Below are 50868 nucleotides of genomic sequence, written 5' to 3' on the forward strand. Positions count from 1 at the left end.
GTACTTGTAGATCTGCATGTGGTCGGCCATCAGCGTCAGCGTGTCGAACTTCATGCCGAGCTCGTGCTGGGCGGACGCGACTTCGTGGTGATGCTTCTCGACCTTGACGCCCATCTTGGCCATGGCGCCGAGCATTTCGGAGCGCATGTCCTGCACGGAGTCCTGCGGCGGCACCGGGAAGTAGCCGCCCTTGGTGCGGACGCGGTGGCCGAGATTGCCGCCTTCATATTCGGTGTCGGAGTTGGTCGGCAGCTCCGAGGAGTCGAGACGGAAGCCGGTGTTGTAGGGGTTGGCGGAGAAGCGCACGTCGTCGAACACGAAGAACTCGGCTTCGGGGCCGACGAACACGCTGTCGCCCACGCCCATCGACTTCACCATGGCCTCGGCCTTCTTGGCGATGCCGCGGGGGTCGCGGTTGTAGGGCTCGCCGGTGGTCGGCTCGAGCACGTCGCAGGTGATGACCATGGTGGTCTCGGCGAAGAACGGGTCGATCGTCGCGGTCACCGGATCCGGCATCAGGCACATGTCGGACTCGTTGATCGCCTTCCAGCCGGCGATCGAGGAGCCGTCGAACATCGTCCCTTCGGCGAAAATGTCCTCATCGATCATGCTGATGTCGAACGTCACGTGCTGCCACTTGCCGCGCGGATCGGTGAAGCGCAGGTCGACGTATTTGACGTCGTTGTCCTTGATCGATTTCAGGACGTCTTTGGCGGTCTTCATGCATACCCCTTTTGGCTCTGCGGGTCGGTTTCCAGGTGAGCAAGATTGTTCTCGCTTTTGGCGAGTTCGCGCGCGAGCGCACAAACAAAATCAGGCCGCCGAAGCAGCCTTTTTCTTGTCGGAGTGTCGCAAAATGCGGGATAGCACCCGGCTCAGATAGCGTCCAGCCCGGATTCGCCGGTCCGGATGCGGATCGCCTCTTCGATATTGGAGACGAAAATCTTGCCGTCGCCGATGCGCCCGGTCTGCGCGGCGCGGCGGATCGCGTCGATGGCGCGCTCGACCAGATCGTCGCCGATCACGATCTCGATCTTCACCTTGGGGAGGAAATCGACGATGTATTCTGCGCCGCGGTAAAGCTCGGCGTGGCCCTTCTGCCGGCCAAAGCCCTTGGCCTCGGTCACGGTGATGCCTTGCAGGCCGACTTCCTGAAGCGCTTCCTTCACCTCGTCGAGCTTGAATGGCTTGATGATGGCTTCGATTTTCTTCACTGCGCGCCTCCCGGCCTTTCGATCAAATAGCAACGTCTTCGTCAGGATGCGCTTTTCTTAACGCACGATCTTGTCTTCGCTATGCCGGGATGCCTGACCAGCCCGGCAACAACGGCCGGCCACACCCTGATAGATTGCCAGTGAGCACGACGAACCGAAGCGGCTTCCTCGAAAGCAGGGTCTATGCCAAGTTGCAAATGCCCTGATTATTGGAGCGTTATCAGCCTTTTAACCCGCATCTCTGATAGGTGGAGCCGACTGGCTCAAAATACCGCAGACTACGAAATAGGCAATCGGTTCAATATCTGTGCAAATCGTTGTTCTGCCGGGTGGGCCTGTACGGAACGTGCCTGTTGAAAAGGCGTTTGGACCAGGGAAGTGGCATGGAAGTTCTGACCAACGCTGAAATGCAGCGTGCCGACCAGCTCAGTATTGCGGCAGGCACGCCCGGCTTCAAGCTGATGCTCAGCGCGGGGCAGGCGGTCGCGGAGGCCGCCAATGCGCTGGTGGAGGAGGGGCCGATCCTGATCGTGGCCGGTCCCGGCAACAATGGCGGCGACGGTTTTGTCGCAGCCGCGGAGCTCGCCGCGCAAGGGCGCGACGTCTCGGTGATCCTGATGTGCGAGCGCGACCAGCTCCAGGGTGACGCGGCCTCCGCGGCGCGCGGCTGGAAGCACCCGGTGCTGCCGTTCAATCCGCAGGCGATCGGCAAGCCCGCGCTGATCATCGATGCGCTGTTCGGCGCGGGCCTCAGTCGCCCGGTCGACGGCGAGGCGCATGCGATGATCGAAGCGATCAACGCCAACGGCGCCCCGGTGCTCGCGGTCGACCTGCCGAGCGGCATCAACGGYACCAGCGCAGCTTTGATGGGTGCGGCGGTGAACGCCACCGAGACCGTCACCTTCTTCCGCAAGAAGCCGGCGCATTTGCTGCTGCCCGGCCGGATGCATTGCGGCCACGTGCGCGTCGCCGACATCGGCATCGACGCACAGGTGCTGGACGAGATCGCGCCGCGGACCTTCGAGAACGATCCGGATTTCTGGGGCACCGCCTTTCCGGTGCCGCGCATCGACGGCCATAAATACGCACGGGGCCACGTGCTGGCGGTCTCGGGCGATGCCGCCGCGACTGGCGCAGCGCGGCTCGCCGCCCGTGGCGCTTTGCGGGCCGGAGCCGGCCTCGTGACGCTGGCGACCCCGCGCGATGCGCTCGCGATCAATGCCAGCGCGCTCACCGCGGTGATGGTTCGGGCCTGCGACACAGCGGTCGAATTCGGCGCGTTGCTCGGCGACAAGCGCTACAACACCTGCCTGATCGGACCCGGCGCGGGCGTCGGCGATCGCACCTGCGATCTGGTCCACACGGCGCTTCACGCGCAGCGGCATCTGGTGCTGGACGCGGATGCGCTGACGAGCTTTGCCGCAAACCCCGAGCGGCTGTTTGAATCGATCAAGTCCTCTGAGGACAGTGCGGTCGTGCTGACGCCGCACGAGGGTGAATTTCCGCGCCTGTTCTCCGACCTCAGCAACAAACATCCGGGCCGCTCGAAGCTGGAGCGCGTCCGCGCCGCCGCCGAGCGCTGTGGTGCGGTCGTGCTGCTGAAGGGGCCGGATACCACCATCGCCGCGCCCGACGGGCGCGCCACCATCGCCGCCAACGCGCCGCCCTGGCTCGCCACCGCCGGCGCCGGCGACGTGCTCGCCGGCATCATCGCAGGACTTCTGGCGCAGGGCGTGCCGGCCTTCGAAGCCGCCAGCATCGGCGTCTGGATGCATGGCGAGGCGGGAAGCGAGGCGGGGCCCGGCCTGATCGCGGAGGACCTGACCGAGACGCTGCCGGCCGTGCACCGGCGGATCTATAATGCGCTCGGGGTGGAGTACTAGTGCTCAGGCTGCTCGCACTCACCGATATGGGCGAGGCCGCGCAGGTCCATCGGATTGCGTTTGACCGGGCGATGCCGTGGCTCGTTGGGCTGCACACACCTGACGAGGACAGCTGGTTCTACCGCGAGCGCGTTTTCACGACGTGCCGTGTGTGGGGACGGTTCGATGATGGCGTCCTGAGCGGGATCATCGCCTTCCGCGAAGGTTGGGTCGAGCAGCTCAATGTGCTTCCCGCCGCCCAGGGGTGCGGCGTCGGCACAGAACTCCTCGATGTCGCCAAGCGGGCCAGCGACCAGCTGGAGCTCTGGACCTTCGAGCGCAACGCGCCGGCGCGGCGCTTCTATGAGGCGCGCGGGTTCGCACTGGTTGAGCAGACCGACGGGGCGCGGAACGAGGAGCGGGAGCCCGACGCTCGCTACCTCTGGACGCGCCGGTAAGTCGCTCACTCCACCCCGTACCAGCGCACCAGCCGCGGCGCGGCCCAGTCGGTCACGACGGATTCGATCAGCCAGGGTCCGGGTGAGGTCGCCGCGAATGCGATGCGCTGGGTTTGGCCGGGCTCGATTGCGAGCGTGTCGAGCCAGTAGGGCTTCCAGCCGTCGTCGAGCTTGTCGAGCAGGCGAAAATGATGGCCGTGCAGGTGAAACACGATCGTGGCCGGTCCGGGGTTCTTGAGGGCCAGCACGACGGTGCGGCCGGTCCTGGCGCGGAAGGCCGGATTGGAGGAGACGGAGAAGCTTGCAGGCCGTGCCCAGCCGGCGTCGGGCGCGCCGAGCGCGACATCGAACCGCAGGGCGCCTTTGAGGTCGAGCTTCTCGGGGAGGTCGTTCAGGGGGAGCGGCTGTGGTGGCAGCAGCGGCGCGCGCCGCTCGAGCTTGCCTGATATCGTGAGGCTCCCGACCTGGCGCGCCTCCTTGCCGTCATGCAACAGGAATGGGGCCGATGTGGCCGCGTCCACGAAGGCGTCGGCGCGTGTGCCGGGGGCGAGCACCAGGGCGCCGTTGCGCGCCGGGAATGGCTCGGCCGGCTGTCCGTCGAGGGCCATCACCTGGACCTCGTGGCCTTCCAATTTGATCGCCAGAACAGAACGTTGCGAGCCGTTGATAAAGCGCAGCCGCAGCCGCTCGCCGGCCGCCGCTGAGAGTTCGAATGAAGTCCGCCCATTGAGCGTGAAGAGCGGTGTCGTGTCCTCGGGAACGCGGCCGGGCGGAAGCGCGGTCCCATCCGGCCGCAGGCGCCATTCCTCGATCAACAGGACCTCGTCGCGGTCGACAGGGACGCGATTTGTCTCGCCGGCGATGATCGGAAGCGGGCGCGCGGGCAGCTTCAGACCGTCTTCGAAGAGACGGAAGTCGGCTGCCAGAGTTCCTGCGTTTGGTATTGAAACAATTGAGGTTTCAGTCACATTCGGCGCAGTCGGCGTACGCCCTCGCAACGGGTCGGCCCCGGCCGGGCCATTCAGGCCGTACCAGACTGGCGCAAGCGGGACAGGCAGGTCGTTCCGGAAGACCACCTCGCAGCGGTCGCCTCGCTTGAGACGGACGTTCCCGATATGGCTTACGGCGGCCAGCTCCCAGATCGGTGTCGCCGGCTGACCCGGCCTGAGCGCCAGGGTTGCCGGCCTTGCCTGCAGGGCGAGCTGGGCGGTGACAGCGGGGGTTGCGCCGCCGGCGATCAGCCCGGCCGCGGAGGCTCCAAGTCCGGCTCCAAGTCCGGCTCCAAGTCCAGCTCCAAGTCCGGCCAAAACCTCACGCCGGGTCGGGTCAGAGATCCGCGTTTTCATGGCTTGATGCGGACCATGAAGCGCTGGATAAGTCCAGCCGTCGCGCCTACTTAAAGCCTGACTCTATCGGGCCATTTTTTTGCTGCGAACAGTCAGGCACATGCTATAAGCCCGGCCGCCCGCGGCATCGCGGCCGGTCTTGATGCAAATTCACGCGGGCGTGGCGGAACTGGTAGACGCGCTGGATTTAGGTTCCAGTGACGAAAGTTGTGGGGGTTCGAGTCCCTCCGCCCGCACCAAGCGCTTTCAGCGTTTGCACGGATTACCGAAGGGCTGCTTCCTCACGGAGTGTTTCCGGCGGAAGTGGTCCGATGAACCACCGGCGTTGAGGCGTCTTGCCTCGCGCCGGTTCGATTAATGACAGCGTCCCGACGCATGCGTGCCGGGGCCGAGCGAGAAGAAGATTGGACGCCATGCAGGTCACAGAAACCCTCTCGGAAGGTTTGAAGCACGAGTTCAAGATCAGCGTTCCCGCGTCTGATCTCGACGCCAAGGCTGGTGCCAAACTCGTCGATCTCAAGGACAAGGTCCGCATCAACGGCTTCCGCCCCGGCAAGGTGCCGGTCGCTCACCTGAAGAAGGTCTATGGCCGCTCGGTGATGGCCGAGACCATCGACCAGACCATCCGCGACACCAACACGCAGCTGTTCTCCGACCGTGGCTTCAAGCTTGCGACCGAGCCGAAGATCACCATGCCGAGCGAGCAGGCCGAGGTCGAGGAACTGCTCAACGGCAAGACCGATCTGACCTACACGGTCGCGATCGAAGTGGTGCCCGCGATCGCGCTCGCCGACTTCAAGAGCTTCCAGGTCGAGAAGCCCGTCGCTGACGTGTCCGACACCGATGTCGACGAAGCCATCAAGCGCATCGCCGACAGCAACCGCGGCTATGCGGCCAAGGCCGAGGGCGCCAAGGCCGAGTCGGGCGACCGCGTCACCATCAACTTCAAGGGCACCATCAACGGCGAAGTCTTCGAGGGCGGCACCGGCGAGGGCATCCAGGTAGCGATCGGTTCCAATACCTTCATCCCCGGCTTCGAGGAGCAGCTCACCGGCATCGGCGCGGGCGAGACGCGCACGCTGAAAGTGTCGTTCCCCAAGAACTACATGAACGACAAGCTCGCCGGCCAGCCGGCCGAGTTCGAGACCACCGCGACCTCGATCGAGGCGCCGCAGGACGTCGCGATCGATGACGAGTTCGCCAAGACGCTGGGCCTCGAATCGCTGGACAAGCTGAAGGAAGCCGCGCGCGAGCGTCTGGCTGCCGAGTTCGCCGGCGCGACGCGCCAGCGCGTCAAGCGTGCGCTGCTCGACCGCCTCGACGAGGCGCATCGCTTCGAAGCGCCGCCGTCGCTCGTCGACGAGGAGTTCAATCTGATGTGGAACTCGGTCAAGGCCGAGATGGATTCGGCCGGCAAGACCTTCGCGGACGAGGATACCACCGAAGACAAGGCCAAGGACGAGTACCGCAAGATCGCCGACCGCCGCGTTCGGCTCGGCCTCGTGCTGTCCGAGATCGGCGAGAAGAACAAGATCACCGTGACCGACGACGAGGTCGGCCGCGCCGTGATCGAGCGCGCTCGCTCGATGCCGGGCCGCGAGAAGGAAGTCTGGGACTATTACCGCAGCAACGCCCAGGCGCTGGCCCAGCTTCGTGCACCGATTTACGAGGACAAGGTCGTCGACTTCATCCTCGAGCTCGCCAACGTGACCGAGAAGAAGGTCTCGCGCGAGGACCTCTACAAGGACGAGGACGCGGAAAAGACCGCAGCCTGAAGGCTCTAGAGCGTTTTCGAGCGAAGTGGATACCGGTTCGCGTAAAGAAAACGCGTCAAACTTAGAATCTAGAGCCCCGTTCCGATTCAATCGGACCGGGGCTCTAGGAAAGCCTTCCATTAAGGATGATCAGCAAAGGGGCCCGGCTAGCCAACTGGCTGGCTGGGCCTGTTTGCGAGAATCAGCTTCAAGTGCCCCGTGGATTAAGCCTTAATTCGCTCCGCACTTGTCTGGCGCGAATTGGGCTATATCTGTCGGTACGCCCTGTACCCAAGTCTTATACCAAGCGTTCTACCTCTACCCACTTCCTGCATCACTGGCGTCCATCGGCCTTCCGGCAAATCCAGCCAAACTGGCAGCCAAGACTGGCAATGTCCGCCTCCTAAAACCCTAGGTGACTCATGCGCGATCCGGTTGAAACCTACATGAACCTCGTGCCCATGGTGGTCGAGCAGACCAACCGTGGCGAGCGCGCCTACGACATCTTCTCGCGCCTGTTGAAGGAGCGCATCATTTTCCTGACCGGGCCGGTCGAGGACGGCATGTCGACGCTGGTGGTCGCGCAGCTCCTGTTCCTTGAAGCGGAAAATCCGAAGAAGGAAATCTCGATGTACATCAACTCGCCGGGCGGCGTGGTGACGTCGGGCCTTGCGATCTACGACACCATGCAGTTCATCCGCCCGCCGGTCTCGACGCTGTGCACGGGCCAGGCCGCCTCGATGGGCTCGCTGCTGCTCTGCGCCGGCGAGAAGGACATGCGCTTCTCGCTGCCGAACGCGCGCATCATGGTGCATCAGCCCTCCGGTGGCTTCCAGGGCCAGGCCACCGACATCATGCTGCACGCGCAGGAAATCCTGAACCTGAAGAAGCGGCTCAACGAGATCTACGTGAAGCACACCGGTCAGACCTACAAGACGATCGAGGACGCGCTGGAACGCGACAAGTTCCTCACCGCGAACGACGCCAAGGAGTTCGGCCTGGTCGACAGGGTCATCGACAAGCGCGCCGAAGAGCCGGCGGCGAAACCGCAGTAACGCGAACGGGGCTGCAACATCGATCCCTGGAATACCTATGGGGATTTCTCGGGATCGTCAGGGCGACGTTCACGTTAACGGCGCACTACGCGGCGGCGCAAAAAACAGTCTTGCGCCCCGCGACAGGCAGAAAGTTCCGCTTTCGTGCTTGTTTTTCGTGGCAATCCAGCAACTCCGGGGCGATTTCGATCACTTCGTCCGTGCCAAGACGTGAAATCACGGTATTGTCACGGGTAGCCAGCGCCCCCTCGATTAGCGAATTCTTGATAGTCGGGTGACAGCATGGTTGGCTACGATTGATCGGCTATGATCGCGGAGAATCGAGTGACCGTGATTCGCACGGGATCTAACGCGTAGGGTCTTTTTTGGTACGGAATTTGCTCTATTTGAACTTCATACGGCATGCGTGCCGGAATGGAGCGATCGAGCGGAGCGGGATCGAACCGCGGACGGAGACATGAATGAGTAAGGTCGGCACGAGCGACTCCAAGAACACACTGTATTGCTCGTTCTGCGGCAAGAGCCAGCACGAAGTCCGCAAACTGATCGCGGGTCCCACGGTCTTCATCTGCGACGAGTGCGTTGAGCTCTGCATGGACATCATCCGCGAGGAAAACAAATCCTCGCTCGTGAAGTCGCGCGACGGCATTCCGACGCCGAAGGAAATCTGCAAGGTCCTGGACGATTACGTCATCGGCCAGAGCCATGCGAAGAAGGTCCTGTCGGTCGCGGTGCACAATCACTACAAGCGCCTCAACCACCAGACCAAGCACAACGACGTTGAGCTCGCGAAGTCGAACATCCTGCTGATCGGTCCGACCGGTTCGGGCAAGACGCTGCTCGCGCAGACGCTCGCCCGCATCCTGGACGTGCCGTTCACGATGGCCGATGCCACGACGCTGACCGAAGCCGGCTATGTCGGCGAGGACGTCGAGAACATCATCCTGAAGCTGCTCCAGGCCGCCGACTACAATGTCGAGCGCGCCCAGCGCGGCATCGTCTACATCGACGAAATCGACAAGATCAGCCGCAAGTCCGACAATCCCTCGATCACGCGCGACGTGTCGGGTGAGGGCGTGCAGCAGGCGCTGCTGAAGATCATGGAAGGCACGGTGGCTTCGGTCCCGCCGCAGGGCGGCCGCAAGCATCCGCAGCAGGAGTTCCTGCAGGTGGATACCACCAACATCCTGTTCATCTGCGGCGGTGCGTTCGCCGGCCTCGAGAAGATCATCTCGGCGCGCGGGCGGTCGACCTCGATCGGCTTCGCCGCCCAGGTGCTCGCGCCGGAGGATCGCCGTACCGGCGAGATCTTCCGCCACGTCGAGCCTGAGGACCTCCTGAAGTACGGTCTCATCCCCGAATTCGTCGGCCGTCTGCCGGTCGTGGCGACGCTCGAGGATCTGGACGAGACTTCGCTGAAGAAGATCCTCACCGAGCCGAAGAACGCGCTGGTGAAACAGTACCAGCGGCTGTTCGAGATGGAGAACATCGAGCTGACCTTCGCCGACGAGGCGCTTGGCGCGGTCGCCCGCAAGGCGATCGAGCGCAAGACCGGCGCGCGTGGTCTGCGTTCGATCCTCGAGGCGATCCTGCTCGAGACCATGTTCGACCTGCCGGGCCTGGAAGGTGTGGAAGAAGTCGTGATTTCGCGCGAAGTCGTGGAAGGTACGGCCCGTCCGCTCTACATCTACGCCGATCGGTCCGATCGCGCCGTCGAGAACGCCAGCGCCTGATTTGCGGCGCTGGAACGCTCCAATCGTCTTTGATAGTAGCGGCTGCGGAATGGTTCTCCGCAGCCGATGTTGCGTCGCTTATACGCGTGCGTAAGCGCCTGATGGCGCGCGTCTTTCAATGACTTGACACCCCCCCGGTCGATAGCCACCTAATGTCGACGGCGAGCGAAAATTCTCTTCAAGATTCGCCTCAGTTCCGATCCGGCAAGCCCGGTCCAACCTTAGAATGGTAGGCCGGTTTTGTGGATCACCTCGGCACCTTGTGGCGGTTGCGCATGAGCATGGCGGGCTGCGTGCAAGGGGGTAAAGCAAAAGGAAAAGGCCATGACTAATCCAAAACCCCGGCCAACCATCGTCCATGGCGAAACGCACGCCTATCCCGTGCTGCCGCTGCGCGACATCGTCGTCTTCCCGCACATGATCGTTCCGCTCTTCGTCGGTCGCGAGAAGTCGATCCGCGCGCTCGAAGAGGTGATGAAGAACGACGCGCTGATCATGCTCGCGACGCAGAAGAACGCGTCCGACGATGATCCGGCGCCCGATGCCATTTACGAGACCGGTACGCTCGCCAGCGTGCTTCAGCTCTTGAAGCTTCCCGACGGCACCGTGAAGGTGCTGGTCGAAGGGCTCGAGCGTGCGCGCGTGCAGAAATACACCGATCGCAGCGAGTACTACGAAGCGACCGCGATTGCGCTCGCCGACACCGATGCGAAGTCGGTCGAGGCGGAGGCACTGTCGCGCTCGGTCGTGTCCGATTTCGAGAGCTATGTGAAGCTCAACAAGAAGATCTCGGCCGAGGTCGTCGGGGTCGTGCAGGCGATCACCGATTTCGCCAAGCTCGCCGACACCGTTGCCTCGCATCTCGCCGTCAAGATTGCGGATCGCCAGCAAATCCTGGAGACGCTGTCGGTCACCACGCGCCTCGAGAAGGTGCTGGGCCTGATGGAGAGCGAGATCTCGGTGCTGCAGGTCGAGAAGCGCATCCGCTCGCGCGTCAAGCGCCAGATGGAGAAGACCCAGCGCGAGTATTATCTCAACGAGCAGATGAAGGCGATCCAGAAGGAGCTCGGCGACGACGACGGTCGCGACGAACTCGCCGATCTCGAAGAGAAGATCTCCAAGACCAAGCTCTCCAAGGAAGCGCGCGAGAAGGCGCAGCATGAATTGAAGAAGCTGCGCCAGATGTCGCCGATGTCCGCGGAAGCGACCGTCGTGCGCAACTATCTGGATTGGCTGCTGTCGATCCCGTGGAACAAGAAGTCCAAGGTGAAGAAGGATCTGGAATCGGCGCAGGCGGTTCTGGATGCCGATCACTACGGGCTGGAGAAGGTCAAGGACCGTATCGTCGAGTATCTCGCGGTGCAGTCGCGCGCCAACAAGCTGACGGGCCCGATCCTCTGCCTCGTCGGACCGCCCGGCGTCGGCAAGACCTCGCTCGGCAAGTCGATCGCGAAGGCGACCGGACGTGAGTTCGTGCGCGTCTCGCTCGGCGGCGTGCGCGATGAGGCCGAGATCCGCGGTCACCGCCGCACCTATATCGGCTCGATGCCCGGCAAGATCATCCAGTCGATGCGGAAGGCGAAGTCGTCCAATCCGCTGTTCCTGCTGGACGAGATCGACAAGATGGGCGCCGATTTCCGCGGCGATCCGTCTTCGGCGCTGCTCGAGGTCCTGGACCCCGAGCAGAACGGGACCTTCAACGACCACTACCTCGAGGTCGACTACGATCTGTCCAACGTGATGTTCATCACGACCGCGAATACGCTCAATATTCCGGGGCCGCTGATGGACCGCATGGAGATCATCCGGATCGCGGGCTACACCGAGAACGAGAAGGTCGAGATCGCACGCAAGCATCTGATCCCGAACGCGGTGTCCAAGCACGGCCTGGACTCCAAGGAGTTCTCGATCGACGACGACGCGCTGCTGCTGTTGATCCGCCGCTACACCCGCGAAGCGGGCGTGCGTAATCTGGAGCGTGAGCTCTCCACACTCGCCCGCAAGGCGGTGAAGGAGCTGATGATCTCCAAGAAGAAGTCGGTCAAGGTCACCGAGAAGACTCTGGAAGAGTTGCTCGGCGTGCCGAAGTACCGCTTCGGCGAGATCGAGAGCGAGCCGCAGGTCGGTATCGTCACGGGCCTTGCCTGGACCGATGTCGGCGGCGAGCTGTTGACCATCGAAGGCGTCATGATGCCCGGCAAGGGCAAGATGACGGTCACGGGCAATCTGCGCGACGTGATGAAGGAATCGATCTCGGCGGCGGCGTCCTACGTGCGCTCGCGTGCGATCGTCTACGGCATCGAGCCGCCGCTGTTCGACCGGCGCGACATCCACGTGCACGTGCCGGAAGGCGCGACGCCGAAGGACGGTCCGTCGGCGGGCGTGGCGATGGCCACCGCGATCATCTCGGTCATGACCGGCATTCCGGTCCGCCACGATGTCGCGATGACCGGCGAGATCACGCTGCGCGGCCGTGTGTTGCCGATCGGCGGCCTGAAGGAGAAGCTGCTGGCCGCTGCCCGCGGCGGCATCAAGACGGTGCTGATCCCCGAGGATAACGCCAAGGATCTCACGGAGATTTCCGATGCGATCAAGGGCGGCATGGAGATCATCCCGGTGTCACGTCTGGACGACGTCGTCGCCAAGGCCTTGGTGAAGAAGCCGGTGCCGATCGTCTGGGAAGAGGACACCAAGGTGACGGTGAAGCCGGACGGGGACGAGGCCGCCGGCGGACTGACCGCTCACTAAGGTTCAGCGAAAGATGATAAAACGGCGCCTTCGGGCGCCGTTTTTGTTTTGGGGGCAGGGATCAGGGCGATGCAGATCGACGGGCAGTGCCATTGCGGGCAGATCACCTTCGAGGCCGAGATCGATCCCGAGACGGTGTCGGTCTGCCATTGCCGGGATTGTCAGACCCTGACGGGATCGCCGTTCCGGGTGACCGCGATCTGTAGCAACGCCGACGTCATGCTGACCAGCGGCACGCCAAAAGTCTACGGCAAGCGCGGCGACAACGGCCGGATGCGCTTCCAGCACTTCTGCGCCGACTGCGGTTCCCCGCTGTTCACCAGCGGCGAGGGCGACCAGGCTGACGATTGGGGTATCCGCTGGGGCTCAATCCGGCAGCGCGACAAATTGCGGCCCGTCAGGCAGATCTGGTGCCAGTCGGCGGCGGTGTGGATCGACGCGGTGCCGTTGCTGCCGGGGAGGCCGGGGGATTAGGCTGGCTTGCCAAGCCGAAGCTCGCCGCAAAAAGCCCGCCTTCGCCCGTTGGGATTCGGCGTGGCAGCCTGCGTCGCTGCGCGAGCGCGGGCTGGTGGGCGGTCACGGATTCGAACCGCGGACCCTCTCGGTGTAAACGAGATGCTCTAACCAGCTGAGCTAACCGCCCCAAGGCGCCTCTTTAGCCCTCCCGCGGGTGTTCGAGCAAGGCCCGAACGCATCGCAAACAGGGCTCGAGCAAGACCGCCTTTGTGATGATTGTCACAGGCGTCCGCCCGCGAGTCGGCCAATGTCCCCCGCAATTCACGATGGAGGGGTGGCCAATGTGTGCTCTGCTGGACCTCATCTACCGACATTGTTGCCGAGCGTGTTTGAGCGAAGCGCGACGCATGAGCCGCCGCGGCTCGATCATTCCAATTTGGTAGTTCCGGCTGACGGCGCGCCGATTTGGCCGCAGGCGGCTGTCCTGCCTCGTTGCGCCTGGCATCGGACGCCCACGAGCCGCCCTCCAAGGGTCCAAAATTGCCCTTTTTCGGTCATCTTTTTGATCGCCATCCGAACCAACGTGACGGCTCCCTGTGGCAGCGTGGAGTATCGCCGTGATGAGTGATCTTCGCATCAAGCTGGAAAGGTACGAGTCGAAAGCCGCCCACTGCATGAAAGCGGCTCAAGAAGCTCCTGATGAGGCCGGTCGGGCCTTCTACGAGGAGCTTGCCAACTATTACGACGAGCTGGCAGCCGACTTTCGCCGCGTCCTCGCCAAGCGAACCGGAGTTTCGCTCGCGGCCGAATGATCCGGCGTAGCGCAGGTCGGCAGTTGAAGACCTCGGCGGTCCGTCAACCTCTGACGCCGTGTCGTGCGGCGTGAACGCAAGAACGTCTCGCTGACAGGTTGACCGAACAGGCCGCCTCAGTCGACGGCGTCCTTGCTTTTCGGCATCGGGGTCTTTCGACCAAGCTGCCGGAGGGGATCCATGGAACAGCCAAGCGGACACGCAGAGAATGCCGACCAGATCGCCTATTGGAACGGTCCGAGCGGGCAGCGCTGGGCCGATCGGCACGCGGCCCAGGAAAGCTTGCTCGGCCCCATCGCCGCCGTGCTGATCGATCGCGCCAAGCCGAAGCCGGGCGAGCGCGTTCTCGATGTCGGCTGCGGCTCCGGCGCGACGACGTTCGCGTTCGCGAAGGCTGTCGCGCCCGATGGCTTCGCGCTCGGCCTCGACGTCTCCGACCCGATGCTGGCGCAGGCGCGCGCGTTTGCGCCAAAAGGCCTGCCGCTCGATTTCGTGCTGGCGGATGCGACGGTCCATCCGTTCGAGCCGGCGAGCTTTGACCTGTTGGCATCGCGCTTCGGCGTGATGTTCTTCGCCGATCCCATTGCGTCCTTCACCAACCTCCGCCGCGCGCTGAAGCCGACCGGACGGCTCGCCTTCGCCTGCTGGCGCGAGCCAAAGGAAAATCCGTGGATGATGGCGCCGCTGATGGCGGTCTACAAACATGTCCCGAAGATGCCGCCGGTCGGGCCGGAAGAGCCGGGCCCGTTCGCCTTCGCCTCGGAGGAGCGCGTGATGCGCATCCTGAAAGGCGCGGGCTTCGTGGACGTGGCGATGGAGCCGCACAATCTCGCGATGGATGTCGCCATCGGCGGCGGGCTCGATGCCGCCGTGGACGGCGCGCTCCAGATCGGCCCGGCCAGCCGCGCGCTCCAGGGCCATCCGCCGGAGACCTATGCCGCCGCAAAAGCCTCGATCCGCGAGATGCTCGCGCCGTTCCTCAAAGGACAGAGCGTGGCGCTCCAGGGCGCAATCTGGATCGTGACGGCGAAGGCGGCGTAGGCGCCGCTCTCTCTCGACGTCGTCATTGCGAGGAGCGAAGCGACGATGTGGAGGCGTTGTGCCCATTACACCACATCATCCGGCGCGAGCGCGCAGCCATTGTCGGGATGCGTCTCGATCTGGAGCGTGGTGTGGCCGATGCGGAAGGACGCCCTCAGCATCTGCGCCGTCTCCATCAGGAATGCATCGCCGGCTCCGGTGGGCATGACGAGATGGCAGGTCAGTGCCGTCTCGGTGGTCGAGATCGGCCAGACGTGGAGGTCGTGGATTCCCGAGACGCCGGGCCGCTCCAGCAGAAAGATCTTGATCGCGGCGATGTCGGTGCCCCTGGGCGCCGCAGCCATCGACATGTCGATGGAGCCGCGCAGCAGGCTGGTGGTGCTCCACAGGATGGTGGCGCAGATGACGAGGCTGGTGACGGGATCGAGCCAGAGCCAGCCGGTCCAGATGATCAGCGCCGCCGAGACCACGACGCCGAGCGAGACCGCGGCGTCGGCCGCCATGTGCAGATAGGCGCCTTCGATGTTGATGTCGTCCTTGCGTCCGCGCGCGAACAGCATGGCGGTAAAACCGTTGATGAGGATGCCGATGCCGGCGACCACCATCACGGTGACGCCCGCGACCGGCTCCGGCTCGCGCAGCCGCAAGATCGCTTCCCAGCCGATCGCGCCGGTCGCGACCAGCAGGAACACCGCGTTCGCGAGCGCCGCCAGGATGGTGGAGGCGCGAAAGCCGTAGGTGAAGCGGCCGCTCGGCGCGCGCCGTGCCGCGATCGATGCGCACCAGGCCACGACCAGGCCGAGCACGTCGCTGAGATTGTGGCCGGCGTCGGCGAGCAGGGCGGTGGAGTTGCCGATATAGCCGTAGATCGCCTCGGCCACGACCAGCGCGGTGTTGAGCGAAATGCCGATCGCGAATGCCGTGCCGAAATCGGCGGGCGCATGGACATGCGCGTGGCCAGGACCATGGTTATGTCCGTGGTCATGCGCGTGGCCGGCATGATCATGGTGGTGATGACCGTGATGGTCGTGGCTGCCCAAATCTAGCGCTCCCCGGACGCCGCCAAATCAGGCGCCATTGTAGGCGTTTCGGCAGCCGCGTCACGCCGGAACAGCGCATAGAGCGCCGGCAGCACCAGCAACGTCAGCACGGTCGAGGAGATGATGCCGCCGATCACCACGGTCGCCAGCGGACGCTGCACCTCGGCGCCGGCGCCGGTGGCGAGCGCCATCGGCACGAAGCCGAGGGAGGCGACCAGCGCGGTCATCAGCACTGGGCGCAGCCGCGTCAGCGCACCTTCGCGTACCGCGTCGGCCACGGGGCGCCCCTCGCTGCGCAGCCGCTCGATGAAGGCGATGATGACGAGGCCGTTGAGAACGGCCACGCCCGACAATGCGATGAAGCCGACACCGGCGCTGATCGACAGCGGGATGTCGCGCAGCAGAAGCGCCGCGACGCCGCCCGTCAACGCCAGCGGCACGCCGGAGAACACCAGAGCCGCATCCGCCGCCGATCCCATGCCCATAAACAGCAGCAGGAACACCAGCAGCAGCGCCACCGGTACCACGATCATCAGCCGCTTGGTCGCCGAGACCAGCTGCTCGAACTGGCCGCCCCAGCCGATCCAATAGCCCGGCGGCAGCTTGACCTTCTCGGCGACGGCGGCTTCCGCCTCGCTCACGAAGGAGCCGAGGTCGCGCGCGCGGACATTGGCGGTGACGACGATGCGCCGCTTGCCGTTCTCGCGGCTGATCTGGTTCGGACCGGGCGTCGCATCGACAGTTGCGACCGACGACAGCGGAACATAGCGCATCTGGGCAAGGGGAGAGGCGGTCAGCGCTGTTCGAACGGCGGTGCCGCTTGCTGCTTCCTCGCTCGGCGGCAGCGGGATCGGGATGGCCCGGATCGCGTCGAGATTGCCGCGCAGATGTTCCGGCAGGCGCACGACGATATCGAAACGGCGGTCGCCCTCGAACAGCTTGCCTGCCGATTTGCCACCGACCGCGATCTCGACGATGCCCTGCACCTCACCGATGCTGAGCCCGTATCGGGCGAGCGCCTGGCGGTCGAGCCGGACGGTGAGGATCGGCAGGCCCGAGACCTGCTCGATCTTGACGTCGCTGGCGCCGCGGATGCTGCGGATTGCGGCCTCGACCTGCTTTGCCGCGCCCTGGAGGATGTCGAGGTCGTCGCCGAAGACCTTGATGCCGACGTCGCTACGCACGCCGGAGATCAGCTCGTTGACACGGAACTGGATCGGCTGGGAGATTTCATAGGCGCTGCCGGGAATGTCGTCGGCAGCGTGGTCGATAGCCTCGATCACCTCCGATTTCGGCTTGTCCGGATCTGGCCATTCCGCGCGCGGCTTCAGCATGATGTAGCCGTCTGTCTGCGCCGGCGACATCGGGTCGGTCGCGATTTCGGCGGTGCCGATGCGGGTGAAGAATTCCTTCACCTCGGGAATCTCCTTGATGCGCTTTTCCAGCGCCTTTTGCAGATCCAGCGACTGCGTGAGGCTGGTGCCGGGAATCCGGATCGAGGCCAGCGCGACGTCGCCTTCGTCCAGGCTCGGGATGAACTCGCCGCCCATGCGTGCGGCGGCAATGCCGCTTGCGACCACGATGATGGCGGCCATGACGGTGACCGCGACCCGATTGTCGATCGCGAGGCGGAGCAGGGGGAGATAAATGCGCTTCGCCACCCGCATGAACAGGTTTTCGTGTTCGGACACCTTGCCGGTGACGAAGATGGCAACCGCCGCCGGCACGAAGGTGATGGAGAACAGCACCGCGGCGCCGAGTGCCATCAGCACGGTCAGCGCCATCGGCGTGAACATCTTGCCCTCGACGCCGGTCAGCGTCAGCACGGGCAGGTAGACAACGGCAATGATCAGCGTTCCGAACAAGCTCGGCTTGATGACCTCGCGCGACCCGCGCAGGATCGCGCGCAGCCGTTCGGGAGTGGAGAGCAGGCCGCCTTTCTGGCGTTGCGCCTCGGCCAGCATGCGCAGGCAGTTCTCGACGATGATCACGGCGCCGTCGACGATGATGCCGAAATCGATCGCACCCAGGCTCATCAGGTTCGCGCTGACTTTTGTTTCGACCATGCCGGTGATCGTCATGGCCATGGAGAGCGGAATGACGCAGGCCACCACGAGCGCGGCGCGGATGTTTCCGAGGATCAGAAACAGCACGGCCACGACCAGGGCCGCACCTTCCAGGAGGTTGTTTTCGACCGTGCGGATGGTGGCCTCGACCAGATGGGTGCGGTCGTAGACGGTCCGGGTCACGACGCCGTCGGGCAGCGATTTGGCGATCTCGTCGAGACGGGCTGCGACGCGGCGCGCCACGCTGCGGCTGTTCTCGCCGATCAGCAGCATGGCGGTGCCGAGCACGGTTTCCTCGCCGTCGCGCGTCGCCGCTCCCGTGCGGAGGTCTCGGCCTTCCTTGACGGTGGCGACATCCCTGATCCTGACGGGATTGCCGCCCCGCGAGCCGATCACGATGTCCTGGATCTCGCTGATGTTGCCGACCTGGCCCGGGGAGCGCACGAGATACTGCTCGCCGTTGCGTTCGATATAGCCGGCGCCGACATTGGCGTTGTTGGCGGCGAGCGCCGTCATGACGTCGCGAAAGCCGAGCCGGTAGGCCATCAGCTTGCCGGGGTCCGGCAGCACGTGGAACTGCCGCTCGAAGCCGCCGATGGTGTTGACCTCGATCACCCCCGGCACGTTGCGAAGCTGCGGCCGGATGATCCAGTCCTGCACGGTGCGCAGATCGGTCAGCGAATAGTCGTGACCGCCTTGCGTCTTCGCGCCCGCTTTTGCCTCGACGGTGTACATGAAGATTTCGCCCAAGCCGGTCGAGACCGGGCCCATCGCGACCTCGACGCCCGCCGGAAGCTGGTCCTTCACCTGCTGGATGCGCTCGCCCACGAGTTGGCGGGCAAAATAGATGTCGGTGCCGTCCTTGAACACGACCGTCACCTGGCTCAGGCCGTAGCGCGACAGCGAGCGGGTGTAATCGAGCTTCGGCAGGCCGCCCATCGCGGTCTCGACGGGGAAGGTGATGCGCTGCTCGGTTTCGAGTGGCGAGTAGCCGGGCGCGCGGGTGTTGATCTGGACCTGGACGTTGGTGATATCGGGGACGGCGTCGATCGGCAGGCGCTGGAAATTCCACGCTCCGAAAGCGACGGCGCCGAGCGCGAGCAGGAGGACCAGCCAGCGCTGCTGAAGCGAGACGGCGATGAGACGCTCAATCATGTTCCGCCTCGCCCTTGCCCATCTCCGCCTTCACGACAAAACTGTTCTCCGCGACGTAGTGCTCGCCGGCCGAAAGACCCGCCTTGATCTCGACATGGCGCGGATCGGAATCTCCGAGTTCCACGGGACGCGCCTCGATCTTGTCGCCGTCCTCGCGGACGAACACGATGGTTCTGTTCTCCAGCGTCTGGATCGCGCTTCGGCGTACGGCGACCGCGACGTTGCGCGCGGCGAGGATCAGCCGCGCCGTGACGAACAGGCCGGGACGCAGGCGCCCGTCTGGATTTGCGAGCACCACGCGGGCGAGCGCGGTCTGGGTCTCGCTGCTGCCGATCGGCGCCATGTAGGAGATCGTGCCCTTGATCTCGCCGCGGCCGTCGTCGGGATCGATCAGCACCTCGTCATTGAGACGAACGCGCCGGAGGTCCTGCCGGTAGATCGACAGGTCGACCCAGATCGTCGAGAGGTCGGCGACCACAAAGGCCGGCTTCTGCTCGGAGGCGTATTCGCCGAGCGAGATCTGCCGCTCGATGATGGTGCCGGCGATCGGCGCCTTCAGCTCGTAGACGGTGAGGCTCTGGTTGCTCTCGATCGCGGCGAGCAGATCGTCCTTGCCGACCCTGTCGCCGATGCGCTTCTGGATCGATTTGGCGATCCCCGGAAAGCGCGGCGTCACCTGCACGACGGCTTCCTGGTTGGCGCGCAAGATGCCGTTGAAGGACAGCGTATCGGTCAGCGTCGCACTCCCGGCCTCCGCCAGCGTGACACCGGCGGCCGCCAGCTTGACGTCGGAGATGCGGATGCGGTCGGCGCCGTGCTCGTCCTGCTCGACATGGTCGTTCGGCTTCTCCGGCTTCTTGTCCGCGGCATGCTCGGTGTGCGTGACCCCGGCAGGGGCGAGCAGGGAATAGCCGTAAGCGCCGAGTGCTGCGGCAAGGATGGCAATGACGATGGTGGAGGATGTTTTCATCGCGCGCTCTCCCGGGCCAGCGCAAAGGGATTGCCGACGAGGCCTTCGATGGTCGCAACGCCGGCATGGAAGTTCTGCAGCGCCTCCTGCTCGCGCAGCCGCGCCTGGGTGACGCTCGCCTGGGCGTCGAGCACTTCGAGCAGGGAGAAGCGGCCCTGGCCGTAGCCCTGCGCGATCGCCTCCGAGGCTTCTGTGGCTTTCGGAATCGCGGTCTCGCGCAGCACCGCGAGCTCGCGCAGCGAGCCCTGGAGCGAGTCGTAGGCGCGGCCGGCGACCACGATCAGCGTGTTGCGGTTGGCCTCGCGCTCGGCCCTGGTCTTGGCGAGGCTTTCCTGCGCCGAGAGGATGTTGCCCTGGTTCTGGTCGAACACGGGAATCGGCACCGAGACGGTGAGGCGCACCGCGTCGTCATTGGTCTCGTTGAAATGGCGCCATCCCGCCGCGATCCGCACGTCGGGATAGGGCCTTAAGCGCGCCATCAACAGCTCGGCGTTGCGCTGGGCATAGACCGCGGTCCAGCGCACCAGCTGCGGATTGGCGTCGATGGCGGCCACGACCGACTGGAACGTCGGCGTCTTTCCCGTGGTATCGAGCCGGCCGGAGACCTCGCCGAACTTTGCCGCGGGATCCCCCATCAGCACCGCAAGCTCGCGCCTGGCGCTCGCCAGCGTTGCCTTGAAGCGTTCGCGGTCGGCCTTCACCAGGGCGGACGCGACCTCGGCGCGGCCGGTCTCTGCCGGCGAGGAGGCGCCGGCCTCGACGCGGCGGCGCAGCAGCGGCGTCAGCCGGTCGATCGCGGCGATCTGCTCGTCGAGGATCTGGATGCGCCGCTGCGCGCCGAGCACGCTGAGGAAGGCGATCGCAGTCTCCGACAACACCTCCAGCCTGACCGCCTTGCGCTGGATCGCGGCCACCTCGATGCCGGCGGCGCCCGCGGCGATCCGCGCATCACGCTTGCCGAACAGCTCGAAGGCCTGGCTGATCTGGAGCGTGGTCTCGGCCGATCTCGTGCCGCGATAGATGCCCGATCCGAACGAATTGTCCTGTTCATAGGACAGTTCCGGATTGAGCAGCGCGCCGGCCTGGATGCGCTGCCCCGTGGCGATGCCGACGTCGCGCTCTGCCGCGGTGAGCCGCGGGCTCGCGGCCAGCGCGCGCGACAGCGCGCTCCGCATCGTCAGCGTCTGGGCGTGGGCGTGCTGCGTCAGCCAGGGGCTGACGAAAATCGCCATCGCGCACGCCAGGCGCGCGGCAGTCCGTCTGCAAGACATGAAGGTGACCTGTGAACAATCGTATCGTGGGCGCGCAGGCGCCCGGCTGATCAGTTCAGGTCAGGTGTTTGGGGGGCGGAGAGTCGGTGTCGGGCGCAATGCCGAGCAGCGCAGGCTCACGCTGCGGGATCGGTGCGGCAACGATGTCGGCGGCGGATCCAGGCTGCAGCGGCTGCGCGACGGCGACCGAGAAGCAGCCGTGGCAGTGATGGCCGCCGAAGGCCTTGTGATCGCCATGGCCCGCAGAACCGTCTTCGACAATCGAGGCGATCTCCGAGCCGCCGGAGGGGCTGGTGACATCGATGTCGTGCGCGCCATGGAGCGCGCCGGACAGCAGATAGGTGATTGCGAGACACGCAGCCAACAGCCCGCGCCAGTTGCGCAGGCGAAACAATCTGATCGGGCGGCGGATCGCAGTCACGAAGTCACTCTGGTTACGTCCGGGTTCGTAGCATGGCGACCGGAACAGTGTCGACCCGCAATAATGTTACGTGTGCGGAACTGAACGTCGCACCCGCATGTGTCCACGCGATTGCAAGCAGCGACGTCCGTTCATCGCCATCGTTGCGGTCCCATGGTAAGATAGAAACAACGAGAGGGAGCTCGGAATGCCCGAAGAGTCTTGCTGCTCGCACGATGCGTGCTGCGGGGAAGCCGCCAAAGCCCGTGTGGAGGAAGTCGCCGCGTCAGGCTGCGCCGACTGCTGCTCGGCGGGCGTTCCGGTCTTCGACGGGCTCGATCCGCGATACAAGCGCGTGCTGTGGACCGTCATCGCCATCAACGCGGCGATGTTCGTGAGTGAAATGGCGGCGGGCCATTTGGCCGGCTCCCAGGCTCTCAAGGCCGACGCTCTCGACTTCCTCGCCGACACGGTCACCTACGGCCTGAGCCTTTCGGTGATCGGCGCGAGCATCAAGACGCGTGCCACCGCCGCGTTGTTCAAGGGGTTGTCGCTCAGTGCCATGGCCGCCTGGGTGTTCGGGTCAACGCTCTATCAGACCCTGGTCCTGGGGCTCCCGCGTGCGGAGCTGATGGGAGCGATGAGCCTGGCCGCGCTGGCAGCGAACCTGACCTCGGTTCTCTTGCTTGCGCGCTACAAGGACGGCGACGCCAATGTGCGGTCGGTATGGCTCTGCTCGCGCAATGACGCGATCGGCAACGTCATCGTGATGGTCGCTGCCATCGGTGTATTTGGAACCGCGACGGCATGGCCCGATCTGGCTGTCGCCGCGGTAATGGCTGGAATCTTCCTGACCTCGTCGCTGCAAATCTTGCGGCAAGCATGGGCAGAGTATCGCGGTGGGCAAGCTGCCGTGACTGCCTGAGGGTGGCCTTTGCGCGCGATCCAAACGCGGAAAGGCCCCAGCCCGGGGCTGACCGGCTGAGGCCTTATGTGCTCACATTCTCATCCTTGGGACTTGAGACGCTAACGCGCCCCGTACTGGATCGTTCCGCAGGGCTCGGAATTATTTTGCCCTGCTGCCGGGGGTAGCAGCGTTCCTACGCCTTCTCCTCCCAGATCATCGCGAGATGCACGATCGTCTGCACCGCCTTTTCCATGTCCTGCCGGCTGACCCATTCGAGCCGCGAATGAAACGCGTGCTCGCCGGCGAAGATGTTGGGGCAGGGCAGGCCCATGAAGGACAGGCGCGAGCCGTCGGTGCCGCCGCGGATCGCGGTGCGCATCGGGCGCAGGCCGGCACGGCGGATCGCCTCGATCGCGTATTCGAGGATGTGCGGGTGACGGTCGATCACCTGCTTCATGTTGCGGTACTGCTCCCTGACCTCGAACTTGTAGGTCGAGCGCGGATAGTCCTTCATCACGTCCTTGACGATGTTCTCGAGCAGGACTTCCTTCTCCTTCAGCCCTTCCTCGGTGAAGTCGCGCACGATGAAGGAGAGCGTCGCCTGCTCCAGCGCACCGTCGATGCCGATCGGATGCAGGAAGCCCTGCTTGCCTGACGTCGTCTCGGGCGAGCAGCCTTCCTTTGGCAGCCGCTCGATGATGGCGGCTGCGATCTTGATCGCGTGCTCCATCTTGCCTTTGGCGTAGCCTGGATGGGCGCTGACGCCGTTGATGGTGATGGTGGCGCCGTCGGCCGAGAAGGTCTCGTCCTCGACGCTGCCGGCGCTCTCGCCGTCCATGGTGTAGCCGAAATCGGCGCCGAGCTTCTTCAGGTCGACATTGTCGACGCCGCGGCCGATCTCCTCGTCCGGCGTGAACAGGATCTTGACGGTGCCGTGCTTCACATCGGGGTTGTTGATGAAGAAATGCGCGGCATCCATGATCTCGGCGACGCCGGCCTTGTTGTCGGCGCCCAAGAGCGTGGTGCCGTCGGTGGTGATGATGTCGTTGCCGATCTGGTTCTTCAGCGCGGGATGTTCAGTGAAGCGGATCACCTGGCTGGTATCGCCCGGCAGGGTGATATCGCCGCCGCGATAGTCCTTCACCAGCTGCGGCTTGACGTCCTTGCCGGTCACGTCGGGCGAGGTGTCCATGTGCGAGCAGAAGCAGATCACCGGCACCTTCTTGTCGGTGTTGGCCGGGATCGTTCCGTAGACGTAGCCGAAGTCGTCGAGATGCGCGTCGGCGACGCCCATGGCCTTCAGCTCGGCGGCGAGCACGCGGCCGAGATCTTTCTGTTTCTCGGTCGAGGGCGAGGCCGGGGATTCCGGATCGGACTGGGTGTCGATGGTGACGTAGCGCAGGAAGCGTTCGGTCACGGTGTGCGAAAAGGAGAGGGAGGACATTTCTGGTCAAACCGCCGGATCTTGGGGAAGCAAGGCTTGGGGGAAGCAGGCGGTATATCAGAAAAGCGGGCCGTGATGCGGCCAGAACGAAGCGGATCAGGCTTAACGAAACGTAGCTGCTAGATCGCTTCCTTGAGCTCCTTGACCGGGCGGAAGGCCACCTTCTTGCTGGCCTTGATGTGGATCGCCTCGCCGGTGGTGGGGTTGCGGCCGGTGCGGGCGGCGCGCTTGCGGACCTGGAGGATGCCGAGCCCGACGATGCGGACGCGGTCGCCCTTCTTGAGGTGCTTGGCGATCAGATCGACCATATCGGTCAGGACGGCCTCGGCGTGCTTCTTCGAAAGGTCCTGGCTCTCCGCGATGTCAGCGGCGAGGTGCTTGAGCGTGATGGTGGCGGGAGCGGCTGCCTTCTTCGCCGAATCCTTCTTGGCCGAATCCTTCTTAGCCATGTCTGGCCTCCTCAATGACAGGGAAGCCCCGGAAAAGCCGGTCAAGCGTGGGGATCCCTCCAAGTCCTGGAAGGCCTAGACGATTCGGGCGCGGGCTGACTATGCCACGAGTTCCCGGCAGACGCCGGCAGTGCCGCGAAAGGCATCGAGAAGTTCGGGCTAAGACTATGAAGGGATTGCCAAAATGGCGCGAGAGACGGGGCTCGAACCCGCGACCTCCGGCGTGACAGGCCGGCGTAATGGCCCCCGATTTCAATCAGAGTTTCAACTTTCCGGGAACCGAAACGAGCCCGAAACAGGGCGAAGTTGAAACCCTCCTAATAGCCGGGCCCTGGTCGTCTTTGACGGGTCTAATCGCACCCAAACACAACCGCACAACCAAATAAATCCCTTTTAAGTTGTGCACAGAACAAAAGAAGGCCGCCTCGATTGGCGGGCCGCCAGCCAACCCTCATTTTTGATGGTGCCACCCCCCACTTTCCCTGAAAATTCGTATTTGGGTTTATGGGCACCAAAACCACCAATCTTAAGAACGCACGCGGGTTGACCGGCGTCGAGGAGGCGACCTATCTCCTACGATTTTTCTTCGGCCAGCCCTTTAGTGCTTTGGCCCTGCCAACCCTACTGGATCTTTATGGATCCTAAGCGAGGAGGAGCGCGGGATGGTTACGCGGGACGGAAGTTACGTCGATGACCTCTACTATGCCGGCGGAGATTCAGTGACCGTAAAGGTTTTGGTCGGTCGTGACGACGCCGAGTGGCGAACTGCGCATCTTTCCGAGATGCCGCGCGAGTGGCTGTCAGAAGTGAAGGCAGCCGTTGATGGGGCGCTTGCTAAGGCCTCCTAGCTCCAAAAATCATAGGACGAACAGTGAAGATAATGAATATGCGCCCATGTTCGGGCGGGAGGCGCTTTGCCTCCATCGACGTTGAGATTGCGCCCGGAGTTCGGGCAATGGATGTTTCCGTCATGCGCAAGCCTGATGGATCGCTGCGCGTTTTCGGTCGCTCGCAGACCTTTGACCGCAGTGTTGCCGATAGCCTGGCGCACACCGCGGTCGCGGTCGGAGGGTGCCAGCATGAGCGACGCTAAGCAGCGCACCGCAAAACCGGGCGACTTGCTTTCGCAGTGGTGGACCTTAGGCGCGATTGCCGCTGATAGACGCACCGCCGGCCGGCACATGAAGGCTGGTTGGGTAATCATCAACTCATACTGGCAGAAGCACGGCAACGGCCGCGCAAGCTTGTCGTACATCCAGAAAGCCACGGGCCTCGACCGCAAGGCCGCCGTCAAAGCTTGTCGCGAGCTGGTCGCGTGGGGGCATGTCACGCGCGTGAAGTATCCCGGCACGCGCCCCTCCGAGTACGTGCCTCGGTGGGTGACAACGGCTAGTGGTGTGCAAACGGCCACCACAAAGACCGATGCTCCCAGTGGTGGCGAAATGACCACCACCCTAGTGGTCGAATCGACACCACTAGAAGGCGCTAGTGGTGTGCAAATGACCACTGAATCCTACCTACGTAGTCCGGCTTACAAGCCGGACCTACAGATAGATAGAGATGACCCCGCCGCGCCTACGGCGCCGCCGCTTGCGAATGGCCTTGCGGCCACCGCTGCGGGCGGGACGGCGGTGGAAGAGCGCGCACGCTCCCACGCCGACGATATCCAAGCCGCCCAAGCCAAGCCAACCTTTGAGCTCTGCTACCGCACCTATGATTACGCCAAGGGTAAAAAGGAAGCGCGTGCGGCATGGGATGCGCTCCCGGCCGAGGTGGATCGCGCTGCCGTGATTAAGGCCGCTGCGGCATGGCAGGCCTCATGGGAGGCRCAAGGCAAGCCTGACGCGCCGCGCAAGCACCTTGCCACATGGTTGCGTGAGGAGCGGTACGATGAGGATGCGCCGCGCGGTTTCCAGAAGGTGGAGCGTGGTAAGGCAAAGCCGAAGGCTACCAAGCCCGCGAGCGAAATCCGAAGATACGCAATCATTGCGCGTGTCGAAGAAGRCAGCCCATTCAAAAGCTACTTTGAGACATTCACGTTCCGGGCCTTGGATGGCGGGCATGAATTTTCGCGGCGGCTTCATGTCATGCAGGCGGATGCGGAGTACGCTGAAGGTGCGGACGCGGCCGAATATCGCGAGCTTTGTCGTGCCACGTTTGGCGAAGAACATGGCATTTTAAATCCTGTCGGGGAATGGATTGGCCGCATAATCGGCATCAGCGAAGAGGCGGGCGAGTCAGTGCTTTGGCACTTGCCCGACGAAAACGAGCCACCGGACGAACCCGAGCCGACCTCACCACCGCGCCGACTAACGGTCGAGGAGGCCGAACGGGAGGCGTATGAAGCTTGGCTCGCTGAGAACGATTTGTAGGGCCATTTTTTTCCATCCCGCCATCGTGTGCAGCCGGCAATCGGCCACACCAAGACCGCTGAAGCGATAAAAAACGAAACCCTTCAAGGGTGCACAACACGTGTATAAACCAGCAAACGACAACGGCCCCATTCAGGTCGCCGACTTCACCGACCTTGCAGCCGCCGTGCATGGCTAGAATCCGCACCGGCTACCCCCGCAACCCACCGCGCTCAGTCGCCCTCTTTGCGGGACAGTCGGATGGCGGAAAAGTTGCTGCGGAAGCGCAGGGCTATGACAAGGCGGGGGTAGGGGCCATCTCGATCTCTCCCACCGTGGGCCTCAACTTCCGGTCGCACACAATCGCGCGCTAGGCCGCAGATTTTCAATTATTTTTCCGGGCCGCGGAGACGGCGAACCGCACATCACGTTGAGATGAACGCAGCAAACGACAACGGCCCAATTCAAGCCAGCGATTTCCCAGCCACCCCCGAGTGTGGGCGCGCCAATTGAATACGTTGGTCGTGTTTCCGAAGTTCGACGCCTGCCGTCAATGGAGCCACTTGGCTGACCGGGGAGGGGTGCCAGATGGTTCTAAGTCAATCCGCTATCGGACGCCGGCCGCCCCCACTTTCACGCGCATCTGCAATTCAGAATATGACCCCCTAAGGCCGCCCGGCCGATCAATCTAAGGGAGAAATCAATGCCGATTTTTTCAGCCGTTGCGACTGCGGCTCTTGCCGCTCCGGCATCACGAGYACTTTCTGCGGCGAAGCGGGGTCGTGGAAGTTGACGAAGATCTGAGGATGACGAAGGAAAAGACTAATGACTGCGATCTCCGCTGTTAAGTCTTCGAACTCTGTCCACATCTTCTCAGACGCGGCCTGGCACGACCCGACGTCCGGCAAATTTTGTGGGATAGGAACCAAAGTCCACAGTTTTCCTGAGCACAACGCTGTGTTTGCGGTCACGGGCATGTCGACGGCACCGCAGCTGCTCTCGGCGCTTCTGATGGAGAATCAGTTCGCCGACTATCGTTCGCTCTGCGATGCAATGTGGGATCTGATCAAGACATGTTCCACTCGGGGCAAGGCAGTCGGTCTTAGCATGACCGGCCGGTGCGACGTCGTGCTGGCGGGTTGGTGCGACGATGTCGGCTCGTCAATCTTTGTCACACAGTGCTTCTTTGACCATGACATTTTCAAAGGAGCCGCCGCAGAGCGCTACGTCAGGCCCAGCATCGACGACTCCTCGCTGATGCAATTTTCTGGCGATGGGTTAGCCTTGGGGGCAATGAGCGGAGAAAGGCGGTCAAGGGTACGGCGACGCACCGCGCTCGCGCGGGCTTTGCCCTTGACGGCTGAAGGGGCGGCAGCCCCTTTACGCGCGAGGGATCGTCACCGCGTGGCCGGGGACGAAGACCCGGGCGCGGGACTGCTAAGGAACGCGCTAGAGCCCGGTCGCCCGCGCAGCAGGAGGACGCGCCCGAAACGGAACCGTGCGCCTTTGCGGAAAGTTGGGATACCACCAGACTAAAAGCGGGGAGACCACATGAAGCGAATTACAAAATGGCGGGCGGCGGCGAAGCGTGAGCTGATCGCGCCTCGCGGCGACAAGCGATATGTTCGCCGCGATGCGAAAGGCCGTATCAAGGAAAGCGATGATGTGAGCCGGTCGCTTTCTCAGGATCGCCGCAAGACGGCGAAGAAAAAAGTGAAAGCGGGGCAGGGTGACCGGGGCGACCGCAAGCCCGTCAACTCCAAGGCACGGAAACAATCGAGTGCCCGCAAGTAACGCAACCTTCGATCTCTTCGGAGGTGTCTTCCTTCCGGAAGGTATGAAGTATCGGCCGGAGTTTCTCTCTGCTAATGAAGAGCGTGCGCTTCTGGCTGATATTGAGACGCTTCCATTCAGGGAATTTGAATTCCGCGGGTTCACCGGCAAGCGCCGTACCGTTTCTTTTGGCTGGCGCTACGATTTCAATGGCGGTGGTCTCACCAGAACTGAGGACATGCCTGAATTCCTGACCCCGATCCGAGCCCGTGCCGAGGCATTCGCCGGCATTGTGCCCGGCAGCTTCCAACAGGTTCTCGTGACCGAGTACGCGCCCGGCGCCGGCATCGGCTGGCATAAAGATCGCTCCGTCTTTGGCGATGTTGCCGGCATTTCGCTGCTGTCTTCCTGTATCTTCAGGCTCCGCAGGCGAACGGCTAAGTCGTTCGAGAGGAACACCCTCGTTGCCGAGCCGCGCTCCGTCTACCTTTTCCGCAGTCCGTCGCGCACCGAATGGCAGCACAGCATTCCCGGTGTCGAAAGCCTGCGCTACTCGGTCACGTTTCGTAACGTGCTCGAAGAAGGTGAATCCTAGTGGCGCGCGTATCCACATTGCCGAAGCGGCTCCAGCCCATGCTCGCGACACTGACCGACGCGCCGTTCGACGATAAGGGCTGGATATTCGAGGACAAGTATGACGGCTTCCGGATGGTCGCAAAGATCGACAGCGGCAAGGTTACTCTCTATAGCCGCAACGGCAAGATCATCAGCCATAGCTATATCGAAGTCGCCCAGGCCCTCGAAGGTGTCAAAGGCGATGCCGTCATCGACGGAGAACTCGTAGCGATCGGCAAAGACGGCGTATCGCATTTTCAGCTCCACAGGCTCATCGGGTTCAGTCGCGACCGAAAGACTTCGGGCGTGAAATTTTTCGAGGAGGCCGAGCGCAAGGGTCTTGAAGGCATCATGGCAAAACGCGCCGACAGCAAGTACCTGTCAGGCGCGCGAACCGACGACTGGCTGAAGATCAAAACCTCGAAACGCCAGGAAGTGGTGATCGTGGGATTTACGGCGCCGCGGAGGACGAGACCGTTTTTCGGCGCACTTACACTTGCGCTGCGGGAAGGAGATGGCTGGCGTTATATCGGCCATGTCGGGACCGGCTTCAGCCACGAAACACTCGGAGAGCTGCACAAAAGGCTCATCAAGCTCAAAGCCGCCAAATCTCCTTTCGGCAAAAAGGTGAAGGACGAAGCGGTCACCACCTGGGTGAAGCCGCAACTCGTTGCCGAGGTAAAATTTACCGAGTGGACGAGCTCCGGCGAGATGCGGCACCCCGTTTATCTCGGCCTGAGAAAAGACAAGCAGGCAAAAGACGTCGTCATGGAGCGCGAGAAGCCGCGAGGATGACGCGGCATGTCAGCCCGGCTGAGCGGTGAGCATCCTTGTCTCGTTAATCCCATGAATAGGAACGAGCACCTTCGCGCATGATTGTCATCATCCACGAAGTGAAAGGACGTTCACATGGCAGACGAGCAGAATCCCAACAAGCAGCAGACCCCTGGACAGCAGAACCAGCAGGGCAATCAGGGCGGCCAGCAAGGTCAGAACCCGAATCAGAAGCCGGGCCAGCAAAACCAGGACCCGGGCCAAAACAAGCAAGGCGGCGAAAAGGGCGGCCAGCAGGGCGGCCAGAAGCCGTAAAGTAACAAAAGCCCGGCTTCGGCCGGGCTTTCCGTTTGTGTCGTGATTGCCTGACCTATTTACGGTTCTTGTCGAGCGTCTGCGCCATTTCGAGATGGTGCTTCAGTGCCGCCAGGGTTTTACCAGCCCAGTCCTTCAGCTTGGCATCGTCGCCGCCATTCGAGTAACGCTCGAACAGCGAGACCGCATCCTTATGAGCGCTCACCTGCATGGCGTCGTATTCCGACGCAAAATCCTCGGGTTTGGCCTCGCGCAGCTTTGTGATCTTCTTCTGCGACGCGTCATCGAGCGAAGCCGGGATCGCGGCTTTCAGGGTGTCGGGGACCATCGATTTGAGTTCGCTGCTCGTCTTGGTGTGGTCTTTCACCATCATTTCCGCAAACTGTTTCTCGTCCGCATTGCCCTTCTGCTGCGCGATCTTGCCCGCTTCGATCTCCGTCATGTCGCTCATGGCGGCTTCCTTGATGAAGTCTTCGGTCTTCGGCGCAATTCCAAGCGTGGAATTCACGCCGGTCTTCTCGCCGACCGACTGCGCAAAGGAGGGTGAGGCAAAGACTGCGAGCACGGCAAATGCAAGGGCTGCTTTTTTCATGAAAGTCGTCCTCTGGAGGATAATCGCGCGATCAACCTTCGTTCAGGATCAAAGTTCCTGGGCACAAAGGGACGAGCACGACCCCGGCCCGAGAGGAGGGAGACCGGGGCCGCTTGCCCGGGCAATGAGCATGCCGGACGTTCCGGCATACACTGGCAATGCCAAGGCAAGCTCTGCCGTTCCTAAACGTGGTTCGGCCCAACGTTCAAACAGGGGTATGCGCTGTGTGCACTTTTGGACCGAGACGTGCGGGCGATCATCATGGGGCCCGAACACTTCCGAGCACCGCCCGGCTGCCATGCGAAGCGTCCGCGCGCATGCGCGCTACCAGTGCCTGTCACGCCGACCAGCGATCCTGCTCTTCCCGGTGAGCCTGCTCGTTCAATCTCTCAGCGAGCTGATCCGCAAGTTCGTCCGTGTCGGCGGTCGCTATGGGCTCGCCTTTTTGCGTAGCTTTTGCTTGTCTGCTTCGATCGGAAAATCATCGGGAGTTAATGCGGGTTCTTTGCTCATGTCACCCTCATGCGGCTGGCACCTGCAGACGTGGAACGCTTGGTCTCAAGGCCAGTTGCAAGCGAACTTCAATATGTTGGAAAGCCAACGTTAAAGTGCGAAGGAGATTGCGTTTATCGCGGTCGCCTCGCCCCGAGGTGGGGGACGATGAATGAAAAATGGTTTATGTGGCAGGAGGTCTGACTATGCGGCGGCTTTTGGCGCGACCCTAGACCGAAGATGTAGAGAAGCGGTTGAGGCAAATGGCGGAAGCCGGGCGACCGGAATTGGAACGACTCAAAGGCAGCCCCGTTAGCCGCCGAGCTTCACAGCGGTGATGCGATTACCTCAAAACATTGGAGAACCGCAAATGGCGAAAGAGCCGAAGACTCTCGACGACCTGTTCCACGATACTCTCAAGGATATCTACTTCGCTGAGAAGAAAATCCTGGCCACCCTGCCGAAGATGGCAAAGGCAGCTCAGAACGAAGAACTGAAAGCAGCATTCGAAAAACACCGCACCGAGACGGAGGGCCAGATCGAGCGACTGGAGAAGGTGTTCGCGGTGATCGAGAAGAAACCGCAGGGTAAAACCTGTGCCGCGATCGTCGGTATCACAGAAGAGGGCGCCGAGATCATGGAAGAATATAAGGGCTCGCCCGCTCTCGACGCCGGCCTCCTTGCCGCCGCTCAGGCCGTCGAGCACTATGAGATTTCTCGCTACGGCACGATGATTGCTTGGGCCGAAGAGCTTGGCCTCGACGATGCCGTCTCACTCCTTGAGGAAACCCTCGAAGAGGAAGAGGCGACCGACGAGGCTCTGACTGAAATCGCAAAGACAGCGATCAATCAGGAGGCTGAAGCAGCCTAACACTTACGATGAATTAGAAACTGCCCCGCAATACGGGGCGTTTTTTTTCCGTGTGGTCCATGCAAGCAACGCGAAACCAGCCATTGGCGCATTGGGCGACAGACTCATACACAACTCCAACTCAATGATGAGCGATGACGCCGCTCCCTTGGCCACAGACAGTGTCGTTGCCAAGATAGGCATGGGAACAAATGTCCACTTTTGCACTTAGTGATCACCTTTGGCAGGTGAGTCATCTACTTCAGTAGTGACAAAGTCTCAGGGTCCAAGACGCGGAAGGATCGACGCTGCAAGTGCGGTGCTCGACCCAAGCTCGTCCATAACATGATGGAGTCTCTACGCCGGCTCACTGTCCGCGTGTTCGAATGCCAATGCGGCGAACGCACTTGGACCGAGGACAGAGAGTAAGGCCGCCTCAGTTGGCGACCTCTATCATCATTGCCACACGTCTTTGCCCGGTGGTGTTTGTGTCGCTGTTGTCGCTGGTCGAGAAGGTGATGCCTGAGCCGGCCAATGTCGCGCACCGATATGCTCAAATTCGCAGCCAACTATCCGGCGTTCGTTAAACTCGCACCAATCCGCCTTTGGTTGCGAGCTAATGAGTCCACGCCTTACACGCCGTGTGACCCTGGACAAATGCCAGAGGTCAGCTGCATGACCGAAGGCTAGGAACTCAAACGTTTTAGTATTGTTTTACCTCAACCCTCCAGCAATCGGCGGGCTGGATAGGACCCGAATGAAAAACTCAGACCGCTTCGAAGCTGCGCAATCCAGCGAGGGGCGTTATCGGCTTCTTGTTGAGGCGATCACCGACTACGCGATCTATATGCTGGATCGCGACGGGCATGTCACCAGCTGGAACCCGGGAGCGAAGCGCTTTAAGGGCTATGAGGCTGAGGAGATCATAGGGCACCACTTCTCGACATTCTATACGGATACCGAGCGGGAGCAGAAAGTGCCTGCGTTGGCGCTGGAGGAGGCGGAGCGAACTGGACGCTTCGAGCGAGAGGGTTGGCGTGTGCGCAAGGACGGCACGCAGTTCTGGGCCCATGTCGTCATTGACGCGATCCGTTCGCCTAAGGGCGAACTTGTAGGTTTCGCCAAGATCACCCGGGATCTGACCGAGCGAAGGGCGGCCGAGGCCAAATTACGCGAAAGCGAGCAGCAGTTCCGGCTAATGGTCCAAAGTGTTACGGACTACGCCATCTACATGCTGGACGTGGAAGGCAATGTGGCGAGTTGGAACGCTGGGGCCCAGCGCATCAAGGGGTACGGACCCGAAGAGATCATCGGTCGCCACTTCTCCAATTTCTATACGGAAGAGGATCGCGCCGCGGGCCTCCCGCGAACAGGCCTGCAGACCGCATCCCGCGAAGGACGCTGGGAGCATGAAGGTCAAAGGGTACGAAAGGACGGCACTCGCTTTTGGGCGCATGTCGTGATCGACGCGATTCGAGACGACGACGGGAAGCTCGTAGGATTCGCCAAAGTGACCCGGGACATTACAGAACGGCGTGAGGCGGAAGCCGCGCTCCAGGCGGCGCAAGCAACGTTGATCCGGTCCCAGAAGCTGGAAGCGATCGGCCAACTTACTGGCGGCGTTGCCCACGACTTCAACAATCTATTGCAGGTGATTAGCGGAAACCTGCAACTGCTCAGCAAGGACATCGCGGGTAATGCCCGAGCGGAGATGAGAGTCCAGAGCGCTCTTGCCGGCGTCGCGCGGGGATCGAAACTTGCTACCCAGTTACTCGCCTTCGCGAGGCGCCAGCCGCTGGAGCCGAGGGTGGTGAACGTCGGTCGCCTGATCAAAGGCATGGATGAACTGCTGCGTCGCGCCATCGGCGAGGAGATCGAGGTCGAGACGGTCGTCGGCGGTGGGCTGTGGAATAGCCTCATCGACCCCGATCAACTCGAGAATGCCATTCTCAACCTCGCGATCAACGCCCGCGACGCGATGAACGGCGAGGGCCGGCTGACCATCGAGGCCAGCAATGCCTTCTTGGACGACGAGTATGTCCGCCACTACGATGATCTGATTGCGGGGCAATATGTGATGATCGCGGTAACTGACACGGGCATCGGCATTCCGTCAGATATCCTGGAGCGGGTCTATGAGCCCTTCTTCACGACCAAGGCGGAGGGCAAGGGCACTGGCCTTGGCCTTGCCATGGTCTACGGTTTTCTTAAGCAATCCGGCGGACACGTCAAAATTTACAGCGAGATCGGCGCCGGAACGACGGTGAAGCTATACTTCCCGCGAGAAATGGCCATCGAGGATACGCTAGTTAGTGCCACCTCCGGTGACATCAAAGGCGGCGAGGAAACCGTACTGGTGGTCGAGGATGACGATGAAGTGCGCGAGGTCGCGGTGTCGATGCTCTCCGATCTTGGCTACCGCGTGGTGAAGGCGAGAGATGCGGTGGCCGCGCTAGCCATCGTCGACAGCGGCATACCAATCGACCTGATCTTCACCGACGTGATGATGCCCGGCACCCTGCGCAGCCCGGAGTTGGCGCGGAAAGCCAAGGAACGGCTGCCCAACGTTGCAGTCCTTTTCACATCAGGCTACACGCAGAACGCCATCGTGCACGGAGGACGGCTCGACCCGGGAGTGGAGCTTTTGGCCAAGCCCTATACGCGGGAAGCGCTTGCGCGGAAGATCAGGCATGTGCTTGCCAACCATGCTCAACGGCGTCTCGCCGCTACGGAATCGCGTCAGCCCACAAGCGAAGACGCCGTCAAGGGTGCGACCGTGTTGCTCGTCGAAGACGACGAACTGATCCGCCTGACAGCAACGGAGATGTTGAACGATCTGGGCTGCAAGGTGATGGAGGCCAGCTCCGCCGAAGAGGGGTTGAAAGCCCTCAATCAGGCTGCCGTGGATATCCTCGTGACCGATGTCGGCCTCCCCGGAGTGTCCGGCCTGCAACTCGCAAAGGACGCCCGCTCGCTGCGACCCGACTTGTGCATTGTTGTGGCGACAGGTGACAGCGGGATCCAATCCGAAGCCGAGCTCTTGGACGCGGTGCTGGTCGTGAAGCCCTACGCGCCGGAAACTCTGCGCCGCAGCCTCGAAAATGCGCTGCAGGCAAAAGCGCGACCCTAAACAGGTGTCGACAGCGCTTGCAGCGGCAGCGTCCAAGCTGCCGAAATTACGAAGCTCAATGGAGATTTCCCGAAGACTTCGGAACATTGGTTAGCGCATTCTGTATTTGCGCTCGATTGGGGCGACAGGCAGGCATTCCGTTGAGGTTAATTGATCCGGGCGGGCTTTCGTAGATTGGCAACTCGCAGCGCAATCGAGGCTCGGTCGGATGATCAACGAGCTCGTTAATGTCTTGCCCGAAGCGCCGCGCGGACAGACCACTGCTGCGCAGTACGTCCGTATGCCGAAGCTTCACGGTCGCGCGGGTGAGCTCCCGACATTCCGCGTAAACTGAAGACGTGCCAAACATCTCTGGGATAGTACGATCTAGCTATCGCTGCCCCCTATGAAAGCAGCGCTGGAAGCGTGGGGCCGGCAGCAATCTCTTCCATCAAGGCTTCGCCAAGGAGACCGACGACCCAGACGTCGAGTGTTCAGGCTGAGCACAACCGGTGGGAGAAGGAAAGGGAGAAGCTGACGGCTGCGCTGCGACGCGCGCGAGATTAGGCTTACAAGCCGACGAGGTACCGCAAGGAGGACAACGAAAGACCTCCGAAACGCGCAAGCTTCGGAGGTCGAAGTCTGTTTCTGTTATCTCGCGCGCGTCAGGCTCGGCGGGTTTCCGTCCTTTTGGCTCCTGTAGGAGGCCTCAAGGATCCCTCCAGCAGTCGCCGAACTCGCGGCGATCGGAGTGGATCATCGCCAAGCGGTGAGGACTGTTGGCAGAAAGGAGCCTGCGAGAACTTGGTCATCCAACGACGCTCGATGCGGTTCAGGACGTCTCTGGGCAAGGCAATGTTATCCATCGCGATCCTCAGGCGGCCAGAAGTCTGGATGTCGAACAGAGACGGTAGGGCTTCCCTCCGGGGGGATTGCGTGGACCACCGTCGAGTTCGCACAGCGCTTCGAGTATCTCGTCGATGGTGACCGGCGCTTTAAGTCGAACCGGTGCCCGCAACGATGGGCAAGAAGCGATCGCCGATGCGTCAGACGCCCAGGATGCGAGAATGGCGCGTTTCTCGCAGATCGAAAGCGAAGGGTCTGCCAGTACATCCCCCGGGTGCTCGAACACGGTGCAGGGATGCAGCAGCGTGTTGAAATCGATGACATTGTCGTCGGAAGCGGTCGTCAGCCGCATGGTATCCTCCATTCTTTGGACGAAGCGGATGCCGCGCGTCGGACGACGCGCGGCATTCTCGGGCGATGGATTAGGCCGCCTTGGCCTCGATCTGGTGGACGTTGCCGGAAGACGTTGCGCCGGCAATGGCGATACGCCGCGGCTTCATGGCTTCCGGGATCTCGCGAACGAGTTCGATGGTCAGCAAGCCGTTGTCGAACGCGGCGCCTTTCACCTGGACATATTCTGCGAGGTTGAACTGCCGCTTGAAACCGCGGGTCGAGATACCGCGATAGAGGAAATCACGCTCAGTCTTGTCGGATTTGCTGCCTTCGACCGTCACCACGTTCTGCTCGGCGGTGATGACGATGTCGTCGGGCGAGAAACCCGCCACCGCGAGCGAGATCTGATAGCGGTCGTCGGCCAGACGTTCGATGTTGTAGGGCGGATAGTTGTCCTCGCTGGCCCGCTGAGCCACTTCTGCGAGGTCGAAAAGGCGGTCGAAACCAATGGTCGAGCGCCAGAGGGGGGCAAAATCGTAGGTGCGCATAGCCAAATCCTCCTAAGAGCAAGATGTCTACGAGCGGCACCGGACACAACCGGTGCCCGTCTCTGGCCGGGCCCGTCAGGCGCCCGGACGCCATCGTCAGATGGCGACAAAAAAATTAGCAAAGCCAATTTTGGTTTCAAGAGGGGGCTGAAAAAATTTTGTCACCGATTGCCGCGCCGTTACAGGTCCTCCCGCAGTCCCTTGAAGAACGGATGCCGCACCTTTCCCTCGGCGGACTTGGCGCGATACTCGATCTCAGCAAGCAGCTTCGGTTCGACCCAGATGCCTTTGTGCGCAATCATCCTGGCATAGGGCTGTGTCTTCCGGACCAGCGGCTCGAGGCGCCGCCTCAGCTCGGCCGCCGATGTCTTGTCGAAGCCGTGGTCGACCTTGCCGGCATAGATCAGGTGGTCGCCCTTGCGCCGCGCGAGATAAATGCCGTCCCATTTGCCCTCGTCAAGCGCGAAGCCGGCAATCGTCAGGGTCTCGCGTTGGGCGCAGGTTTTCTTGACCCAATTGTTGCCCCGGCCGCTGCCATAGACGCTGTCCCGGACCTTCGAGACGACGCCTTCGAGCCCAACCTTGCAGGCATGCGTGAACATCTCGCGGCCGTCGATCTCGAAGCTCTCGCTGAACTGCACGTCGCTGCCGGTGATAATCTTCTTCAGCGCAGCCTTGCGCTGGAGCAGGGGGACTTTCCGGAGGTCCCTGCCGTTGAGATAAAGCAGGTCGAAGGCGACGAGCACGATCTTCGTCGAGGCGCCCTTGAGCTCGTTCTGTAGAACCGAGAAATCCGTCGTGCCGTCGGCGGCGGGCACCACGATTTCACCGTCGATGATTGCGGCACTGGCCTTGAGGTGCCAAGCGTCGTTGGCGACCTTCCGGAAGCGATTGGTCCAGTCGTGACCGCGCCGCGTGAAAACCTTCACCGCTTCGTTGGCGAGGTGGACCTGCACCCGGTAGCCATCGAACTTGATTTCATGGATCCATCGCTCGCCGGACGGYACGCGGTCGATCGAGGCCGCCAGGGCCGGCTCGATGAAGCCGGGGAAGGGCGCCTTGACGCCCAGCGCTTCCGGCTTTTTTCCCTGGAAGGCCATCGCTACACCAGGCGAAGACTGAATTGCTGCAGGTCTTGTGGTGAGTAGCGATCCACAAACTCCTGCAGGTACGAAGGCACGTCGCTCAGTTGAAGATTGCAACGACGCTGGATCTCGCCGGCAATGTCCTCGGAAACATCTTCCGACCAGCGTACGGCCGTGTTGAAGGCGACTACCCGGATCGGCTGGCGATATTTTCCGGCAAGCAGATCCTGGATGACGGTTTCCGCCGCCATCTCCAAGTCTGCTTCGCACCATGCGCTGCCATTGCGGCCGGAGTTGTCTGCGACCAGGTAGACAGTCTCGTCGCTGTTCGGGGCGATCGACAGAAGCCATCGGGACTGACGCATACGCAACTCCACGCAACAGAACCGGGACTCAATTTGATATGCGCCGGTTCGTTCCTCGGGTTGGAACCGCTCGCTTAGCCGCGCCTTTTATAACGAGAGGCAACCAGCGGAGGAAACATGGCCGTCAATAAACCGACTGGCGACAACGCGCGCAAGGGCGCGGTGAAGAAACGCTCGCAGACCAAAACGACAATCGGCGGCGCGAGCGGCTATACCAAACGCGACAGGACGTCCGGCGAGTTCAGGGCTGTGAAGAAGCCGAAAACAGCGAAGAAAGCCGCGAAAAAATTCAAAGGCGTGCGGGTCGAGAAGAAAGCTAAGAAAACCGCCAAGCGCGCCCGCTAGGGGTGATGGCGTTACCGCGCGGGCTCGGTTTTGTGCTAAGGCCGCCAGGTGAGGCGGCCTTGCCATGATGAGCGTCCGCTAAAAAACGGTCCCGGCACCCCTACATGCCGGGACCGTTGGACCTCGGCGGTAATGGGGGTCGCCGAGGTTTACTGAGGTCTAGGAAGAGTCGGCAATCCGGTCTGTATGCCTTCCGACATAGGCGGCGCCACTGGTCGCTCTCTCTGAGTAATCGACGCGCCTTAGCTTTTCCAAACCCACGACCTGCAGTGGCTCGCGCTCGTTCCACGACGCTAGGATGATATTGACGCAGCTTTTGCCGAATGGCTTCGGGAACGTTCGGTGGGGCCGTCGTTTGGAAAGCAATGACGAGCACGACCGTAGTTCTCATTCCCGGCATGCTGAAAGCGCTTCGCCTGGTGCGCGTCTACGGCTTTTTGGTCGAGCGCAGGGACGGCCTGTATTACCCCGGCAGCAGCCAGCCGGCATGTTCGAAGGCTTTGGCAGAGAAGATGGTTGAAGGCGGCTGGCTGGTGAAACGTGGAGAGCGTTATCAGCCGACAGAGAAGGGTTGGCATGCAGGAAAAGCCGGTTCGGATGTGGGGTAAGGTAGGTGAATCCCAGGGCCGCCCGGTGAAGATTACGCTGGCTAGATGCGCGAGATGGGCATGCGCAGCGTCCTGTCTATCGCGCTAACCGATGCAGCCATAGCGTAGCCCTGAACGCCGATTGCTGGCCGGACGATCTGCGGCTATCCGACCTCGAGCCGCGGTTCTTTTCTCGGTCGTGCGGCCGGCGCGGCGCCGACGTCCGGCCGGATTTCAATTGGAACGCAAAAGGGTCTATCGGCGGCGTGAGCTATCGGTAGCCACCTTAAAGACGGCCCCGGCCATGGGGGCTTTTGAGGTGTGGGACCGGGGCCGCTTGGGGATGCTTGGCCCTTGGCAAGACCAAGCGATTTTCAGATTACTCTGCCCTCACAGCGTTTCTGTTCGTTTGAGCACATTGCTGGAATCAAAAAATGCCGATTTTTCCCGGTTCCGCTTACATATGTTATTAGCGGCCGCGCAGCGCCTTGATAGCCTCGGAAAGCCGGGCTGGTCTTGATTTCGGATTTATTGCGTACCCGGGCGGCTCGCAGCTACAAGTTTGGCGGCGGGCATATTTCAGCAGAGAGTTTAGATCGGCGCTTCAAAACTAAGGCCGCCCTGGGGCGGCCTTTTTGCATTCACCAACAAAAAAGCCGCGGCCCCAGCTGCTGCCGGGCGGCTGGGGCCGTTGGGTTGCTCGGGCTGGCAGGGGGACCCAACATCCAGAGCACAACAACAAACMGCTCATTTGCCACTTGTTCCTACGTACAGGCCCGCCCCCGAGAGACCATGGTCAACGGAGCTGGTAGGCACGGGCTGGGCTCGGCGCAAGCTGAAGAGGGATCAATAAGAGGCCACCAACTGAGGCGGCCTTAGAGGTGCGGCGCCAGGTAGTCGAGAAATTTGAAAAAACAGTAGAGGGCGAGAGCGGTTACAGCGACGAAAGCGACAATCATCGTCGCCCATTCGCGTTTGGAAAATAGATCGAAGTCGAACATAAGGAGCCCTTGCCGAAGAGCTAACGCCGAGAATGTATAGCCGTCTCCTACCGAGGCGGCCTCACGCTATCTCGTTTTCCCAAACCTGCCTGTAGCACCTCTGACATTCGAACACCCCAACGTTTTGGTTCACGCGGGGATCGAATGTCGAAAAAGCAAGAGCCAACTCCCCATGGCAATGGGGCACGAAGGGTATGGGCCTCGGTCTTGCGGTGGAGCTTCTTTGCCTGCGTCTGTCATCGTTGGTCGGCACGTTCCCGTTCATCCAATGCCGAACCACTACCATGACCAACCGGTTCCCTAAACGATTTAGGGCACTGCATTTTTCAAACAGGCCAGTACAGGGCCCGCGGGCTGAACCAAATCTCTACGCCTCCCGATCGGCGCATTCGGACCTTTGAGACACGACAAGCGTTGACGCTCCAACCGGCAAGACCGTGAACCTGGAGTGTCGGACGTGAGTATAGTCCCTCTGGAATTTGAAAGACGGTTGGCGCAGCGGTGGGCGGCCAGATTTCAAAAGCCCGTTCCCCCAGTACAGCAAGAGCGTCAGCCACCCAACGAAGGTTGGCAGGTCGTCACTAGCTCGAAGCGAAAGGAATTATCTGCCAATAAGTGGCGCCAGCGCATGGAGAGCCCGCCGGCTCAATAGCCGGCGGGACAAAAAGATTAGCGGCCTCGCAAACTCGATATGGTCGTGACGGCAAGCGCGGCCAGCAGCCCGACACAGACAGACGTTACGGGTCAGCTCATCCTCGGCGGAACTTCTCGACGACAAACCAAGTGAGACTTACTTACGTGGTTCGGTCACCACTTTGGTTGATCCGTCCGGCGCTGCCTGCATTCCTGGTGGGCTTTGACCTTGCGGGCTTTCCGGCGGCGCGCCACCCGATTTCGTATCCAGCGGTCCGGTCCAACCTTGTGGCTGCAATTGACCTTTTTCTTCTGGTGCCGATTGTCCAGTTGGCGCGTTCAAGTCTTTCTTCGGATCGGCTTGCGCTGTCGCAAATCCGCACGAAAAAGCCCAGCAAATCGTCGTTATCAGAATGATCCTCACGTCAACCTCCGCTTGGCTTACTCAAACAAACAGGCTGGGCCACCCTTCAGTTCCGTATTGCAATGCGGGCGAACGACCGATGGAAAGCGAATGTCCGCTCCGGCTCAAAATGCGAAGAACTCAGCGTGAGCGAACCACCAGAGGCGCCAGTATGGTCGTAAATGTTCGTGGAGACATGGCAGAGACGTCCGCGGTATTCGTCGATGGCGATGACGTGTTCGCCATTGGCGAACGACATGAGCATTTGTCGGGCTGCGATCCATACAATCGAGCTTGCACCAGTTGATCTACATGGCTGACGGTGTAGGTCTGTGCCGGGCGCTGGAGATCTCACCCCATTGGGGAYCAAGCGGTGATCATTGAAATTCYGGCCCAGATCATTTTACAACTGGCATGGTACTGTTCGGCGGCGTTGTGGCCGAGATTGCGCAGAGWACGCAAGCTGGCGCGCAATGGATGGCAACCTTTCGAAGGAAGCTGCGTTCGYCASGGCGCAGGAACTTCTCAAAGGGAGCGATCAAACTTGWGCCARCCAAGGTTCATGTCCGATTAYACCGCCCTCAAAGTCACCGCTCTCGACGCGGTTAACGAGCTGCTCAACCATGTTGGCTGGGGTGCCGACGATGGGAGTGAGCGTTGCGCGATCATCGGGGTGTGTAGATCGCATATCACCGAGAACATCGACAAGATCGCAACCACACGCGAGCAGGCCTTCGCTTTGATTGATGAAGTCGCCCAACAGATGAAAACGGATTGGGACGAAATTCACGACGTGTTCGAAAGAAAATGATCGATGCGTCAGGCACCGATGACGTCGCGCGCTACAATCAGGTGTGCAACGCTATCCTGCTGTCGAGCGCTTCAAGCAATGAGCAACCGCAAGGGCGTCGCTTTTCACGACGAGCTGCGGCCGAGAACACGATGCACAAGTGCATCACCGCTGTGCGGTCGCTGCCGATGGAGCTGCGGCTCAACTCGAAGCGGTGGCTGGAGGAGCGGGGATTAGAAGCGCTGGATGATGGCGATGTCTAGGGCGCGTACCCATAAGGAGGAGAGGTCAGCTTTTTGACCCGCCACGTAGGCGAAGGTTCTGGTCTCGTCAGAATCACATTGCACCTCTAGTACAATGACCCAGGGGCACCCTTATTGTCGGCGAGGTGCGGTCCTTGCGGCAATTGTTTGAGTCAATGCTGCCGGAAATGTATTCGACGTTGGTGGAGAGATGCCGCAAACGATCCGGGGCGCGGGGTGGCCGTGAGGTCAGTCGAAACCGATCGACACAGCCTGTGAGCCCGACTGCGCCAAGCGTCCCGTTCCTTTTTCAGGTCTGACAATTCGTTGCGGAGCAGCTTGATAATTTGGCGCTGGGTGTCAATCTCCGCCTGTAGGAGAGCCATTTCTGCCCGTTCCCAGCCCGCATCGTCTTGCCCCACTGAGTCGCCGGGGCTTCCCTCGGCCGCTCCAAAGGCGTACACGCGGTGCAGCAGCAACTCGGCGGTGTCGATCTGGCCGATGTTCAAATCGCGAGATACCGGGGCAGCTTCCTTCAGCCTCAACATGGTGGACCTCTTTTTTAGGTCACCCCCATTGCAACCTCCCAGATCCGGCTTAACCATTCGTTAACCTTGGACCAGTGGCAGCGGCGCAGATGATCTTTGATCCTAGCCCAATGAATCGTCTGGTGTGCGCCGACCGTTCCTACAAGAGACGTGCGCTTGGTTTCGCGGGCGAAATTCTACGTGATGCCTCGATAGCCCGGCCACTTCGCTCACCGCTTTGCTGCATCGGCGATCTCGTCGGGCGAATTGATCTGCAATCGCGCAAGCAGCCGGGCTTTCTGCTCTGAGATTTGCTTGGCAGTACCGCCCAGTCGCTCCGCGATCTCCGCGTCAGTCTTTCCGGCAGCCAAGCGCCTCAACAATCGCTTCTCACGCGGACTGAGCAGGTCGCGCATCAAAACATCTCCACCGACGACAACCACGCGCATTTGCAGCGCCAGTTCGCGCCACTTGAACAATCAGCGCGCGACGGCCCCAAGCCTCTTAAGGAGAACGAGAGCGTTCCTGTCCGGTGTCCGCGAGCGCCGCCTAGCTCAGGTTATTCGCGCGGCGGGAGGCCGAAGCTCTCCCCGGCCGTATAGGTCACCGCTTCTATCTTGTTACCGTCCGGATCACGCACGAACGCGCCGTAATAATTTGCGTTGTATTTCTCGCGGATGTCCGGGGCGCCTTCGTCGGTACCCCCTTGAGCCATCGCGGTCTGATGAAAGCGCCGCACGGTCTCCCGGTCGGGGGCCTGAAAGGCGACATGGACGCCGTTGCCCGGCGCCGCCGGGCGGCCGTCGACTGGAGCTACGATGCTGAACACGATGTCGGATGCACCGTAATCCAGTGACGTGGCGGAGATCTTGATCAGCCGTAAGCCGACCAGCGACATCATCCGCATGACCGTGGTCTGCATCATCGCGATGACCTGATGTTCTTTCTCGGTCTGGGCCGTTCTGTCGAGAATGCGGGCGCCGGCGCTGATGGATGCGAGCGGGTTGCGCAGATCGTGGCCGAGCCACCGCGATGAACTGCTCGCGCAGCTCCGATGCTTCGTGCTCGCGCTGCAGCCTCTCCTCTGCAATTTGGCCTGCGGCTTTCGCAAGTTCGCGCGTTCCGAGGAGCTCCTGTTCGTAGCGGCGGCGGTCGGTCGCTCTGATGAGCGCCAGGCGGATGGAGAGGGGTTTGTCTTGCGCGTCTCGCCGTTCCTTCGCGTTGGCGATCATCTGCAGCGGTTGCCCGTCGGCCTTGATCACGTCGATAGCGAACTCCTCGAACGAGCCTTGCATCCGCAGAAGCGGCGCGATGTGCGTCTCGTAGTAGATGCGCCCTGCCATCGTGAGGAAGTCGCTGAAGCGCTTTCCGACCATCTCGTCGGCAGTGTGGCCGCTCCAGCCACGGAAGGTCCCATTCACGTATTCGATCCGCCCGCCGGGCTTAGTGTCAACGTGGACTTTCCGCGCACTGCGTTTCACGGAGCCTCCAATCCCTTTGACAAAACGGGTTGCGCCGCCGGTTCCATTTTTTAAATTAGAACCAAGGACCCGCTTGGGAGTTGTGGAATCCCGAATCCAAACCGAGCGAACAGATGGCCTTTGTCAACGTGAAACCGACAGATGCCGACGTGCGGATCGCGCGGGCGGTAGCGCGGCATACCAACCATCTTACGGAGACGGTCGCCCGCGGACTGACCTGGGGCGCCGACGAGAAGATCCTGCTGGCGTTGGCCGCGGCGGGTTGGGTGGTTACGCGCACGCGAAGGGAGTCGCTGCGTCGCGCCGGCGACCATGCCCTCCTTGTGGCGGCAACCGCGTCGGTTCTGCCGCATCTAATGAAGGCCGTCTTCGACCAAACCCGTCCGGACCGGAAGACCGTGCTGGGGCACCTCAACGGAGTCTCATTCTCCGGCAAACGCAAGGATGCCTTTCCGTCCGGGCACGCGCTGCATATGGGCGCGCTCGCCTCCGCTGCCGGCCCGTTGCCTGCGGGGCCGCGCCGCGCGATCCGCGCGCTGGCGGTCGGCCTCTGCGTCACGCGCATCGTCGTGCTGGCGCACTGGGCGAGTGACGTCGTCGCGGGCTTCGCGCTCGGTGCGGTTCTCGAGCGAATGCTTCGCCCGCTGACCGGCTATCCGGCCAAGGAGCCGAGATGAGCGAGTACGTCATCCGTTTCCTGATCGGAGGCGCCGTCGTGTCGGCGTTCYCCATGCTGGCCGACGTGCTGAAGCCCAAGAGCTTCGCCGGTCTGTTCGGGGCGGCGCCATCCGTGGCGCTGGCGACCCTCGGCATAGCGATCTACCAGCACGGGGCCGGCTACGCCGGCTCGCAAAGCAAGGCCATGATGGCCGGCGCGGCCGCGCTCATGGTCTACAGCGTCTTCGTCTGCCAGCTTCTGATGCGCACTCGGATGCGGGCCTTGCCTGCGTCCCTACTGTCGATCGTCGTCTGGTTGACCGCGGCCTTCGGTCTCTGGGCGCTTTCGGGAGGACAGGCGTGACGATCCCGATCAAGGTCTCGCTCTCGTCGCTGCACGAAGGCCGCTGGTACGAATACCTTGTCCGATTCGCGCTGGGCGGTGCTGCGACCGTGTTCACGGGCCTCGTCAGCAGCCGCTGCGGAGCTTCGGTCGGCGGGCTTTTCCTCGCGCTGCCGGCGATCTTCTGCGCGAGCGCGACCCTGATCGAGTCGCACGAAATCCGGCGCAAGAAGGAGGCGGGGCTCGAAGGAAGGCGACGAGGGCAAGAGGCCGCAGCGCTGGACGCCGCCGGTGCCGCACTGGGCGCGTTCGGCATGCTGGCGTTCGCCGCTGTGTTCTGGGTCCTTGTCGAACGGAGCGTTGCGGGCACTTTCATCGGCGCATCGCTGTCATGGCTGGCTGTCGCTGTGACGGCCTGGTTCGTGCGGCGCCGATTCCGCCTCGTGCGCTCGGCTCGACGGAAAAGCGGCTCCGCGATGTCGCGGAGCCGCTGAGTGTGACAGAGGATTTCCGGTTACGCGGCGTCAGAGGCCTTGGCATTCACGCCCTTGCGGAGCGCCACCGTGTTGAGCTTGGTGTTCGCCGCTTTCTCCTCGTTGAGGTTCGTGGTCAGGAAGCGCACGATCTCGTCGTGGCCAAGTTCTTCGGCCCAGGCGATCAGCGTGCCGTAGCGGCACATTTCGTAGTGCTCGACGGCTTGGGCGTTGGCGACGATGGCGGCGTCCAACACGGCCTTGTCCTCGATCTCGCCGGCGGTCTCGTCGGCTTCCTTGATGATGCCGTCGATGGCGGGGCACTTGGTGCCGCTCGGCGCCTTGCCGAGCTTCGCAAAGGCCTTCTCGAGCCGTTGGACCTGCTTGTTGGTCTCCTCGAGATGGCTCTTCAAACCGGTGACCAGATCCCGGCTGGTCGCCTTGTCGATCATCTTCGGCAGCGCTTTCAGGATCTGCTGCTCGGCGTAGTAGATGTCCTGCAGACCGTGGATCAGCAGGTCGTCCATCGTTTTGATGTCCTTAGTGAAGAAGCCCATAATTCGATCTCTCCTCTCGCAATGATGGCAATGGAACGCGCTGCGGTCTTCGGCGGTTCCCGTCTGCGACAAAGGACGGAGAGAACGATGGACAGGACCGAGACCTTCGCGGCGCTGCTAGGACGGGCGGCCATGGACGTGTGGGGTGACATGCCGCGTGAAATCCAGGAAGCGCTTTTCGAGATGGCGATGAAGGGTCGCGAGCTGGATCGCGAGGAGTTCGCCCGGATGCTTCACGACAGGCAGAATCCGAGCCTAATCTTGGTGAGGCCTGCAAGCTAGAAGGGCTCCAGGTGAGAGACGTTCGAGGACGAAGCTCTCTTCCGCCTAATGATCCGCCGGGGCCCGTCTCATTGGGCGCAATTCAACGCAGCCGCCAAAATAAACAGGAACAGTCTCGGGCAAGGCGGGGTTGGCGCCGATAGACGAGGAAGTGTTCTGGACGAGCGGAAGGAGCAGCAAATGGACAACGAAGGAAAATCATCAAAAGCGGGGGAACTGGCCGCTGAAGGCTTGCGCGAGGCAACCGCCAAGGAGGAAGCGAAAAACGAGAGCGAGACCGGGCACGATCTAGCCAAGGGGGCTGATCGCTTCGAAGAACGCTCCAAAAGCTCCGATGGAAAAAGCGCAGAAGAAAAACAAAAAGGGTAAATGCAAATAGCAGACCCGGCGCAACGTTTCCTAGTGGGGCCTCAAGGTGAGCGTCGTTGTTTGCGGCGTCGAAGACTAGCCGCCGGAGAGGCTGTGACTACCTGCAGAGCGGGGCGGGAACAGTCGCCCCCCTCTCTCGTTGAAGGCAATGGCGGAAAGAACTCTATACGAAAGCTCGAACGGCGACATCTGGCGGCTAGTCCGTCAACCGCACACCGGAGTCCCTGTGGTCGCACATCGGCCGAATGCTGCCTCCGGCGGGCGGGCGTCCCTCATCGAGATCGGACAATTCCGACGCGCCGGCAGCAGCGGACCTGAACATCAGGCTTTGCTGGCGTTGATAGGCACCTTGGTACAGGACTGACGCCTGTGGCTGGAGGGCCGCCATGTTCTTTTTCTTCTCCAACCGGCTCGGCTGCCTCGGCTCGCTTCTGATCTCGGCCCTCGTCACGGTCGCGTTTCTCTTCATGTTCGGAATGCTCAGGTTCTGAGAACTGCCCTCTTGATCGGAGGCGCGACGATGCCCGTGGGCTGAAGTCAGCCTTGTGGCTTGCTCTGTCAGGCCTCTCCCGGTCCGCTGAAGATCGAGGTCGGTGGGGTCGTGCGGGGGACCGGCAGGGGGCGCTCGGCGAGCCGCGGGCCCCCGCCCGCGCGGCCGCCCTTGACATCGTAGCTCTCGGCGAGCTTCAGCAGGCGTCGCCTGGTGAAGGGGTCGGCCCTGTCTGCGAGGTCGCGCGCGCGCTGGGCCAAATCACTGTAGGATACCTGCTCCATCGAGCACCTCCGGCTACCATTTGCGAGCATTTCAGGACGGGCGCGAGGTCGCCGTCAAGACGAGATCACAGGTTTCATACCTTTTGCTGTTTCCGCTTGAGGCGGGCGGCTGCGCGGGCCTCAGCTCGTCCATGGCAGGGACACCATGACGATACGGCATCCGATCCGGAGGCGTGCCCGGAGTGGGGGCGGCCACTAAAGCTCGTGCCTGGTGAAGAGGGCAACGCCGCGAGCGCTACGTCTGCTCCTACTGCGAGCAGGATCCGCTGCACAATCCCGCCACCCGGAGGTGGATCGGGTGAAGCCGCCGAGCGAATCCTAGCCGGCGTCTGTGCTCGGGCGGGCTTCGCGTATGTCGGCGGGGCTCGTCTACTCGACCATATCTTCCTTCACGCCGCGGGCCACGATGAGCAGCGCCCCGTCCGGAAGACGTCGCTGCAGCTTCAGCGCTTCTTCCGCCGGCGCGGCCATCCACGTCTGACCTCGTCGGGTGTCGTCGGGATTACCGGCATCGCCTTCCGGTGCACGCCGCCGACTTCGGCGTTCGGCTCCGTCGTCAGGAACGCGAAGAGAAGCGCACGAGAAAATCCGTCGCCGACCCGGGAGCGAAGCCGGCGCCGATGGATTCCAGCAGCATCCGGTGCGCGCGCCTGTCCGCTTCGCTTTCCCAATGCTTGGCGTAGGTCTCCAGGAGTTCGGCTCCAACGCCGTCGACCGTTTCGATGAGCCGCCGAAAGATCTCGGAGGCGGAATGCAACGTTGCCGAGCAACACCATCGTCAGGACGGCTGGCGTGAGCATCGCGTTCCGAAGGCAACCGCGGCGGCCCAAGGCCGCCGCAACCGCATCGGCACCCCGCCGCCGCGGGGCGGGTCGTCGTCGTCGCCGTCCAATTTGCGCAGTGCCGCAAGGATTTCCGCGAGCCGGACCGGGCGGCCCATGCCGGGAATCTTGCGCAAGGCCGGCGAGGATTCGACTGCGAACATGTCGGAGGCCCACGACGACAGGACGACCCGCTTCTCGGGAGCGGTCAGCTCCTGGTCGTTCAGGACGTCGTCCGGAGACGCGTAGTGCGCGGCCGGATGGAATAGAGGGTGGTGAGTGCAGGAATTCGTGTTGGCGTTGGTCATTGGTCGTCTCCCTTTTACGCTCCTTTCCAGGGAAGGTTTGAATGCGGGCGGCGGACCAACCACCGCCCGCATGGCCGTCAGGCGGCCTTTTTCTGCTCGATCTGGGGCGAGGAAGCCGTCGCGCCCGCGATCTGGATCCGGCGGGGTTTCATGGCTTCCGGGACCTCGCGGACGAGATCGATGATCAGGAGGCCGTCGCGGAACGCGGCCTCCTTCACCTGGACGTAGTCGGCGAGGTTGAAGACGCGGCGGAAGGGACGCGCGGCGATCCCTTGGAAGAGATATTCGCTCGCCGGCTTCTCCGGCTTCCGGCCCTCGATGGTGAGCGCGTTCTGCTCGGCCGTTACGGTGATATCGTCGGCGCCGAAGCCCGCGACGGCGAGCGTAATCCGGTAGTGGTCTTCGCCGGAGCGCTCGATGTTGTAGGGCGGATAGTTGTCGTCGCTCGCCTGACGAAGCGCGCTATCGACCAGGCCAGCCAAGTGGTCGAAGCCGATGGTGGAGCGCCACAGGGGCGCGAAGTCGAAGGTCGTCCTCATATCCAAGTCCTCCTAGGAGCAAGATGGTTACGAAGGGACGCAAGTCGGCGGTCCGAGGACCTGCCGGCCGGCGCCCGCGCCGGGCCCAACCTGGCGTCCGGCACACCGCTCTCGCGGCGAAAAATGAATTAGAAAAACGACAAGAGGTTTCAAGAGGACCGTCGGAAATTTTTCGGCCAACGTGATTTGGTTAACCCGGTGGCACAAGCATTCGCACGCTGCACCACTGCCATCTTGACAGCGATTTTGCGCCGAATATTTTTGCAACGGGGAATTCGTTTTCCCGTTTCTCGCAGCTGAAAAGGACAAGAAGACCGTCAGGAGTGGCGACAATGCTCGATGAAGATTTTGCCCGTATCCGTGCGCACCGCAACATCCACCGCTATCGCAGCCTGCTGAAGACCCGTCTCTCGGACCTCGAACGCCAGTTCATCGAACGGCGCCTCTCCGAGGAGAGCTCGGCGCTGGAGGTATTGACCTCCAAGACCTTCCCCATGCCATTCACGTTACCCCCACAATCGTCGCCTGCGACCGCGGGGGCGGTATCGTGACCGCCGTCACAGATCTGCTGATCCGCGGCAGCGAGAAGGTCATCGCCCACTACCGCCTGCTCCTTGCCAGCGCGAAGACCGAAAGGGAGCGCGAACTCTACTGCAGCCGGATCGAGCGCGAACAACGGCTTCTGGACCAGCTACGCGACGGATTTCCGGAGCGGTTCGCGGCATGAAGTTCGAAACCGACGAGGACCGTTTTGCCGGCTACGACGTCGTGCTGAAGCAGCGGGGACGCGGCCGCTGGAAATGGGCCGTCTGCACCGCCGCGGGCGAAGTCGTCATGTCCGGCTCGGAGTGCAGTCGCGCAGGCGCGACATACAAGGCGGTGCGGGCGCTGTTTCTTCTTCTTTGCGCAAGCGCGTCGCGGATGCCTGCAGCCGGTGCGAGGCGGGCAACGGGCTAGGAACCTTGGTTGTCATCAGTTGGTTGTCGCGCTCTCAACCCGCGGAGACCGATTCCGATGCCCGACTATCCGAAGCCGCCTTACCCCAGTCAGAAGCAGTCAATGCCCGGGGTGACCGCTAAGATGGACCCACGCCCCGATCACGGCGAGGCCAGCTACAAAGGGGCGGGCCGCCTGAACGGCAAGCGGGCTATCATCACCGGTGGCGACAGCGGAATAGGGCGAGCTGTCGCCATCGCCTTTGCCCGCGAGGGCGCCGACGTCCTGATCGCCTATCTCGAGGAGCACGAAGACGCCAAGGAAGTTGCGGCCCTCGTCGAGGCGGAGGGGCGCAAGGTTGTTCTGGTCGAGGGCGACCTGAGGTCCGCGGACCACTGCAGGAAGGTCGTCGATCGGGCGGTCCGGGATCTCGGCGGGGTCGACATCCTCGTCAACAATGCCGCGCATCAGGCGACCTTCAAGGATCTTGGCGACATCAGCGACGAGGAATGGCGAATGACGTTCGATGTGAATATCCACGCCATGTTCTTCCTCGCGAAGGCCGCCGTGC

General features: G+C 62.3%; 54 protein-coding genes, 2 tRNA genes and 4 pseudogenes (1 of these 60 cut by a window edge). 32 read left to right on the forward strand and 28 right to left on the reverse strand.

Annotated features, from left to right (window positions below; all coding sequences use genetic code 11):
- Nucleotides 1–723, reverse strand: the 5' portion of a protein-coding gene (glnA, locus tag AC1DW2_RS30425) for a type I glutamate--ammonia ligase (protein ID WP_063982953.1). Its footprint begins 687 nt before the window's first position; 723 of the gene's 1410 nt are visible here — the first part of the coding sequence; the start codon lies at nucleotides 721–723; its stop codon lies off the left edge, out of view.
- Between the two features lie 152 nt (nucleotides 724–875).
- Nucleotides 876–1214, reverse strand: coding sequence for a P-II family nitrogen regulator (locus tag AC1DW2_RS30430; RefSeq protein ID WP_007603495.1), 339 nt, complete (start codon nucleotides 1212–1214; stop codon nucleotides 876–878).
- Between the two features lie 383 nt (nucleotides 1215–1597).
- Here AC1DW2_RS30430 and AC1DW2_RS30435 point away from each other — a divergent pair, with 383 nt between their 5' ends.
- Both AC1DW2_RS30435 and AC1DW2_RS30440 read left to right on the forward strand, forming a co-directional pair.
- Nucleotides 1598–3097, forward strand: coding sequence for an NAD(P)H-hydrate dehydratase (locus AC1DW2_RS30435; protein WP_477007825.1), 1500 nt, complete (start codon nucleotides 1598–1600; stop codon nucleotides 3095–3097).
- A complete protein-coding gene (locus tag AC1DW2_RS30440; protein WP_477007826.1) occupies nucleotides 3097–3534 on the forward strand; it encodes a GNAT family N-acetyltransferase in 438 nt (145 codons plus the stop codon). Before AC1DW2_RS30435 ends, AC1DW2_RS30440 begins: the two co-directional genes overlap by 1 nt.
- 5 nt (nucleotides 3535–3539) lie before the next feature.
- Here the strand turns inward: AC1DW2_RS30440 and AC1DW2_RS30445 are convergent, their stop codons facing one another.
- On the reverse strand, nucleotides 3540–4880 hold the full coding sequence (locus AC1DW2_RS30445; protein WP_477007827.1) for a multicopper oxidase family protein: 1341 nt from the start codon (nucleotides 4878–4880) through the stop codon (nucleotides 3540–3542).
- A 154-nt stretch (nucleotides 4881–5034) separates the two neighbouring features.
- On the opposite strand from AC1DW2_RS30445, the gene AC1DW2_RS30450 reads away from it, so the two are divergent.
- The 6 genes from AC1DW2_RS30450 (at nucleotide 5035) to AC1DW2_RS30475 (ending at nucleotide 12644) form a co-directional block, all read left to right on the forward strand.
- Nucleotides 5035–5119 (forward strand) — tRNA-Leu (locus AC1DW2_RS30450).
- A 174-nt stretch (nucleotides 5120–5293) separates the two neighbouring features.
- Nucleotides 5294–6655 carry a trigger factor gene (gene tig / locus AC1DW2_RS30455; protein WP_063982957.1) on the forward strand — a complete coding sequence of 454 codons (1362 nt, stop codon included), beginning with the start codon at nucleotides 5294–5296 and terminating at the stop codon, nucleotides 6653–6655.
- 401 nt (nucleotides 6656–7056) lie between these two features.
- Nucleotides 7057–7689 (forward strand): ATP-dependent Clp protease proteolytic subunit, encoded by a 633-nt coding sequence (locus tag AC1DW2_RS30460; RefSeq protein WP_063982958.1) that lies wholly within the window; start codon nucleotides 7057–7059, stop codon nucleotides 7687–7689.
- Between the two features lie 461 nt (nucleotides 7690–8150).
- Nucleotides 8151–9422 (forward strand): ATP-dependent Clp protease ATP-binding subunit ClpX, encoded by a 1272-nt coding sequence (clpX, locus tag AC1DW2_RS30465; RefSeq protein WP_014494834.1) that lies wholly within the window; start codon nucleotides 8151–8153, stop codon nucleotides 9420–9422.
- A 324-nt stretch (nucleotides 9423–9746) separates the two neighbouring features.
- Nucleotides 9747–12170: an endopeptidase La gene (gene lon / locus AC1DW2_RS30470; RefSeq protein ID WP_028149034.1), complete on the forward strand. Its 2424-nt coding sequence runs from the start codon at nucleotides 9747–9749 to the stop codon at nucleotides 12168–12170.
- A gap of 69 nt (nucleotides 12171–12239) precedes the next feature.
- The gene (locus AC1DW2_RS30475; protein WP_135215996.1) at nucleotides 12240–12644 is read left to right on the forward strand and encodes a GFA family protein; all 405 of its coding nucleotides are present in this window, start codon (nucleotides 12240–12242) and stop codon (nucleotides 12642–12644) included.
- A gap of 92 nt (nucleotides 12645–12736) precedes the next feature.
- Here AC1DW2_RS30475 and AC1DW2_RS30480 read toward each other — a convergent pair.
- Nucleotides 12737–12813 (reverse strand) — tRNA-Val (locus AC1DW2_RS30480).
- Between the two features lie 433 nt (nucleotides 12814–13246).
- Between AC1DW2_RS30480 and AC1DW2_RS30485 the strand changes: the two genes are divergently transcribed.
- Both AC1DW2_RS30485 and AC1DW2_RS30490 read left to right on the forward strand, forming a co-directional pair.
- Complete coding sequence (locus AC1DW2_RS30485) at nucleotides 13247–13438, forward strand: hypothetical protein (RefSeq protein WP_014494837.1); 192 nt, start codon at nucleotides 13247–13249, stop codon at nucleotides 13436–13438.
- Between the two features lie 180 nt (nucleotides 13439–13618).
- A complete protein-coding gene (locus AC1DW2_RS30490) occupies nucleotides 13619–14479 on the forward strand; it encodes a class I SAM-dependent methyltransferase (RefSeq protein ID WP_135215997.1) in 861 nt (286 codons plus the stop codon).
- A 65-nt stretch (nucleotides 14480–14544) separates the two neighbouring features.
- On the opposite strand, the gene AC1DW2_RS30495 is transcribed toward AC1DW2_RS30490, so the two are convergent.
- The 5 genes from AC1DW2_RS30495 to AC1DW2_RS30515 are packed head-to-tail and all read right to left on the reverse strand — an operon-like array spanning nucleotide 14545 to nucleotide 21402.
- The gene (locus AC1DW2_RS30495; RefSeq protein ID WP_439036705.1) at nucleotides 14545–15519 is read right to left on the reverse strand and encodes a cation diffusion facilitator family transporter; all 975 of its coding nucleotides are present in this window, start codon (nucleotides 15517–15519) and stop codon (nucleotides 14545–14547) included.
- A 2-nt stretch (nucleotides 15520–15521) separates the two neighbouring features.
- On the reverse strand, nucleotides 15522–18740 hold the full coding sequence (locus tag AC1DW2_RS30500) for an efflux RND transporter permease subunit (protein ID WP_135215998.1): 3219 nt from the start codon (nucleotides 18738–18740) through the stop codon (nucleotides 15522–15524).
- Nucleotides 18733–19710, reverse strand: a complete 978-nt coding sequence (gene ihpB, locus AC1DW2_RS30505; protein ID WP_135215999.1) for a divalent metal ion exporter adaptor subunit IhpB — start codon at nucleotides 19708–19710, stop codon at nucleotides 18733–18735. Before ihpB ends, AC1DW2_RS30500 begins: the two co-directional genes overlap by 8 nt.
- The gene (ihpA, locus tag AC1DW2_RS30510) at nucleotides 19707–20981 is read right to left on the reverse strand and encodes a divalent metal ion exporter subunit IhpA (protein WP_135216000.1); all 1275 of its coding nucleotides are present in this window, start codon (nucleotides 20979–20981) and stop codon (nucleotides 19707–19709) included. The genes ihpB and ihpA overlap by 4 nt, the downstream gene beginning before the upstream one ends.
- Nucleotides 20982–21036: 55 nt before the next feature.
- A complete protein-coding gene (locus tag AC1DW2_RS30515) occupies nucleotides 21037–21402 on the reverse strand; it encodes a hypothetical protein (protein WP_135216001.1) in 366 nt (121 codons plus the stop codon).
- A 187-nt stretch (nucleotides 21403–21589) separates the two neighbouring features.
- Here AC1DW2_RS30515 and AC1DW2_RS30520 point away from each other — a divergent pair, with 187 nt between their 5' ends.
- Nucleotides 21590–22306 carry a cation efflux transmembrane domain-containing protein gene (locus AC1DW2_RS30520; RefSeq protein ID WP_071913348.1) on the forward strand — a complete coding sequence of 239 codons (717 nt, stop codon included), beginning with the start codon at nucleotides 21590–21592 and terminating at the stop codon, nucleotides 22304–22306.
- Between the two features lie 175 nt (nucleotides 22307–22481).
- Here AC1DW2_RS30520 and pepT read toward each other — a convergent pair whose 3' ends face one another.
- Both pepT and AC1DW2_RS30530 read right to left on the reverse strand, forming a co-directional pair.
- On the reverse strand, nucleotides 22482–23732 hold the full coding sequence (pepT, locus tag AC1DW2_RS30525; protein ID WP_135216002.1) for a peptidase T: 1251 nt from the start codon (nucleotides 23730–23732) through the stop codon (nucleotides 22482–22484).
- Nucleotides 23733–23851: 119 nt separating this feature from the next.
- Nucleotides 23852–24181, reverse strand: coding sequence for an HU family DNA-binding protein (locus AC1DW2_RS30530; RefSeq protein WP_028155929.1), 330 nt, complete (start codon nucleotides 24179–24181; stop codon nucleotides 23852–23854).
- Between the two features lie 1079 nt (nucleotides 24182–25260).
- Here AC1DW2_RS30530 and AC1DW2_RS30535 point away from each other — a divergent pair.
- Nucleotides 25261–26553, forward strand: coding sequence for a hypothetical protein (locus tag AC1DW2_RS30535; RefSeq protein ID WP_477007828.1), 1293 nt, complete (start codon nucleotides 25261–25263; stop codon nucleotides 26551–26553).
- A gap of 662 nt (nucleotides 26554–27215) precedes the next feature.
- Here the strand turns inward: AC1DW2_RS30535 and AC1DW2_RS30540 are convergent.
- On the reverse strand, nucleotides 27216–27509 hold the full coding sequence (locus AC1DW2_RS30540) for a hypothetical protein (RefSeq protein WP_354269589.1): 294 nt from the start codon (nucleotides 27507–27509) through the stop codon (nucleotides 27216–27218).
- A gap of 574 nt (nucleotides 27510–28083) precedes the next feature.
- Between AC1DW2_RS30540 and AC1DW2_RS30545 the strand changes: the two genes are divergently transcribed.
- The 4 genes from AC1DW2_RS30545 (at nucleotide 28084) to AC1DW2_RS30560 (ending at nucleotide 30009) form a co-directional block, all read left to right on the forward strand.
- On the forward strand, nucleotides 28084–28326 hold the full coding sequence (locus AC1DW2_RS30545; protein WP_477007829.1) for a hypothetical protein: 243 nt from the start codon (nucleotides 28084–28086) through the stop codon (nucleotides 28324–28326).
- Entirely contained in the window at nucleotides 28313–28900 is a 588-nt protein-coding gene (locus tag AC1DW2_RS30550) for an alpha-ketoglutarate-dependent dioxygenase AlkB (RefSeq protein ID WP_477007830.1), read from the forward strand. The genes AC1DW2_RS30545 and AC1DW2_RS30550 overlap by 14 nt, the downstream gene beginning before the upstream one ends.
- A complete protein-coding gene (locus AC1DW2_RS30555; protein WP_477007831.1) occupies nucleotides 28900–29715 on the forward strand; it encodes an ATP-dependent DNA ligase in 816 nt (271 codons plus the stop codon). Before AC1DW2_RS30550 ends, AC1DW2_RS30555 begins: the two co-directional genes overlap by 1 nt.
- Nucleotides 29716–29829: 114 nt before the next feature.
- On the forward strand, nucleotides 29830–30009 hold the full coding sequence (locus AC1DW2_RS30560) for a hypothetical protein (RefSeq protein WP_014494393.1): 180 nt from the start codon (nucleotides 29830–29832) through the stop codon (nucleotides 30007–30009).
- A gap of 55 nt (nucleotides 30010–30064) precedes the next feature.
- Here the strand turns inward: AC1DW2_RS30560 and AC1DW2_RS30565 are convergent, their stop codons facing one another.
- Nucleotides 30065–30601 (reverse strand): DUF4142 domain-containing protein, encoded by a 537-nt coding sequence (locus tag AC1DW2_RS30565; RefSeq protein WP_477007832.1) that lies wholly within the window; start codon nucleotides 30599–30601, stop codon nucleotides 30065–30067.
- A gap of 862 nt (nucleotides 30602–31463) precedes the next feature.
- Here AC1DW2_RS30565 and AC1DW2_RS30570 point away from each other — a divergent pair.
- The 3 genes and pseudogenes from AC1DW2_RS30570 to AC1DW2_RS30580 all read left to right on the forward strand — a co-directional run.
- On the forward strand, nucleotides 31464–31964 hold the full coding sequence (locus AC1DW2_RS30570; protein ID WP_014494395.1) for a YciE/YciF ferroxidase family protein: 501 nt from the start codon (nucleotides 31464–31466) through the stop codon (nucleotides 31962–31964).
- Nucleotides 31965–32700: 736 nt separating this feature from the next.
- The gene (locus AC1DW2_RS30575; RefSeq protein ID WP_441497909.1) at nucleotides 32701–35073 is read left to right on the forward strand and encodes a hybrid sensor histidine kinase/response regulator; all 2373 of its coding nucleotides are present in this window, start codon (nucleotides 32701–32703) and stop codon (nucleotides 35071–35073) included.
- A gap of 318 nt (nucleotides 35074–35391) precedes the next feature.
- Nucleotides 35392–35540: pseudogene (locus tag AC1DW2_RS30580) on the forward strand (cell envelope biogenesis protein TolA); the annotation flags it as partial.
- Nucleotides 35541–35926: 386 nt separating this feature from the next.
- Here AC1DW2_RS30580 and AC1DW2_RS30585 read toward each other — a convergent pair.
- The 4 genes from AC1DW2_RS30585 to AC1DW2_RS30600 form a co-directional block, all read right to left on the reverse strand.
- A complete protein-coding gene (locus AC1DW2_RS30585) occupies nucleotides 35927–36250 on the reverse strand; it encodes a hypothetical protein (RefSeq protein ID WP_477007833.1) in 324 nt (107 codons plus the stop codon).
- Between the two features lie 70 nt (nucleotides 36251–36320).
- Complete coding sequence (hspD, locus tag AC1DW2_RS30590) at nucleotides 36321–36779, reverse strand: small heat shock protein HspD (RefSeq protein ID WP_085398159.1); 459 nt, start codon at nucleotides 36777–36779, stop codon at nucleotides 36321–36323.
- A 179-nt stretch (nucleotides 36780–36958) separates the two neighbouring features.
- The gene (ligD, locus tag AC1DW2_RS30595) at nucleotides 36959–37879 is read right to left on the reverse strand and encodes a non-homologous end-joining DNA ligase (protein ID WP_441253827.1); all 921 of its coding nucleotides are present in this window, start codon (nucleotides 37877–37879) and stop codon (nucleotides 36959–36961) included.
- Between the two features lie 2 nt (nucleotides 37880–37881).
- Nucleotides 37882–38229 carry a hypothetical protein gene (locus AC1DW2_RS30600; protein ID WP_085398180.1) on the reverse strand — a complete coding sequence of 116 codons (348 nt, stop codon included), beginning with the start codon at nucleotides 38227–38229 and terminating at the stop codon, nucleotides 37882–37884.
- Nucleotides 38230–38346: 117 nt separating this feature from the next.
- On the opposite strand from AC1DW2_RS30600, the gene AC1DW2_RS30605 reads away from it, so the two are divergent.
- Both AC1DW2_RS30605 and AC1DW2_RS30610 read left to right on the forward strand, forming a co-directional pair.
- Nucleotides 38347–38574, forward strand: a complete 228-nt coding sequence (locus AC1DW2_RS30605; protein WP_477007834.1) for a hypothetical protein — start codon at nucleotides 38347–38349, stop codon at nucleotides 38572–38574.
- Nucleotides 38575–38939: 365 nt separating this feature from the next.
- Entirely contained in the window at nucleotides 38940–39182 is a 243-nt protein-coding gene (locus AC1DW2_RS30610; RefSeq protein WP_135216011.1) for a hypothetical protein, read from the forward strand.
- A 1770-nt stretch (nucleotides 39183–40952) separates the two neighbouring features.
- Here the strand turns inward: AC1DW2_RS30610 and AC1DW2_RS30615 are convergent.
- Nucleotides 40953–41219, reverse strand: coding sequence for a hypothetical protein (locus AC1DW2_RS30615; RefSeq protein WP_135216012.1), 267 nt, complete (start codon nucleotides 41217–41219; stop codon nucleotides 40953–40955).
- A 541-nt stretch (nucleotides 41220–41760) separates the two neighbouring features.
- Between AC1DW2_RS30615 and AC1DW2_RS30620 the strand changes: the two genes are divergently transcribed.
- Nucleotides 41761–42009 (forward strand): hypothetical protein, encoded by a 249-nt coding sequence (locus tag AC1DW2_RS30620; protein ID WP_477007835.1) that lies wholly within the window; start codon nucleotides 41761–41763, stop codon nucleotides 42007–42009.
- The gene (locus tag AC1DW2_RS30625; protein ID WP_085398129.1) at nucleotides 42006–42251 is read left to right on the forward strand and encodes a hypothetical protein; all 246 of its coding nucleotides are present in this window, start codon (nucleotides 42006–42008) and stop codon (nucleotides 42249–42251) included. Before AC1DW2_RS30620 ends, AC1DW2_RS30625 begins: the two co-directional genes overlap by 4 nt.
- A gap of 152 nt (nucleotides 42252–42403) precedes the next feature.
- On the opposite strand, the gene AC1DW2_RS30630 is transcribed toward AC1DW2_RS30625, so the two are convergent.
- The 5 genes and pseudogenes from AC1DW2_RS30630 to AC1DW2_RS30650 form a co-directional block, all read right to left on the reverse strand.
- Nucleotides 42404–42778, reverse strand: a complete 375-nt coding sequence (locus tag AC1DW2_RS30630) for an FtsB/FtsL family cell division protein (RefSeq protein ID WP_135217341.1) — start codon at nucleotides 42776–42778, stop codon at nucleotides 42404–42406.
- A 209-nt stretch (nucleotides 42779–42987) separates the two neighbouring features.
- Nucleotides 42988–43236: a LuxR C-terminal-related transcriptional regulator gene (locus AC1DW2_RS30635; RefSeq protein ID WP_477007836.1), complete on the reverse strand. Its 249-nt coding sequence runs from the start codon at nucleotides 43234–43236 to the stop codon at nucleotides 42988–42990.
- Between the two features lie 80 nt (nucleotides 43237–43316).
- Nucleotides 43317–43682, reverse strand: coding sequence for a VOC family protein (locus tag AC1DW2_RS30640; RefSeq protein WP_477007846.1), 366 nt, complete (start codon nucleotides 43680–43682; stop codon nucleotides 43317–43319).
- A 21-nt stretch (nucleotides 43683–43703) separates the two neighbouring features.
- Nucleotides 43704–43868 (reverse strand): annotated as a pseudogene (locus AC1DW2_RS30645) (hypothetical protein); the annotation flags it as partial.
- A 76-nt stretch (nucleotides 43869–43944) separates the two neighbouring features.
- Nucleotides 43945–44238, reverse strand: a pseudogene (locus AC1DW2_RS30650) (PAS domain-containing protein); the annotation flags it as partial.
- Between the two features lie 113 nt (nucleotides 44239–44351).
- On the opposite strand from AC1DW2_RS30650, the gene AC1DW2_RS30655 reads away from it, so the two are divergent.
- Genes AC1DW2_RS30655 through AC1DW2_RS30665 form a run of 3 tightly spaced genes read left to right on the forward strand, consistent with a single transcriptional unit; the run spans nucleotide 44352 to nucleotide 45732 of the window.
- Nucleotides 44352–44915 carry a phosphatase PAP2 family protein gene (locus AC1DW2_RS30655; protein WP_038937346.1) on the forward strand — a complete coding sequence of 188 codons (564 nt, stop codon included), beginning with the start codon at nucleotides 44352–44354 and terminating at the stop codon, nucleotides 44913–44915.
- Entirely contained in the window at nucleotides 44912–45259 is a 348-nt protein-coding gene (locus tag AC1DW2_RS30660) for a DUF3147 family protein (protein WP_477007837.1), read from the forward strand. Before AC1DW2_RS30655 ends, AC1DW2_RS30660 begins: the two co-directional genes overlap by 4 nt.
- A gap of 2 nt (nucleotides 45260–45261) precedes the next feature.
- Complete coding sequence (locus AC1DW2_RS30665) at nucleotides 45262–45732, forward strand: DUF3147 family protein (protein ID WP_477007847.1); 471 nt, start codon at nucleotides 45262–45264, stop codon at nucleotides 45730–45732.
- 20 nt (nucleotides 45733–45752) lie between these two features.
- Here the strand turns inward: AC1DW2_RS30665 and AC1DW2_RS30670 are convergent, their stop codons facing one another.
- Nucleotides 45753–46268, reverse strand: a complete 516-nt coding sequence (locus AC1DW2_RS30670) for a YciE/YciF ferroxidase family protein (protein WP_477007838.1) — start codon at nucleotides 46266–46268, stop codon at nucleotides 45753–45755.
- A gap of 87 nt (nucleotides 46269–46355) precedes the next feature.
- Between AC1DW2_RS30670 and AC1DW2_RS30675 the strand changes: the two genes are divergently transcribed.
- Nucleotides 46356–46550, forward strand: a complete 195-nt coding sequence (locus tag AC1DW2_RS30675) for a hypothetical protein (protein ID WP_477007839.1) — start codon at nucleotides 46356–46358, stop codon at nucleotides 46548–46550.
- A gap of 180 nt (nucleotides 46551–46730) precedes the next feature.
- The gene (locus AC1DW2_RS30680; RefSeq protein WP_038937342.1) at nucleotides 46731–46919 is read left to right on the forward strand and encodes a hypothetical protein; all 189 of its coding nucleotides are present in this window, start codon (nucleotides 46731–46733) and stop codon (nucleotides 46917–46919) included.
- A gap of 558 nt (nucleotides 46920–47477) precedes the next feature.
- Here the strand turns inward: AC1DW2_RS30680 and AC1DW2_RS30685 are convergent.
- From AC1DW2_RS30685 to AC1DW2_RS30700, 4 genes and pseudogenes are all read right to left on the reverse strand, one after another.
- The gene (locus AC1DW2_RS30685; RefSeq protein ID WP_477007840.1) at nucleotides 47478–47693 is read right to left on the reverse strand and encodes a hypothetical protein; all 216 of its coding nucleotides are present in this window, start codon (nucleotides 47691–47693) and stop codon (nucleotides 47478–47480) included.
- A 369-nt stretch (nucleotides 47694–48062) separates the two neighbouring features.
- Nucleotides 48063–48265, reverse strand: a pseudogene (locus tag AC1DW2_RS30690) (SOS response-associated peptidase); the annotation flags it as partial.
- A 206-nt stretch (nucleotides 48266–48471) separates the two neighbouring features.
- On the reverse strand, nucleotides 48472–48822 hold the full coding sequence (locus tag AC1DW2_RS30695) for a hypothetical protein (protein WP_477007841.1): 351 nt from the start codon (nucleotides 48820–48822) through the stop codon (nucleotides 48472–48474).
- A 77-nt stretch (nucleotides 48823–48899) separates the two neighbouring features.
- Nucleotides 48900–49361: an Hsp20 family protein gene (locus AC1DW2_RS30700; RefSeq protein ID WP_477007842.1), complete on the reverse strand. Its 462-nt coding sequence runs from the start codon at nucleotides 49359–49361 to the stop codon at nucleotides 48900–48902.
- A 332-nt stretch (nucleotides 49362–49693) separates the two neighbouring features.
- Here AC1DW2_RS30700 and AC1DW2_RS30705 point away from each other — a divergent pair, with 332 nt between their 5' ends.
- From AC1DW2_RS30705 to AC1DW2_RS30720, 4 genes are all read left to right on the forward strand, one after another.
- Entirely contained in the window at nucleotides 49694–49912 is a 219-nt protein-coding gene (locus AC1DW2_RS30705) for a hypothetical protein (RefSeq protein WP_477007843.1), read from the forward strand.
- The gene (locus tag AC1DW2_RS30710; RefSeq protein WP_247302631.1) at nucleotides 49909–50088 is read left to right on the forward strand and encodes a hypothetical protein; all 180 of its coding nucleotides are present in this window, start codon (nucleotides 49909–49911) and stop codon (nucleotides 50086–50088) included. Before AC1DW2_RS30705 ends, AC1DW2_RS30710 begins: the two co-directional genes overlap by 4 nt.
- Nucleotides 50085–50318, forward strand: coding sequence for a hypothetical protein (locus AC1DW2_RS30715; protein WP_477007844.1), 234 nt, complete (start codon nucleotides 50085–50087; stop codon nucleotides 50316–50318). Before AC1DW2_RS30710 ends, AC1DW2_RS30715 begins: the two co-directional genes overlap by 4 nt.
- Nucleotides 50319–50375: 57 nt before the next feature.
- Nucleotides 50376–50868: SDR family NAD(P)-dependent oxidoreductase (locus tag AC1DW2_RS30720; RefSeq protein ID WP_477007845.1), on the forward strand; the 493-nt coding region annotated here is incomplete at its 3' end.

Source organism: Bradyrhizobium sp. P3_C3 (assembly GCF_056402655.1).

Excerpts from the sequence above, each read along its gene's own strand:
- AC1DW2_RS30445 (WP_477007827.1), bottom strand. The coding sequence starts at position 4,880 with ATGAAAACGCGGATCTCTGACCCGACCCGGCGTGAGGTTTTGGCCGGA.
- tig (WP_063982957.1), top strand. The coding sequence starts at position 5,294 with ATGCAGGTCACAGAAACCCTCTCGGAAGGTTTGAAGCACGAGTTCAAG.
- AC1DW2_RS30460 (WP_063982958.1), top strand. The coding sequence starts at position 7,057 with ATGCGCGATCCGGTTGAAACCTACATGAACCTCGTGCCCATGGTGGTC.
- clpX (WP_014494834.1), top strand. The coding sequence starts at position 8,151 with ATGAGTAAGGTCGGCACGAGCGACTCCAAGAACACACTGTATTGCTCG.
- lon (WP_028149034.1), top strand. The coding sequence starts at position 9,747 with ATGACTAATCCAAAACCCCGGCCAACCATCGTCCATGGCGAAACGCAC.
- AC1DW2_RS30475 (WP_135215996.1), top strand. The coding sequence starts at position 12,240 with ATGCAGATCGACGGGCAGTGCCATTGCGGGCAGATCACCTTCGAGGCC.
- AC1DW2_RS30485 (WP_014494837.1), top strand. The coding sequence starts at position 13,247 with ATGAGTGATCTTCGCATCAAGCTGGAAAGGTACGAGTCGAAAGCCGCC.
- AC1DW2_RS30490 (WP_135215997.1), top strand. The coding sequence starts at position 13,619 with ATGGAACAGCCAAGCGGACACGCAGAGAATGCCGACCAGATCGCCTAT.
- AC1DW2_RS30500 (WP_135215998.1), bottom strand. The coding sequence starts at position 18,740 with ATGATTGAGCGTCTCATCGCCGTCTCGCTTCAGCAGCGCTGGCTGGTC.
- ihpB (WP_135215999.1), bottom strand. The coding sequence starts at position 19,710 with ATGAAAACATCCTCCACCATCGTCATTGCCATCCTTGCCGCAGCACTC.
- ihpA (WP_135216000.1), bottom strand. The coding sequence starts at position 20,981 with ATGTCTTGCAGACGGACTGCCGCGCGCCTGGCGTGCGCGATGGCGATT.
- AC1DW2_RS30520 (WP_071913348.1), top strand. The coding sequence starts at position 21,590 with ATGCCCGAAGAGTCTTGCTGCTCGCACGATGCGTGCTGCGGGGAAGCC.
- pepT (WP_135216002.1), bottom strand. The coding sequence starts at position 23,732 with ATGTCCTCCCTCTCCTTTTCGCACACCGTGACCGAACGCTTCCTGCGC.
- AC1DW2_RS30530 (WP_028155929.1), bottom strand. The coding sequence starts at position 24,181 with ATGGCTAAGAAGGATTCGGCCAAGAAGGATTCGGCGAAGAAGGCAGCC.
- AC1DW2_RS30545 (WP_477007829.1), top strand. The coding sequence starts at position 28,084 with ATGAAGCGAATTACAAAATGGCGGGCGGCGGCGAAGCGTGAGCTGATC.
- AC1DW2_RS30560 (WP_014494393.1), top strand. The coding sequence starts at position 29,830 with ATGGCAGACGAGCAGAATCCCAACAAGCAGCAGACCCCTGGACAGCAG.
- AC1DW2_RS30565 (WP_477007832.1), bottom strand. The coding sequence starts at position 30,601 with ATGAAAAAAGCAGCCCTTGCATTTGCCGTGCTCGCAGTCTTTGCCTCA.
- AC1DW2_RS30570 (WP_014494395.1), top strand. The coding sequence starts at position 31,464 with ATGGCGAAAGAGCCGAAGACTCTCGACGACCTGTTCCACGATACTCTC.
- AC1DW2_RS30575 (WP_441497909.1), top strand. The coding sequence starts at position 32,701 with ATGAAAAACTCAGACCGCTTCGAAGCTGCGCAATCCAGCGAGGGGCGT.
- AC1DW2_RS30585 (WP_477007833.1), bottom strand. The coding sequence starts at position 36,250 with ATGCGGCTGACGACCGCTTCCGACGACAATGTCATCGATTTCAACACG.
- hspD (WP_085398159.1), bottom strand. The coding sequence starts at position 36,779 with ATGCGCACCTACGATTTTGCCCCCCTCTGGCGCTCGACCATTGGTTTC.
- AC1DW2_RS30600 (WP_085398180.1), bottom strand. The coding sequence starts at position 38,229 with ATGCGTCAGTCCCGATGGCTTCTGTCGATCGCCCCGAACAGCGACGAG.
- AC1DW2_RS30605 (WP_477007834.1), top strand. The coding sequence starts at position 38,347 with ATGGCCGTCAATAAACCGACTGGCGACAACGCGCGCAAGGGCGCGGTG.
- AC1DW2_RS30610 (WP_135216011.1), top strand. The coding sequence starts at position 38,940 with ATGACGAGCACGACCGTAGTTCTCATTCCCGGCATGCTGAAAGCGCTT.
- AC1DW2_RS30625 (WP_085398129.1), top strand. The coding sequence starts at position 42,006 with ATGATCGATGCGTCAGGCACCGATGACGTCGCGCGCTACAATCAGGTG.
- AC1DW2_RS30630 (WP_135217341.1), bottom strand. The coding sequence starts at position 42,778 with ATGTTGAGGCTGAAGGAAGCTGCCCCGGTATCTCGCGATTTGAACATC.
- AC1DW2_RS30640 (WP_477007846.1), bottom strand. The coding sequence starts at position 43,682 with ATGATGCAGACCACGGTCATGCGGATGATGTCGCTGGTCGGCTTACGG.
- AC1DW2_RS30655 (WP_038937346.1), top strand. The coding sequence starts at position 44,352 with ATGGCCTTTGTCAACGTGAAACCGACAGATGCCGACGTGCGGATCGCG.
- AC1DW2_RS30670 (WP_477007838.1), bottom strand. The coding sequence starts at position 46,268 with ATGGGCTTCTTCACTAAGGACATCAAAACGATGGACGACCTGCTGATC.
- AC1DW2_RS30675 (WP_477007839.1), top strand. The coding sequence starts at position 46,356 with ATGGACAGGACCGAGACCTTCGCGGCGCTGCTAGGACGGGCGGCCATG.
- AC1DW2_RS30680 (WP_038937342.1), top strand. The coding sequence starts at position 46,731 with ATGGACAACGAAGGAAAATCATCAAAAGCGGGGGAACTGGCCGCTGAA.
- AC1DW2_RS30685 (WP_477007840.1), bottom strand. The coding sequence starts at position 47,693 with ATGGAGCAGGTATCCTACAGTGATTTGGCCCAGCGCGCGCGCGACCTC.
- AC1DW2_RS30695 (WP_477007841.1), bottom strand. The coding sequence starts at position 48,822 with ATGACCAACGCCAACACGAATTCCTGCACTCACCACCCTCTATTCCAT.
- AC1DW2_RS30700 (WP_477007842.1), bottom strand. The coding sequence starts at position 49,361 with ATGAGGACGACCTTCGACTTCGCGCCCCTGTGGCGCTCCACCATCGGC.
- AC1DW2_RS30705 (WP_477007843.1), top strand. The coding sequence starts at position 49,694 with ATGCTCGATGAAGATTTTGCCCGTATCCGTGCGCACCGCAACATCCAC.
- AC1DW2_RS30715 (WP_477007844.1), top strand. The coding sequence starts at position 50,085 with ATGAAGTTCGAAACCGACGAGGACCGTTTTGCCGGCTACGACGTCGTG.